The organism is Rhodococcus artemisiae (assembly GCF_036327795.1).
In the GTDB taxonomy this organism is placed as follows: Bacteria; Actinomycetota; Actinomycetes; order Mycobacteriales; family Mycobacteriaceae; genus Rhodococcus; species Rhodococcus artemisiae.
Genome location: NZ_JAUTXY010000002.1, coordinates 345,353 through 401,266 on the forward strand (window position 1 = coordinate 345,353; position 55,914 = coordinate 401,266).

General features: G+C 65.5%; 54 protein-coding genes and 2 pseudogenes (2 of these 56 only partly in view). 28 read left to right on the plus strand and 28 right to left on the minus strand.

Going from position 1 to position 55,914, the window contains the following annotated elements:
* On the plus strand, positions 1–336 hold the 3' portion of the coding sequence (locus Q7514_RS05900) for a TetR/AcrR family transcriptional regulator (RefSeq protein WP_330132314.1). The gene continues 273 nt to the left of window position 1, outside the view; 336 of the gene's 609 nt are visible here — the last part of the coding sequence; its start codon lies off the left edge, out of view; its stop codon occupies positions 334–336.
* Positions 337–397: 61 nt separating this feature from the next.
* On the opposite strand, the gene Q7514_RS05905 is transcribed toward Q7514_RS05900, so the two are convergent.
* Complete coding sequence (locus Q7514_RS05905; protein ID WP_330132315.1) at positions 398–1,273, minus strand: MaoC/PaaZ C-terminal domain-containing protein; 876 nt, start codon at positions 1,271–1,273, stop codon at positions 398–400.
* Entirely contained in the window at positions 1,273–2,619 is a 1,347-nt protein-coding gene (locus Q7514_RS05910) for a 3-oxoacyl-ACP reductase (protein ID WP_330132316.1), read from the minus strand. The genes Q7514_RS05905 and Q7514_RS05910 overlap by 1 nt, the downstream gene beginning before the upstream one ends.
* A 94-nt stretch (positions 2,620–2,713) precedes the next feature.
* Here Q7514_RS05910 and Q7514_RS05915 point away from each other — a divergent pair, with 94 nt between their 5' ends.
* The 3 genes from Q7514_RS05915 to Q7514_RS33170 all read left to right on the plus strand — a co-directional run bounded on the left by Q7514_RS05915 (position 2,714) and on the right by Q7514_RS33170 (position 7,020).
* On the plus strand, positions 2,714–4,069 hold the full coding sequence (locus tag Q7514_RS05915; protein WP_408016042.1) for an acetyl-CoA C-acetyltransferase: 1,356 nt from the start codon (positions 2,714–2,716) through the stop codon (positions 4,067–4,069).
* Positions 4,070–4,301: 232 nt separating this feature from the next.
* The gene (locus Q7514_RS05920) at positions 4,302–6,698 is read left to right on the plus strand and encodes a VanW family protein (RefSeq protein ID WP_330132317.1); all 2,397 of its coding nucleotides are present in this window, start codon (positions 4,302–4,304) and stop codon (positions 6,696–6,698) included.
* Between the two features lie 49 nt (positions 6,699–6,747).
* Positions 6,748–7,020, plus strand: coding sequence for a hypothetical protein (locus tag Q7514_RS33170; RefSeq protein WP_408016050.1), 273 nt, complete (start codon positions 6,748–6,750; stop codon positions 7,018–7,020).
* Here Q7514_RS33170 and Q7514_RS05930 read toward each other — a convergent pair.
* The 8 genes from Q7514_RS05930 to Q7514_RS05965 form a co-directional block, all read right to left on the minus strand.
* A complete protein-coding gene (locus Q7514_RS05930; protein ID WP_330132318.1) occupies positions 6,992–8,827 on the minus strand; it encodes an acyl-CoA dehydrogenase in 1,836 nt (611 codons plus the stop codon). The genes Q7514_RS33170 and Q7514_RS05930 overlap by 29 nt on opposite strands.
* A gap of 95 nt (positions 8,828–8,922) precedes the next feature.
* The gene (locus Q7514_RS05935; protein ID WP_330132319.1) at positions 8,923–9,531 is read right to left on the minus strand and encodes a class I SAM-dependent methyltransferase; all 609 of its coding nucleotides are present in this window, start codon (positions 9,529–9,531) and stop codon (positions 8,923–8,925) included.
* Positions 9,532–9,609: 78 nt separating this feature from the next.
* Complete coding sequence (locus Q7514_RS05940; RefSeq protein WP_330132320.1) at positions 9,610–10,461, minus strand: alpha/beta fold hydrolase; 852 nt, start codon at positions 10,459–10,461, stop codon at positions 9,610–9,612.
* Positions 10,462–10,502: 41 nt separating this feature from the next.
* Positions 10,503–11,063 (minus strand): PaaI family thioesterase, encoded by a 561-nt coding sequence (locus Q7514_RS05945; RefSeq protein WP_330132321.1) that lies wholly within the window; start codon positions 11,061–11,063, stop codon positions 10,503–10,505.
* A 58-nt stretch (positions 11,064–11,121) separates the two neighbouring features.
* Positions 11,122–11,979 carry an alpha/beta fold hydrolase gene (locus Q7514_RS05950; RefSeq protein ID WP_330132322.1) on the minus strand — a complete coding sequence of 286 codons (858 nt, stop codon included), beginning with the start codon at positions 11,977–11,979 and terminating at the stop codon, positions 11,122–11,124.
* Positions 11,976–13,010 carry an NADP-dependent oxidoreductase gene (locus Q7514_RS05955; RefSeq protein ID WP_330132323.1) on the minus strand — a complete coding sequence of 345 codons (1,035 nt, stop codon included), beginning with the start codon at positions 13,008–13,010 and terminating at the stop codon, positions 11,976–11,978. The genes Q7514_RS05950 and Q7514_RS05955 overlap by 4 nt, the downstream gene beginning before the upstream one ends.
* Before the next feature lie 73 nt (positions 13,011–13,083).
* Entirely contained in the window at positions 13,084–13,800 is a 717-nt protein-coding gene (locus Q7514_RS05960) for an SDR family oxidoreductase (protein ID WP_330132324.1), read from the minus strand.
* 32 nt (positions 13,801–13,832) lie between these two features.
* Entirely contained in the window at positions 13,833–14,909 is a 1,077-nt protein-coding gene (locus Q7514_RS05965) for an alkene reductase (RefSeq protein ID WP_330132325.1), read from the minus strand.
* Positions 14,910–15,058: 149 nt separating this feature from the next.
* On the opposite strand from Q7514_RS05965, the gene Q7514_RS05970 reads away from it, so the two are divergent.
* On the plus strand, positions 15,059–15,658 hold the full coding sequence (locus Q7514_RS05970; RefSeq protein WP_330132326.1) for a TetR/AcrR family transcriptional regulator: 600 nt from the start codon (positions 15,059–15,061) through the stop codon (positions 15,656–15,658).
* Between the two features lie 49 nt (positions 15,659–15,707).
* On the opposite strand, the gene Q7514_RS05975 is transcribed toward Q7514_RS05970, so the two are convergent.
* On the minus strand, positions 15,708–16,094 hold the full coding sequence (locus Q7514_RS05975; protein ID WP_330132327.1) for a winged helix-turn-helix transcriptional regulator: 387 nt from the start codon (positions 16,092–16,094) through the stop codon (positions 15,708–15,710).
* Between the two features lie 21 nt (positions 16,095–16,115).
* Between Q7514_RS05975 and Q7514_RS05980 the strand changes: the two genes are divergently transcribed.
* The 4 genes and pseudogenes from Q7514_RS05980 to Q7514_RS05995 all read left to right on the plus strand — a co-directional run bounded on the left by Q7514_RS05980 (position 16,116) and on the right by Q7514_RS05995 (position 21,821).
* Positions 16,116–17,483: an MFS transporter gene (locus tag Q7514_RS05980; protein ID WP_330132328.1), complete on the plus strand. Its 1,368-nt coding sequence runs from the start codon at positions 16,116–16,118 to the stop codon at positions 17,481–17,483.
* Between the two features lie 190 nt (positions 17,484–17,673).
* Positions 17,674–18,696 carry a beta-ketoacyl-ACP synthase III gene (locus tag Q7514_RS05985; RefSeq protein WP_330132329.1) on the plus strand — a complete coding sequence of 341 codons (1,023 nt, stop codon included), beginning with the start codon at positions 17,674–17,676 and terminating at the stop codon, positions 18,694–18,696.
* Between the two features lie 3 nt (positions 18,697–18,699).
* Positions 18,700–19,422, plus strand: a pseudogene (locus tag Q7514_RS05990) (HNH endonuclease family protein); the annotation flags it as partial.
* A 161-nt stretch (positions 19,423–19,583) separates the two neighbouring features.
* Entirely contained in the window at positions 19,584–21,821 is a 2,238-nt protein-coding gene (locus Q7514_RS05995) for an NADP-dependent isocitrate dehydrogenase (protein ID WP_330132331.1), read from the plus strand.
* A 136-nt stretch (positions 21,822–21,957) separates the two neighbouring features.
* Here Q7514_RS05995 and Q7514_RS06000 read toward each other — a convergent pair whose 3' ends face one another.
* On the minus strand, positions 21,958–24,066 hold the full coding sequence (locus tag Q7514_RS06000; protein ID WP_330132332.1) for a thiamine pyrophosphate-dependent enzyme: 2,109 nt from the start codon (positions 24,064–24,066) through the stop codon (positions 21,958–21,960).
* Between the two features lie 19 nt (positions 24,067–24,085).
* Positions 24,086–25,432, minus strand: coding sequence for a cytochrome P450 (locus Q7514_RS06005; protein ID WP_330132333.1), 1,347 nt, complete (start codon positions 25,430–25,432; stop codon positions 24,086–24,088).
* A 150-nt stretch (positions 25,433–25,582) separates the two neighbouring features.
* On the opposite strand from Q7514_RS06005, the gene Q7514_RS06010 reads away from it, so the two are divergent.
* Entirely contained in the window at positions 25,583–26,491 is a 909-nt protein-coding gene (locus tag Q7514_RS06010; protein ID WP_330132334.1) for an alpha/beta fold hydrolase, read from the plus strand.
* 2 nt (positions 26,492–26,493) lie between these two features.
* Here Q7514_RS06010 and aroD read toward each other — a convergent pair whose 3' ends face one another.
* A complete protein-coding gene (aroD, locus tag Q7514_RS06015) occupies positions 26,494–27,264 on the minus strand; it encodes a type I 3-dehydroquinate dehydratase (protein WP_330132335.1) in 771 nt (256 codons plus the stop codon).
* Between the two features lie 62 nt (positions 27,265–27,326).
* The gene (locus Q7514_RS06020; RefSeq protein ID WP_330132336.1) at positions 27,327–28,979 is read right to left on the minus strand and encodes an MDR family MFS transporter; all 1,653 of its coding nucleotides are present in this window, start codon (positions 28,977–28,979) and stop codon (positions 27,327–27,329) included.
* 83 nt (positions 28,980–29,062) lie between these two features.
* Here Q7514_RS06020 and Q7514_RS06025 point away from each other — a divergent pair, with 83 nt between their 5' ends.
* On the plus strand, positions 29,063–30,283 hold the full coding sequence (locus Q7514_RS06025; RefSeq protein WP_330132337.1) for an RNA-guided endonuclease InsQ/TnpB family protein: 1,221 nt from the start codon (positions 29,063–29,065) through the stop codon (positions 30,281–30,283).
* Here Q7514_RS06025 and Q7514_RS06030 read toward each other — a convergent pair whose 3' ends face one another.
* A complete protein-coding gene (locus Q7514_RS06030; protein WP_330132338.1) occupies positions 30,284–30,943 on the minus strand; it encodes a TetR/AcrR family transcriptional regulator in 660 nt (219 codons plus the stop codon).
* Positions 30,944–30,991: 48 nt separating this feature from the next.
* Positions 30,992–31,315, minus strand: coding sequence for a hypothetical protein (locus tag Q7514_RS06035; protein ID WP_330132339.1), 324 nt, complete (start codon positions 31,313–31,315; stop codon positions 30,992–30,994).
* An 87-nt stretch (positions 31,316–31,402) separates the two neighbouring features.
* Between Q7514_RS06035 and Q7514_RS06040 the strand changes: the two genes are divergently transcribed.
* The 3 genes from Q7514_RS06040 to Q7514_RS06050 all read left to right on the plus strand — a co-directional run bounded on the left by Q7514_RS06040 (position 31,403) and on the right by Q7514_RS06050 (position 34,831).
* Positions 31,403–32,974, plus strand: coding sequence for a hypothetical protein (locus Q7514_RS06040; protein WP_330132340.1), 1,572 nt, complete (start codon positions 31,403–31,405; stop codon positions 32,972–32,974).
* A gap of 123 nt (positions 32,975–33,097) precedes the next feature.
* Positions 33,098–33,529 (plus strand): YciI family protein, encoded by a 432-nt coding sequence (locus Q7514_RS06045; RefSeq protein ID WP_330132341.1) that lies wholly within the window; start codon positions 33,098–33,100, stop codon positions 33,527–33,529.
* Between the two features lie 18 nt (positions 33,530–33,547).
* Positions 33,548–34,831, plus strand: a complete 1,284-nt coding sequence (locus Q7514_RS06050; RefSeq protein ID WP_330132651.1) for an RNA polymerase sigma factor — start codon at positions 33,548–33,550, stop codon at positions 34,829–34,831.
* Positions 34,832–34,863: 32 nt separating this feature from the next.
* On the opposite strand, the gene Q7514_RS06055 is transcribed toward Q7514_RS06050, so the two are convergent.
* The 5 genes from Q7514_RS06055 to Q7514_RS06075 form a co-directional block, all read right to left on the minus strand.
* On the minus strand, positions 34,864–35,244 hold the full coding sequence (locus tag Q7514_RS06055; protein ID WP_330132342.1) for a hypothetical protein: 381 nt from the start codon (positions 35,242–35,244) through the stop codon (positions 34,864–34,866).
* Positions 35,245–35,366: 122 nt separating this feature from the next.
* On the minus strand, positions 35,367–35,771 hold the full coding sequence (locus tag Q7514_RS06060) for a hypothetical protein (RefSeq protein ID WP_330132343.1): 405 nt from the start codon (positions 35,769–35,771) through the stop codon (positions 35,367–35,369).
* An 18-nt stretch (positions 35,772–35,789) separates the two neighbouring features.
* On the minus strand, positions 35,790–36,203 hold the full coding sequence (locus Q7514_RS06065; protein WP_330132344.1) for a hypothetical protein: 414 nt from the start codon (positions 36,201–36,203) through the stop codon (positions 35,790–35,792).
* Between the two features lie 163 nt (positions 36,204–36,366).
* On the minus strand, positions 36,367–36,975 hold the full coding sequence (locus Q7514_RS06070) for a glyoxalase (protein ID WP_330132345.1): 609 nt from the start codon (positions 36,973–36,975) through the stop codon (positions 36,367–36,369).
* Between the two features lie 40 nt (positions 36,976–37,015).
* Positions 37,016–37,306, minus strand: a complete 291-nt coding sequence (locus Q7514_RS06075; protein ID WP_330132346.1) for a DUF2510 domain-containing protein — start codon at positions 37,304–37,306, stop codon at positions 37,016–37,018.
* Positions 37,307–37,447: 141 nt separating this feature from the next.
* On the opposite strand from Q7514_RS06075, the gene Q7514_RS06080 reads away from it, so the two are divergent.
* On the plus strand, positions 37,448–37,789 hold the full coding sequence (locus tag Q7514_RS06080) for an ArsR/SmtB family transcription factor (RefSeq protein WP_330132347.1): 342 nt from the start codon (positions 37,448–37,450) through the stop codon (positions 37,787–37,789).
* A gap of 3 nt (positions 37,790–37,792) precedes the next feature.
* Positions 37,793–38,281 (plus strand): SRPBCC family protein, encoded by a 489-nt coding sequence (locus Q7514_RS06085; protein WP_330132348.1) that lies wholly within the window; start codon positions 37,793–37,795, stop codon positions 38,279–38,281.
* A gap of 207 nt (positions 38,282–38,488) precedes the next feature.
* On the opposite strand, the gene Q7514_RS06090 is transcribed toward Q7514_RS06085, so the two are convergent.
* Positions 38,489–38,881, minus strand: coding sequence for a hypothetical protein (locus Q7514_RS06090; RefSeq protein WP_330132349.1), 393 nt, complete (start codon positions 38,879–38,881; stop codon positions 38,489–38,491).
* Between the two features lie 277 nt (positions 38,882–39,158).
* On the opposite strand from Q7514_RS06090, the gene Q7514_RS06095 reads away from it, so the two are divergent.
* From Q7514_RS06095 to Q7514_RS06105, 3 genes are all read left to right on the plus strand, one after another.
* Positions 39,159–39,572 (plus strand): DUF4259 domain-containing protein, encoded by a 414-nt coding sequence (locus Q7514_RS06095; RefSeq protein WP_330132350.1) that lies wholly within the window; start codon positions 39,159–39,161, stop codon positions 39,570–39,572.
* 48 nt (positions 39,573–39,620) lie between these two features.
* Positions 39,621–40,835, plus strand: coding sequence for a winged helix-turn-helix domain-containing protein (locus Q7514_RS06100; RefSeq protein ID WP_330132351.1), 1,215 nt, complete (start codon positions 39,621–39,623; stop codon positions 40,833–40,835).
* Between the two features lie 133 nt (positions 40,836–40,968).
* Complete coding sequence (locus Q7514_RS06105; protein WP_330132352.1) at positions 40,969–41,766, plus strand: SDR family NAD(P)-dependent oxidoreductase; 798 nt, start codon at positions 40,969–40,971, stop codon at positions 41,764–41,766.
* Positions 41,767–41,781: 15 nt separating this feature from the next.
* Here Q7514_RS06105 and Q7514_RS06110 read toward each other — a convergent pair whose 3' ends face one another.
* Complete coding sequence (locus Q7514_RS06110; RefSeq protein ID WP_330132353.1) at positions 41,782–42,693, minus strand: helix-turn-helix domain-containing protein; 912 nt, start codon at positions 42,691–42,693, stop codon at positions 41,782–41,784.
* An 88-nt stretch (positions 42,694–42,781) separates the two neighbouring features.
* Here Q7514_RS06110 and Q7514_RS06115 point away from each other — a divergent pair, with 88 nt between their 5' ends.
* A complete protein-coding gene (locus Q7514_RS06115; RefSeq protein WP_330132354.1) occupies positions 42,782–43,990 on the plus strand; it encodes a cytochrome P450 in 1,209 nt (402 codons plus the stop codon).
* Between the two features lie 402 nt (positions 43,991–44,392).
* On the opposite strand, the gene Q7514_RS06120 is transcribed toward Q7514_RS06115, so the two are convergent.
* Positions 44,393–44,557 carry a hypothetical protein gene (locus Q7514_RS06120; protein ID WP_330132355.1) on the minus strand — a complete coding sequence of 55 codons (165 nt, stop codon included), beginning with the start codon at positions 44,555–44,557 and terminating at the stop codon, positions 44,393–44,395.
* A gap of 101 nt (positions 44,558–44,658) precedes the next feature.
* Between Q7514_RS06120 and Q7514_RS06125 the strand changes: the two genes are divergently transcribed.
* Positions 44,659–45,213, plus strand: a complete 555-nt coding sequence (locus tag Q7514_RS06125) for a signal peptidase II (RefSeq protein ID WP_330132356.1) — start codon at positions 44,659–44,661, stop codon at positions 45,211–45,213.
* 33 nt (positions 45,214–45,246) lie between these two features.
* Here the strand turns inward: Q7514_RS06125 and Q7514_RS06130 are convergent, their stop codons facing one another.
* Positions 45,247–46,551 carry an MFS transporter gene (locus Q7514_RS06130; protein ID WP_330132357.1) on the minus strand — a complete coding sequence of 435 codons (1,305 nt, stop codon included), beginning with the start codon at positions 46,549–46,551 and terminating at the stop codon, positions 45,247–45,249.
* Positions 46,552–46,624: 73 nt separating this feature from the next.
* On the opposite strand from Q7514_RS06130, the gene Q7514_RS06135 reads away from it, so the two are divergent.
* The 6 genes from Q7514_RS06135 (at position 46,625) to Q7514_RS06160 (ending at position 52,894) form a co-directional block, all read left to right on the plus strand.
* A complete protein-coding gene (locus Q7514_RS06135) occupies positions 46,625–47,149 on the plus strand; it encodes a winged helix-turn-helix transcriptional regulator (RefSeq protein WP_330132358.1) in 525 nt (174 codons plus the stop codon).
* A gap of 81 nt (positions 47,150–47,230) precedes the next feature.
* A complete protein-coding gene (locus tag Q7514_RS06140) occupies positions 47,231–47,803 on the plus strand; it encodes a peroxidase-related enzyme (RefSeq protein WP_330132359.1) in 573 nt (190 codons plus the stop codon).
* Positions 47,804–47,996: 193 nt separating this feature from the next.
* The gene (locus tag Q7514_RS06145) at positions 47,997–49,592 is read left to right on the plus strand and encodes an aldehyde dehydrogenase (NADP(+)) (RefSeq protein ID WP_330132652.1); all 1,596 of its coding nucleotides are present in this window, start codon (positions 47,997–47,999) and stop codon (positions 49,590–49,592) included.
* A gap of 45 nt (positions 49,593–49,637) precedes the next feature.
* Positions 49,638–50,573, plus strand: coding sequence for a 5-dehydro-4-deoxyglucarate dehydratase (locus Q7514_RS06150; protein ID WP_330132360.1), 936 nt, complete (start codon positions 49,638–49,640; stop codon positions 50,571–50,573).
* Positions 50,573–51,868, plus strand: a complete 1,296-nt coding sequence (locus Q7514_RS06155) for a glucarate dehydratase family protein (RefSeq protein ID WP_330132361.1) — start codon at positions 50,573–50,575, stop codon at positions 51,866–51,868. The genes Q7514_RS06150 and Q7514_RS06155 overlap by 1 nt, the downstream gene beginning before the upstream one ends.
* Before the next feature lie 132 nt (positions 51,869–52,000).
* Positions 52,001–52,894, plus strand: coding sequence for a LysR substrate-binding domain-containing protein (locus tag Q7514_RS06160; protein WP_330132362.1), 894 nt, complete (start codon positions 52,001–52,003; stop codon positions 52,892–52,894).
* A 34-nt stretch (positions 52,895–52,928) separates the two neighbouring features.
* On the opposite strand, the pseudogene Q7514_RS06165 reads toward Q7514_RS06160, so the two are convergent.
* Positions 52,929–53,321 (minus strand): annotated as a pseudogene (locus Q7514_RS06165) (universal stress protein); the annotation flags it as partial.
* Complete coding sequence (locus Q7514_RS06170) at positions 53,318–54,280, minus strand: 2-hydroxyacid dehydrogenase (RefSeq protein ID WP_330132363.1); 963 nt, start codon at positions 54,278–54,280, stop codon at positions 53,318–53,320. The pseudogene Q7514_RS06165 and the gene Q7514_RS06170, both read right to left, overlap by 4 nt.
* A 437-nt stretch (positions 54,281–54,717) precedes the next feature.
* Here Q7514_RS06170 and Q7514_RS06175 point away from each other — a divergent pair, with 437 nt between their 5' ends.
* Positions 54,718–55,914, plus strand: partial view of an ABC transporter substrate-binding protein gene (locus Q7514_RS06175; protein WP_330132364.1) — the 5' portion only. Its footprint extends 381 nt past the window's final position; 1,197 of the gene's 1,578 nt are visible here — the first part of the coding sequence; the start codon lies at positions 54,718–54,720; its stop codon lies beyond the right edge, outside the window.

Here is a 55,914-nt window from a genome sequence, read left to right on the forward strand (position 1 = left end):
GCTCTGGAGTCGTTCCTCGGTTTCGTCGACGCCCACCGCAACTCGTGGATGGTGCTCTACCGCCAGGCATTCGGGCAACAGGCGTTCGCCGGGCAGGTGCAGAACAGCCGCGACCAATTGATCGAACTGACCGCCCATCTCCTCGAATCCAGCACGCGCGACCCGGAACCCGGTACCGACTTCCAGATCATGGCCGTTGCGCTCGTCGGGGCGGGCGAAGCGGTCGCCGACCGTATCGCAGGCGGCGAGATCGACGTCGCGAAGGCCGCCGATCTGCTCGAGAACCTCGCGTGGCGTGGTCTCGCGGGCAGGAAGAAGCCCGACCAGCAGGGCTGATCGGACTTCTTCCTCGGAGTGTGTGCCGGGACGCCCCCATCGCGCCCCGGCACACCGGGACTCAGCGCAGGGTCGCGGTGAGGTGCGGGTACTGCTTCTTCGGGTGCCGCACCGCGAGATCCCAGCCGGAGGCCTTTCCGTCCTGGTCGCCGTCACGCTGCGCGTAGAGGCTCAGCGACGACGGCAACAGCACCGGCTTGCCGAACCGCACCGAATAGGTGACCTTCTCGGGGATCCGTCCTTCCACCGCCGACAGGGTGGCCGCGGCTGTCCACATACCGTGTGCGATGGACTTCGGGAACCCGAATGCCTTGGCGCCCAGCGACGACACGTGGATCGGATTGCGATCGCCCGATACCGCCGCGTACTTGTCGATCGTCTTCTGATCGACGCGCAGCGTGGCGGTGGGCACCTCCGGAATCTCCTCGGCCTTCGGTTCCGGCTTCGGCTCATCGGACAGCGACGTGCGCTGCTGATGCAGGAACGTCGAGGTCTGACGCCATACCGTCTCGCGTCCCACATTCACGACGGTGACGAGATCGACGAGCAGGCCCTTGCGGTGCTCACGCATGTTCTCGGCGTGCACACGCAGGTCGAGGGGCTCGGTGACGGAGATCGGCCGCACTTGCTCGATCACGTTCTCGGCATGCACCGAACCGATCGCCGCGAACGGAAATCCCTTGGACACCATCAGTTTCATCACGAGCGGGAACGTGAGGATGAACGGGTACGTCAGCGGCAACGTGTCGCCGAAACGCAGACCGCACACCTTTGCGTACTCGGCGAGGTTGTCGGGATCGACCCGCAGCCCGCGGAGCACCAGCGTGTCGTCGGGCAGCGAATCGCCGGATGCCCCCACCACCGGCAGCGCCGACAGCACGGCGCGACCGTAGACGTCGAGGATCGACGGGCTCTCCGACAGTTCGATCTCGCTCATCAAGCCCCCAGCATGGACTGGCCGCAGACACGCACGACCTGCCCGGTGACGGCGCTCGACGCGGGGTTCGCGAACCACGCCACGGTCTCCGCGACGTCGACGGTCTCGCCGCCCTGACTCAGCGAGCTCATCAGACGCCCACCCTCGCGGGTCGCGAGCGGGATCGCGGCGGTCATCGCGGTCTCGATGAAGCCAGGAGCGACGGCGTTGATGGTGATGTTCTTCTTCGCGAGCACGGGCGCGGTGGCCTGCACGAGGCCGATGACGCCGGCCTTGGATGCGCCGTAGTTCGTCTGCCCGCGGTTGCCCGCGATGCCTGCGATCGACGACACGTCGATCACGCGGCCACCCTCCTTCAGGGCGCCCTTCTCGACGAGGACCTCGGTGATCTTCTGCGGGGCAATGAGGTTCACCGCCATCACGGAGTTCCACTTGCCGCCGTCCATGTTGGCGAGCAGCTTGTCGCGGGTGATGCCGGCGTTGTGGACGATGATGTCGGCACCGCCGTGGCGCTCGAGCAGATGTGCGGCGAGCTTGTCGCCGGCGTCGGCAGCGGTGACGTCGACAGGGAAGGACGTGCCACCCACCCGGTTGGCGGTCTGAGACAGCGCTTCACCGGCAGCCGGGACGTCTGCTGCGATGACGGTCGCGCCGTCGCGGGCGAGGACCTCGGCGATCGTCGCGCCGATGCCGCGAGCGGCACCGGTGACCACCGCGACCTTGCCTGCGAGCGGCTTGTCCCACGAGTCGGGGGCGGTGGCGTCGCCGTCGCCGACACGGACGACCTGGCCGTCGACGAACGCCGACTTGGCGGACAGCAGGAATCGCAGCGTCGACTCGACGCCGGACAGACCGGTCGAGGCCTTCGGCGAGACGTAGACCAGCGCGACGGTGGCGCCGCGACGCAGCTCCTTGCCGAGGCTGCGCGTGAAGCCTTCGAGTGCGCGCTGCGCGATCTGCTCGTCGACGGACGCCGCTTCCTCGGGTGTGGTGCCGAGGACGACGACGCGCCCGCTGGGGGCGAGACTGCGGATGACCGGCTGGAAGAACGTGAAGAGCTGTTCGAGGCCCGCGGCGTCGCTGATACCGGTAGCGTCGAACACGAGAGCGCCGAATTCGGTGTCGGCCGGGTCGGCGAACGTGTAGTCGCGCAACAGTGTGCGGATCGGTTCCACGAGGCGACCGTTGCCGCCGAGGAGGACGGGGCCGGGGAGTGCGGGCTCACCGGGCTGGTAGCGGCGAAGCTTCTCGGGCTGTGGGAGACCGAACTGCTTCGCGAGGAAAGAGCCGGGTGCGGACGAGATGAGCTGGGAATAGAGCTTGGGGGCGCCCTTGGCGTCAGCCACGTTTCCACCTTCTTCGAATTCGGTCGTCGATGCTGTAGTCGACAACTAACTTACTCCTGAGTAAGAATAGTAGCCACAGTTCGAGTCCATCTGAATGCGGGAGATACCAGTGACCACCAATGCCCGATCCACGCAGCTGCGTCATATCGCTCGTTCCACGCAGCAGCGTCGCGTCGCCGTCCTCGGTGGCAACCGGATCCCGTTCGCGCGTTCGGACCGCAAGTACGCACGCGCGTCCAACCAGGACATGTTCACTGCAACCCTCGACGGTCTCGTCAGCCGCTTCAACCTGCAGGGCGAGCGCCTCGGTGCCGTCGTCGGGGGAGCGGTGCTCAAGCACAGCCGCGACTTCAATCTCGTCCGCGAGAGCGTCCTCGGCAGTGCCCTGAGCCCCTACACCCCCGCGTGGGACCTGCAGCAGGCGTGCGGCACGGGCCTGCAGTCGATCATCTCGGTGGGCGACGCGATCGCCGCGGGCCGAATCGAGGCCGGCATCGGCGGCGGCGTCGACACCACCTCCGATGCCCCGATCGCGGTGAGCAACCCGCTGCGCGAGTTCCTGCTCTCGCTCAACCGCGCCCGCACGACGGCCGATCGCGTCAAGCTGCTCGGCAACGTGCGTCCGTCCATGCTCGGCATCGAGATCCCGCGCAACGGCGAGCCGCGCACCGGTCTGTCGATGGGCGACCACGCCGCGATCACCGCGAAGGAATTCGGGATCCGCCGCGAAGACCAGGACGAACTCGCCGCCGCGAGCCACCACAACATGGCCGCCGCGTACGATCGCGGATTCTTCGACGACCTCGTAACCCCGTTCCTCGGGCTGACCCGCGACGACAACTTGCGCCCCGATTCGTCGGTCGAGAAGCTGTCGACGTTGAAGCCGGTGTTCGGCACCAAGCTCGGCGACGCCACGATGACGGCGGGGAACTCCACCCCGCTCACCGACGGCGCCTCCGCGGCACTGCTGTCCACTGAGGAATGGGCCGCAGAGCGGAACCTGCCGGTTCTCGCGTACCTCGTCGACTCCGAGACTGCCGCCGTCGACTACGTCCACGGCGGCGACGGGCTGCTCATGGCCCCCACCTACGCCATTCCGCGTCTGCTGCAGCGCAACGGCCTCACTCTGCAGGACTTCGATTTCTACGAGATCCACGAGGCGTTCGCGTCGGTGGTGCTCGCCACACTGCAGGCGTTCGAGTCGGAGGAGTACTGCACGCAGCGCCTCGGCCTCGACGCTCCGCTCGGATCGATCGACCGCAGCAAGCTCAACGTCAACGGATCCTCGCTCGCCGCGGGTCACCCGTTCGCCGCGACCGGCGGCCGCATCGTCGCTGCTTTCGCAAAGTTGCTGCACGAGAAGAAGCAGGAGACCGGCAAGCCCGCGCGCGGCCTCATCTCGATCTGCGCCGCAGGTGGCCAGGGCGTGACGGCAATTCTCGAAGCGTGAGCTCCCGGCGACGTCGGACGCATTCGAGAAATTCGTTCCGAATGCGTGTAACACCCCCGTCGAAACGGCGATAGAACAGACGACCCTGCTGGGCTACCTGACCCCCGACCTGGTAGCCCAGCAGGGTCTTTGCGTATTCCGCCCGTAGACCGTTCAAGTCCGGGCGTTACCCTGGAGAACCGGTATCCGGCGCGCAATATACGACGAGCGTGCCCCGTCTGAAGGGACATCGGTGAGCGGCAACAACGGGACGAACGAGCCCGAGGCTACACACGACGACGTTCTCCCGACCGAACCACAATCGCAGGCGGCTCCCTCGGCCGATACTGCGGCGGAGGGCGATGCTGTCGCAGGGCAGGAAGCTGCCGCTGCGACACCGGAGGTGAGGGACTCGGATGAATCCGAGGCAGCCACGGCACCCGTTCGTCGTGCGGTGCCCACCGAACCTGCTGCGCCGACCGAACCTGCTGCACCCACCGAGGGGGACGGGTCCCCTGAGAAAGCCCCCGAGACGGACACCCCCACGGCCGTCATCCCGGTAGTGAAAGTGCCATCGGAGCAGAATCCGCCCGCGTCGGACGCTCCGACCGAACAGGTGCCACAGATCACGGTGCCGCCTGCGCAGGCCGCCACCACCGCGATGCCACCCGCGTCACCTCCGTCCGCCACGCCGCCGCCGGCCGGACCGCCGCCGGTCGCGCCTCCTCCCGGGGATGGTCCGGGAGGTCCGTCGGGTCCTGACAAGTCGTGGTCGAACATCCCGAAGCGCACGATTGCGCTCGTCCTCGGTGGTGTCGCCGCTGTCCTCGTAGTCCTCTACGCCGCGGATCTCGCAATGAGTTCGGGTGAGGTGCCGCGTGGCGTCACCATCGCTGGTATCGAGATCGGCGGCGAGTCGCGGGGCGACGCCGAAGCGATCCTTCGCGAGGAACTGGGGCCGCGCCTCGACACACCTGTCGCGGTGATCGCAGGAGATACCAGCGGCGAGATCGTGCCGTCGGAGGCCGGCCTGGGCATCGACTGGGATGCCACCCTCGACCGCGTCGGGTCGCAGCCGCTCAATCCGTTCAGCCGGCTCGCGTCGTTCTTCGGCAATGACGAGGTCGGCGTGGTATCCACTCGCGACGATGCCGCACTCGCCGCGTCGATCGATCTGGTGACCGCCGCCGCGGCCCACGAGCCGCGTGAAGGCAACATCGTGTTCGAGGACGGCGTCCCCGTCCCCGTCACCCCGCAGCCCGGTCAGCGTCTCGACGCGGAGGCAGCGTCGGATGTCTTCGCCGAGCGCTGGCCTTTCGGTGATGTGTCGCTGCCGGTCGAGAGTGTGGAGGTCACCGTCACCCGTGAGGGCCTCGATCGTGCGCTCGCCGAGATCGCGGTGCCTGCGGTGGCGTCGGACCTCGTGATCACCGGCCACGACGGCACGGTCGCGACGCTGCCGCGCCAGGACATCGGCGCCGTGCTCTCGTTCGCACCCGACGGCTCGGGTGGACTCGATCCGCAGTACCACCCCGAGGCCGCCATCGGGATCCTCGCGCCGCAGCTCGCGGCGACGGAGACGGAACCGAAGGACGCGCAGATCGTCCTCGACGGCGGTCGTCCCTCGGTCGTACCCGGCACGGAGGGCAATCTCGTCGATTGGGAGAAGACCCTCGAGTCGCTGCCGCAATTGCTTGCGACCGAGGACGGACGGTCCATCGAGGCCGTCTACGAGACGGCCGATCCGGAACTGACGACGGAGGCCGCGGAGGAGCTCGGGATCAACGAGGTGATCGGTGAGTTCAGCTCCGGTGGATTCGAATACGCCTCAGGTGTGAACATCCGGCTCGCTGCTTCCGAGATCAACGGTGCGCTGGTGAAGCCGGGTGAGACGTTCTCGCTCAACGGATACACGGGTCCGCGCGGTGCAGCACAGGGCTACGTCGAGTCCGGCATCATCGAGGCAGGTCGTCCGGGTAAGGCTGTCGGCGGCGGTATCAGCCAGCTTGCGACCACCCTGTACAACGCGTCGTACTTCGCGGGTATGGAGGACGTCGACCACACCGAGCACAGCTACTACATCTCTCGCTACCCGGCCGCGCGTGAGGCAACGGTCTACGAGGGCGCGATCGATCTGGCGTTCCGCAACCCGTCGGAGACGACCGGTGTGCTGATCCAGACGATCGGGACGGACTCCGACATCACGGTGCGCCTGTGGGGCACCAAGACGGTCGACGTGCAGTCCATCACCGGCGACCGCACCAACTACACGTCGCCGAACACCATCACGTTGCCAGCGGGCGGCTCCTGCATCCCATCCAGTGGTGCGCAGGGCTTCACCGTCACCGACACCCGCATCGTCACCGACGTGAACACAGGCGCGCAGATCTCGAACAAGACCCGCACCGTCCGCTACGACCCGGTGCCCGTCGTCAAGTGTGTGAGCCCCGAACCGGAGCCCAGCGACGACGAACCGACCGCGGGCGGGGGTCGGCCGGAAGGCGGCACATCACCCGAGTCGGGCGATGGTGCAGCACCGGCGCAAACGGAGTCCGAAGCACCGGCGGCACCGGAAACCGAGGAACCCGCTGCTGCCCGTCCGTCACCGGGCGACTTCGTGCCGGACTTCCCCGGCGTCGAGGACGAGTAACCGGGCGCAACGGACGAGTCCTGCCGGTGGGGTCACGATCAACGAGGTACTGATGCACGCCGGCTTGCTCGACGCACCGTTCGGTGGTGTCGGTGCGTCCGGTATGGGCCACTACAACGGCCGCGAAGGATTCCTCGAGTTCAGCCATGCTCGAACGGTATTCGTTGCGTCCGAACAAGATCCGCGTCGTGAACGGGCAACACTGATCCCTACACGACGACAGTGGCTTCCGCCGATCTGGGCGGGAGCCACTGTCGTGTTCTACACAGTCATTCGGGTCTTCTACGCAGTCATCAGAACGCGGCTTCGTCGAGCTCCATGATGTCGAGATCGACGTCGGTGATGATGCCCCGCGACGTGGTCAGGGTGGGCAGCACGTTCTTCGCGAAGAAGGACGCCGCTGCGACCTTGCCCTCGTAGAACGCCTTGTCCTTCGCATCCGGGTTCGCGTCGAGCGCGGCCAGTGCGATCTCGGCGTGCTCGAGGAGCAGCCAGCCGATGAGCAGGTCGCCGAACGACTCGAGGAAGCGGACGGAACCGAGACCGACCTTGTACAGCTCGGTGGGCTGTTCCTGCGCACCCATGAGGAACTGGGTGAGGGTCGCGACCATGGTCTGTGCGTCCTCGAGGGCAGTGGCCAGCAGCGCACGCTCCGGCTTGAGGCGCTGGTCGGCGGTGTCGGATTCGAGGAACTTCTTGACCTGTCCTGCGACGTGTGCGAGGGCGACCCCGCGGTCGCGGGCGATCTTGCGGAAGAAGAAGTCCTGCGCCTGGATCGCGGTGGTGCCTTCGTACAGGGAATCGATCTTCGCGTCGCGGATGTACTGCTCGATCGGGTAGTCCTGCAGGAAGCCCGAACCACCGAAGGTCTGCAGCGAATCGGTCAGGTACTGGTAGGCACGCTCGGAGCCGCAGCCCTTGACGACCGGCAGGAGCAGGTCGTTGATGCGGTGCGCAAGCTCGGCGTCGGCGCCCGAGACCTGCTCGGCGACGACGTCGTCCTGGTGCGCAGCGGTGTAGAGGTACACGGCGCGCAGGCCTTCGGAGTAGGCCTTCTGCATCGCGAGCGATCGGCGGACGTCCGGGTGGTGCATGATCGACACGCGCGGGGCGGCCTTGTCGGACATCTGGGTCAGGTCGGCGCCCTGGATGCGTTCCTTGGCGTAGTCGAGGGCGTTGAGGTAGCCCGTGGACAGCGTCGCGATCGCCTTGGTGCCCACCATCATGCGAGCGTGCTCGATGACGTCGAACATCTGCGCGATGCCGTTGTGGACCTCACCGACGAGCCAGCCCTGGGCGGGAACGCCGTGGCCACCGAAGGTGACCTCGCAGGTCGCGGAGGCCTTGATGCCCATCTTGTGCTCGACATTGGTGACGAACACACCGTTGCGCTCGCCCATCTCGTTCTTCTCGAAATCGAAGTGGGTCTTCGGGACGAAGAACAGCGACAGGCCCTTGGTGCCCGGCCCGGCGCCTTCGGGGCGCGCGAGCACGAGATGGAAGATGTTCTCGAACAGATCGTCGGAGTCGGCCGAGGTGATGAACCGCTTGACGCCCTCGATGTGCCAGGAGCCGTCGTCCTGCTTGATGGCCTTGGTGCGGCCGGCGCCCACGTCGGAGCCGGCATCGGGCTCGGTGAGGACCATGGTGGCGCCCCAGCCGCGCTCGACGCAGGTGGCGGCCCACTTCTTCTGCTCGTCGGTGCCGTTCTCGAAGAGCACGCCGGCGAACGCCGGGCCTGCCGCGTACATGAAGGCTGCGGGCTGTGCGCCGAGCATCATCTCGTTGACTGCCCACAGGAGGCTGCGCGGCGACTCGGTGCCGCCGATCTCCTCGGGGATGCCCATGGACCAGTATCCGGCGTCCCACCAGGCACGGAAGGACTTCTTGAACGGCTCCGGGAGCGTCACGGAGTGAGTCTCGGGATCGAAGACCGGGGGGTTGCGGTCGGCGTCGGCGAAGCCCTCGGCTGCCGGACCCTCTGCGAGGGCCTTGACTTCGGAGAGGATGCCGCGTGCGGTCTCTTCGTCGAGGTCGCCGAACTTGCCGGCTTCGAGGACCTTCTGAATCTTCAGGAACTCGAAGAGGTTGAACTCGAGGTCGCGGAGGTTGCTCTTGTAATGGCCCATGTCTGTGCTCTGTCTCCCAGTGCGGTCCGGTGTCTTCCTAGTACCGCCCAAGTTTATTACTCGTCGGTAACATCTCTATGTTACTCGTCAGGTAACTAACTGCCAAGGCCGATTTTACGGGCAACGACGAGTGCGTCGATGGCAGTTCCGGAAACTGTTTCCCGGTATCTCCGTTCCGCGACCTGGATTTCCAGCCTTCCGTCGATTTCCTCGACTATATCTGTTGGCGTGTAAAGGATTTCGCTTTCCTGCGGTCCTCCGACTCCTTCCCCGATGTTTGTCCTGTCATGCCCCAGAAATATGAGGATTCCTTCAGGTTCGAGCGAATTGATCGCATTGTCGATCAGTGCTGCGCGCTGTGTCGGAGGGAAGTGTAGGAATACGGCGAGGATCAGATCATAAGGGCCGTCGAATGCGTCCCGCGTCACATCCGACCGCACGTACTGCAAGCGGTCACGCGACCGCCTCGGTGCCTGCGCCGCGACCTGCCGGGCCTTGTCGAGGGCCACTTCGGAGAAGTCCGTACCTACTACTTCCCAACCCCGGGTTGCGAGCCAGAGGGAATGCCGCCCCTCGCCGCACCCGAGGTCGAGTGCACGCCCGTGTGGGAGGGCGGTGGCGAACTCGACGACGACGGGGTTCGGCGGTGCCCCCCACACCAGTTCGGCAGCCCGATACTTGTCGTTCCACTCGTGTGCGTCCATATCGGCACAGTAATGCTGTGCGAACTAATGCTGTGCGAACCCCGAGGCTCGGCCTCCGCGCATGTGCCGGTCGTATGCCTAGAGGGGTCGCTGGTCGCCTTCCAGGAAGAGCCGAGTGTGAGTCACGAACAGTTCGGGGTACTGGAACTGCGAACCGTGTCCGGAATCGGGATAGATGATCAGCTGTGCGTTCGGAATATGTTGTGACAAGGTGAAGGAGTTGACGGTCGGCACCATCACGTCATCATTGCCGTTCACCACCAGGGTCGGCTGATCGATGGTTCTCAGCTCCGCATAGCGTTCGCCACGCGGCTGGTGCCATTCGAGGAGTGCAGCGGTTTGGGCTTGCGCAGACTGGAGCGAGGACGGTGGGTCTTGATCGGTGCGCTGATGGCGACGTTCCCAGAATGCCTTCCCGGCTGCTCGACCTGTCTCGGACGGGGCGAAGAACAGGAACAGGAAGTCATCGAGCGTGGGAACGGGGTTGCTCGCCACTTGAAGTACCCGTCGGTCGGACAGCGGTTCCCCGTTCCGCGGTCCAGTGCCCACCAGCACCAGCCTCCGCACCAGGTGTGGATGACGCAAGGTGAAGGCCTGCGCGACGAACCCGCCGATGGAGAAACCGAGGACATCCACCTGAGTCAATCCCAGAGCATTCACGAAGGTGGCGACATGGTCGGCCATCGCTTCCACTGTGTCGGGTGTTTCGCCGCTGGAACTGGCCACGCCCGCATTGTCGAACAGTATCACCGGCCGCCCGGCGGCAAGTCCGTCGATTACCGACGGATCCCAATGATCGAGTCCACCGCGAAAATGCTGCAGGAAGACCAGGGGTGTGCCTGTGCCAGCGCCGAAACGCCGATATGCGTAGCGGATGCCATCGGCTTCGACGAAGCGAGTCGGGGCGGTGATGTGAGTGTCGGTAGTCATGTGTCTCTCTCCGGATGCCGGTCGGTCGATGTGGAGTGGCGTCACGCGCCGTCGCGAACCTCGTCGTGGCTGCTCGGTGGGGTGTCGAAGATCAAGCACGTCGTGGTGGCGTGCGCATACAACTTGCCGTCCGCGCCGACAATGCGACCCTCCGCGGTGGCGATCTGACGGCCCGCGTGGAGCACCGTGCCTTCGGCGCGTACCAGCGGCACCCGATCATTGAGGGCGCGGACCATGTTCACTTTGAGTTCGAGGGTCGTAAATCCTTTTCCTGCAGGCAAAGTCGAATGAACAGCGCAGCCCACGGCAGAGTCGAGCATTGTGGCGAACCATCCGCCGTGCACGATGCCCATCGGGTTGTAGTGCCGGTGTTGTGGTCGGCCCTGGAAGACCGCGGTGCCCGGGCTCATCTGGATCGGTATGAAATCGAGTGTGTCGCCGATCGGTGCGGGAGGCAGCCTTCCCGCAAAGATCGCCTCGAAGATCTCCATGCCGGAGAGGTCGGTGACATCCATCGTGGGCTCGGCATCGGGAGCACTCAGCTTCGCGCGCACCATTTTCTCCTCCTCGCTCCATCGAGCGAGGACCTGATCGACTGTCATCTGCTGTTCCTGTCGGTTGTGTGCACCGGATATGCTCGGCCCGTGGTGGTTTCGCTCGTCAGCGTGTGAGGAACTCGACGAAAGCGGGGGCGAACGTGTCGTGGTACTGGAATATGCCGCCGTGACCGGAATCGGGGTAGATGACGAGCTCGCTTCCGGGTATTCGGCGGTGCAGGTCCTCGGAGAGGTTCGACGGAACCATGCGGTCGTGATCTCCGTTGGCGATCAGGGTGGGTTGGCTGATCGTCGACAGATCTGCCGGGGTGGAGCGTCCCCAGCGTTTGATCGCTTCGAGCTGTGCCCGGAATGCCTTGACAGAGACCGATGTATCTCGGTCGGCAGTGCGTTCTTCGAGTCGTTCGACGAATGCGCGGGCGGCACGTTTGCCGGTGCTGTTGCGGTTGAAGAAGAGGAATTCCTTCGGGTCGGAACGGGTCAGGGTAGCCCGCAGCATGTCGTAATAGGTTGTGCGGGCGACCTTGTCGATGCCCTTACCTCCTGCGGGGCCGGTGCCTGTGAGGATGAGCCGACGGACGAGCTCGGGATGCCGGATTACGAGTTCCTGGGCGATCATTCCGCCGAGGGAGAAGGAGAAGATGTCCACCTCTTCCAGGCCCAGAGCGGTGATGAAGGTCGCGGCGTCCGCGGCCATTGTCTCGATGGTGTCAGGAACTGTACCGGTGGAGGCGCCGACGCCACGGTTGCCGAACGCGATGACGTGGCGCTCTTTCGCAATGGGGTCGACGATCCGTGGGTCCCAGTTGTCGAGGTTCGCGGCGAGATGGACGAAGAAGACGACGGGGATACCGCCCTTCGGTCCGAGTTCGCGGTACGCGTAGGTGACGTCGCCGGCCGTGATGGTGAGGGTCGAAGCCTTCGCATACGACGTCACGACCGCGTCGTTGCCGGTATTCATTCTGATATCCTTGTGTCGGTTGTATATTCGTTGTTCCGGGTGTTGCTGATGACAGCCTTGCCCCGGATGCCGCCCTTGCTCAGTGCCTGGAGGCCTTGGGGTGTCTCGTCGAACGGGAAGAGTTGTCCGACCACGGGACGCAGCACGCCGTCGTCGACGAGTTGTCCGATCTTGCGGAGCTGGTCACCGTCGGCACGCATGAAGAGGAATTCGTAGCGGACGCCCAGTTTCCGGGCGCGACGTCGGATTCCCGCACTGAGTCCGGTGATCGCCAGGCGAAGCAGCGGATTGAGTCCGTTCTCGCGCGCGAAGGCCGGATCCGGGGGCCCGGAGATCCCGATCGCTCTACCTCCGCGCCGCAGTACGCGCAGGGACTTTTCCAGGTTTTCGCCGCCGAGGCTGTCGAGTACCAGGTCATAATCGTGCAGGACTTGTTCGAAGTCTTGGGTGCGATAGTCGATGACGAGGTCGGCGCCGAGTTGGCGAACGAAGTCCGCATTGGAGGCACTGGCCGTGGTTGCCACCGTCGCGCCGAGGTGCTTGGCGAGCTGGATCGCGATCGATCCGACGCCGCCGGCGCCGGCATGGATCAGGACCTTCTGTCCGGGCCGCACGTTACCGCGCTCGACGAGTGCTTGCCACGCAGTCAACGCCACCAATGGGAGAGAAGCTGCTTCTTCCATGCTGATCGATGTCGGCTTGGGAGCGAGGTCTGTTTCCGAGACTGCGATGCGTTCGGCGAACGTCCCGATGCGAGTCTTGTCGGGTCTGGCGTAGACCTCATCACCGGGCTTGAACGAGATCACCTTCGCGCCGACCTCGATGACGACGCCGGCGAGATCGTTGCCGAGTACCAACGGCAATGTGTACGGCAGGATCTGTTCGAACTCGCCGGTGCGGATCTTCTCGTCGAGTTGGTTGATACCGGCCGCGTCCACTCGTATCAGAACGTCGCGGTCGCCGACAGTCGGCTCGGGGACATCGAGTTCTTGCAGTGGACCATTGTATTCGGTGACGGCGAACGCTCTCATGGTGGCTCCTTCTGCGACGACGGGAAGGCGGTGGAGGTGCAGCGAGCGAGTGGGCCGCGACGCCTCCGGTCGGCTACTGCGGTGCTGCAGCCCCGAGCTGTGGATAGAGCACTCCGATCGGTGCGCTAAGTCCCGCTTTGACCTGGACGGTGGCGTCGTCGGCGAGGACTTCGTACTCGCCGGTTTCGACGGCGCCGAACACGGCGCGCACCAGGTCTGCGGGCTGTGTCTTGGGGTCTGTGGAGTGCGCGGCCATGGGTGTGTCGACCCAGCCGACGTGCACGCCGACGACGTGGACGCCCTCGGGCGAGAGTTCGAGGCGCAGGGAGTTGGTGGCCGACCACAAGGCTGCCTTGGTGGCGCTGTATATGCCGGCGACGGCATACCAGCTCAGAAGCGAGTGGATATTGATGATCACCGATTCGTTCTTCGCGGAGAGGATGGGGGCGAAGGCGCGGGCGAGGAAGAGGGGACCGAGGAAGTTCGTCTCGACGTTGGTGCGGATCTCCTCGTCGGAATGGGTGAGGATGTCTGCGCTGGAACTAGACGTACCCGCGTTGTTGATGAGCACGGTCACGTCCGGTGCGGCAGCGGCTGCAGCCCGGATGGATGCGGAGTCGGTGACATCGAGGGTGAGAGGGACGATTCGTTCGTCGTTCCACTCACGGGGGTTACGGGCGCTCGCGTAGACCTTCGTTGCGCCGCGAGCAAGGGCTTCGTGGACGAAATGTGTGCCGATGCCGCCGTTCGCTCCGGTGACGAGGACGACGGATCCGTTGAGTGAGGGCATGTCCGATATTTCCTGTCGTGGTGGATGCGGGGTCAGTTGCGTGTGAGTGTCGGGTAGTCGGTGTACCCGGCTTCGCCGCCGCCGTAGACGGTGGCGGGGTCCACATCGTTGAGCGGGGCGTCGGTGTGCAGGCGCTCGACGATGTCGGGGTTGGCGAGCGCGAACTGTCCCAGCGGCGCAATGTCGGCCAGGCCGGCGTCGATGTCGTCGGCGATCTGCTCACGTGTGCGTCCGTATCGCACCACGAGTATTGCGGTCGGCCACAGGTCACGTAGTGATCGGAGCAAGTCGTCGTCACCGACATGGTGGATATGAAGGTAGGCGAGATTCAGCGCCGCGAGTTCCCCGACGAGGTACCGGTATTGGGTGCGCACGCTGTCGATGTCACCCTCATCGATTCCGCCGAGCGGCATCGCAGGGGAGAGGCGGATGCCCACTCTGTCGGCGCCGATCTCCTCGGCCACCGCCGCAGCGATTTCGATCACGAAGCGGGACCGGTTCTCCATGGAGCCGCCGTACCGATCGGTGCGGCGGTTCGCGTTCGGGGAGAGGAACTGGTGCAGCAGATACCCGTTCGCACCGTGGATCTCCACGCCGTCGGCGCCGGCGTCGATCGCGGATGCAGCGGCGTGACGGAAGTCGGCAATCGTGGCCTCGATGTCGGTAGCAGTCATCTCCCGCGGCACAGGGGTCTTCTGCGGGCCGGTGGCGGTGAACATGTCCTGCTCGGCAGAGACTGCCGACGGTGCGACGGGCCGACGGTGGTGAGCGGTATTGTCCGGGTGAGACATCCGGCCGACATGCATCAGCTGGATGTACAGTGCCCCGCCTGCGGCGTGAACTGCGTCCGCGACCTCTCGCCAACCGTCGACGTGTGCGGGGGTGTAGATCCCGGGGGTGTTCGGATAACCCTGCCCGTCCGCCGACGGTTGGGTGCCCTCGGAGATGACCAGTCCGAGTGAGGCCCGCTGACTGTAGTAGGTCGCGGCCAGCGGTCCCGGGGAGCCGTCCGGATTCGCCCGGTTGCGGGTCATCGGTGCCAGAGCGAGCCGGTGAGGGAGCTCGACGCGGCCGAGGGTGAACGGTTGCCAGAGCGAGGGCGAAATCATGAGACGGACTCCTTGGAGAGTGGTGATCATCGGTTCGGAGCGGATGCGACGTCTCGTGGGAACATCACGTGAGACATCTGAACCCCAATCGATACTGACTATACTCATAACTGAGTGCAGTCATGATTTGTTCCCGAAGGATATGTGTCATGTCATTCGTTCCTGAGCCTGTAGGACGGCGCGAACGGAACAAGCAGCAGAAACTCGACCGCATCACCGCTGCGGCCACCGAACTCTTCGCCGAGCGCGGCGTCGACGAGGTCACGACCCAGCAGATCGCCGAGAAGGCCGATGTCGGCACCGGGACTGTGTTCCTGTACGCCAAGACCAAGGGTGAGTTGCTCCTGCTCGTGCAGAATGCGAACTACAGCGACGCACTGGAGCGAGGTCGCAGCGATGCCGAGACCGTCTCCGACGTGCTCGACGCAGTGATGGCGATCATCGAACCGATCGTGAGGTGTAACCGCACCCAGGTCGACAACGGGCGCACCTATCTGCGGGAAATGGTCTTCGGCAACCCCGAAGAACCTCACCATGCCGAAGCGCTCGCCATCGTCGTCCGTACGGAGGAGGCTGTCGCGGCGGTGCTGCGCCGAAGCGAACGAGTCGGAGAAGCCGCCGCTGCAACCCTCGCGCACGTCGTCTCGGCAATCATGTTTCTGGCGATGGCGGCCACTGTCGACAAGGATCGCAGTGTCGATGAGATCGTGAAGAACATCAGAGCGCAGGTGTCGGCCCTCCTGCCGTAGGTGATCACTCCGCCGACCGATCAGAAGTGGCGGGTCGTCGACCCTGTGGTCATGCGTCCGCGTCCGGTTTGATCAGCTTCCGGTACCGTGCTGGGCGCTTGGGGTCGTCGGCAGCGACGGCATGGCGATCGCCCCACGCCAGCAGGGCATTGAGGGCCGGGATGAGATCGGCCCCCGACTCGGTCAAGCCGTAGGTATGCCGACGGCCCCCAGGGCTCGTCTCGCACCGGACGACCCCGGCGGCTTCGAGTGCCTTGAGTCGTGCGGCGATTCGATCGCGCGGCGCACCCGTCCCCCGCACGATGTCGGAGAAGCGGGTGCTGCCCATGGCGATCTCGCGCACGACGAGAAGAGCCCAGCGCTCCCCCACGAGTTCGAGTGATGCCGCGATCGGGCACGGGCGGCCGGGGAGTCGGCTCAGAGGAACAGTTGTCATCGTAGGTGCTACCTTACCTTCATGAGTTTGATTTTCAAACCAAATGCGTCTCGTGGGGCCTTGCTTCCGGTGGCCGCAGGCACGGCGCTGGTTCTCGTGACCTATGTGACGCCGATGGCCACACTCGCACCCACATCGGAGGATCTCGGTGCCGGGACGGTCTCGGGCGCATGGATTCTCAGCGCCATGAGTATCGGGCTTGCCGGAGCGCTTCTTGCCGGCGGACTCCTGGGCGATCGGGTCGGGCGTCGCCGGGTGTACGTCGGGGGCTTGCTCGCCGTAGTGGCCGGGGCGTTCGCGTGTGCGGTGGCATGGGATCCGTGGATACTCGTCGGCGCCCGCGTTCTGCAAGGAGCGGGAGGGGCGGCGGTCCTGGCGTGCGGTTTGGCGATCCTCGCTCATTCCTATCCTTCCGGACGCGAACGCGTCCATGCCACGGCCGTATGGGGCGCCTGCGTCGGCGGCGGGGTTGCCGGCGGTTCGCTGCTGGCCATGGCCCTCGATGTCGGTACCGGGTGGCGTGAGAACTACGTTGCCGTTGCCGTGGTCGGAACTCTCCTGCTTGTGCCCACGCTGCGTGGGGTCCCGGAGACTCGGGCCGGCGTTGCACGTCGGATCGACGTCGGTGGACTGGCTCTGCTCATCGCCGGGATGGTGTTGCTGGTGTCGGCGCTGACGCAGGTACGTGACGGGGTGGGGGTGGTGGCCGCCGTGCTGATCGTGCTGGCGCTGATGATCTTCGTCGCGCTGTGGGCTGTCGAGCGGCGGGCCGAGCACCCTTTGGTCGATCCTGATCTCCTGCGGCATCCGAGCTTTCTCGCCACCACATTCGGAGCCCTCACGCTGGGCGTCGGGATGATCGGCATGGCGTCGTTCCTGCCGACGGTGGCACAGGCCGGATTCGGCGACTCGTTACGGATGGCGAGCGTCCCGCCCCTGGTCTGGGCGGTGACGAGCATGAGTGCCTCGTTGGCCCTGCGCTGGCTGCCCTTGCCCCTTCGAGGTCCGCTACCCATCGCAGCGCTTCTGGCGCTGACGGCTGCCGGCATGATCACGGCCATCGGCGCCGATTCGACGGTGCAGCTACTCGTGCCGATGTCGCTGACCGGGATCACGACCGGACTTCTCAATGCGATCCTGGGGCGTGAAGCGGTTGCCGGTGCCCCGCCCGACCACGCAGCCATGGCGAGTGGAGCCAACAACACGGCCCGTTATCTCGGCGCCGCGTGCGGCATCACTCTGTTCGCTGTGATCGCGGCCAATACCGGCGGCGACATCACGGGTGGCTGGACCAATGCCGTGCTCACGGCTGCCTGCATCACACTTCTCGGTGCGGTGTCGATCGCGGCTCTTGCCGTTCTCCGGACGCGTCGACACGTGCATATCTAGGGCATGCGCCTGCGTATTCGTCATGACAGCGGCTACCGCCCATGCCGGGTCCCCGCCTACGATCGTCGATTATCGTTCCTGGAACGAGTTCTATCAGGGGTGTCGCAGAAGATGTTTTCGACCCGCGATACCGTGTCCGGACGGCGATGCTAGGACAGTAGCGCCACGATGATGTAGAGGAGTTTTCCGGATGGGTGCACAGATCGCCGCTCCTGCGCCGTTGCGGAACAGCGTGCTGCTCGGGCTGGGTGTTCACCGCCCCGAGCGCGTCGTCACGAATGAGGAGATCTGCTTGCAGATCGACTCGAGCGACGAGTGGATCCAGTCGCGTTCCGGTATCAAGGAGCGCCGATTCGCGAAGGCCCACCCCGAGGAATCGATCGTCGAGATGTCGATCAGCGCCTCCGAGAAAGCCCTCGAAGCGGCGAAGCTGACCGGCGCGCAGATCGACACCGTGATCGTCGCCTGCTCCACCTACGGCTTCCAGACCCCGCAGGCCGCGGCGCTCGTCGCCGACAAGATCGGCACCGACGGTGCCGCTGCGCTCGATATCCAGGCCGGCTGTGCAGGCTTCTGCTACGCGCTGGGTGTCGCATCCGACCTCGTCCGCGCCGGATCCGCGACCAACGTGCTCGTCGTCGGCGTCGAGCGGATGAGCGACGCCACCAACCCCACCGACCGCTCCGTGCGATTCATCTTCGGTGACGGTGCGGGCGCCGTGGTCGTGGGCGCGTCCGACGAAGTGGGCATCGGCCCCACCGTGTGGGGATCCGACGGTTCCCAGGGCAACGCGATCCGGCAGGAACCCGACTGGGTCGACTTCGCACAGAACCCCACCCAGCCGCGGCCGTGGATCATCATGGAGGGCACCGCGGTGTTCCGCTGGGCCGCCTTCGAGATGAGCAAGTACGTGCGTCAGGTCGCCGACAAGGCCGGTGTCGCTCTCGAAGATCTCGATGCGTTCGTGCCGCACCAGGCGAACCTGCGGATCAACGACGTCATCGTCCGTCAGCTCGAGCTGCCCGACTCCGTCGCGGTCGCCGACGACATCATCGAGACCGGCAACACCTCCGCGGCGTCCATCCCGCTCGCCATGGAGAAGATGCTGCGCACCGGCCAGGTCGAGCCGGGCGCCACCGCGCTGCTGCTCGCCTTCGGCGCCGGCCTGTCCTTTGCAGGCCAGGTCGTCAAGATGCCGCCGCTGGCCCAGTAGTCCATGGCAGGTAAGAAGAAGTCATCGATCCCTCGATGGCTCTGGTTGCTGTGTTTCGTCGTGGTCTCCGTGGCCATGGTTCTTCTCGAGCCGTACGACTCCGACTCGTCCGATGCCGCCACCTCGTCGGGTGACGCCGGGCCGTCGTCGACCTACAGCGGCTCGGCGGCACTACAGGCGCTCGCGGCGCTTCCGGTGCGCGACGCCGCATCGCAGAGCGGCTACGAACGGGAGGAGTTCGGCTCCGCGTGGACCGACAGCGTCACCGTCGAGTTCGGCAAGAACGGCTGCGACACGCGTAACGACATCCTCAAACGCGACCTCGTGCATATCTCCCTCGAACCTGCCACCAAGGATTGCACCGTGCGCACGGGCACGCTCCACGACCCGTACACCGGTAACGAGATCTTCTTCCGGCGTGGCACTGCCACGTCGTCGCAGGTGCAGATCGACCACGTCGTCGCTCTGTCCAACGCGTGGAAGACCGGCGCGCAGCAACTCGACGAGCAGCAGCGCAAGAATCTGGCGAACGATCCTCGCAATCTGATCGCCGTCGACGGGCCCACCAACCAGTCGAAGGGCGACTCCGACGCCGCGCAGTGGCTTCCGCCCAACGCCGCGTACCACTGCGACTATGTGGCGCAGCAGGTCGAGGTCAAAACCGTCTACCAGTTGTGGGTGACGCCCGCCGAGCACGAGGCGATGTCCCGGGTCCTCGCTTCCTGCTGATCCGGCGCCCGGTGCACGGGAGCACAGACGGCCTTCACCCACGCACACGGCACTTGAATATCATCGTTGTGTCGCACGTAACCTGAGACGCGACGCGATTCCGGTGGCCACACCCGGTGCTGTTCGGAATCGGACCGATACGACGTGGGAGAACCGCCATGAGCGCCGATAAACCGAAAATCATCTACACGTTGACAGACGAGGCGCCGCTACTCGCGACGCACGCCTTCCTGCCCATCGTGCGTACCTTCGCCGGCGCCGCGGGCATCGAGGTCGAGTCGAGCGACATTTCGGTGTCGGCGCGGATCCTGGCCGCGTTCCCCGACCGCCTCACCGAGGAGCAGCGCGTTCCGGACACCCTTGCCGAGCTGGGACGTCTGACGCAGCTGCCTGAAACCAACATCATCAAACTGCCCAACATCAGCGCCTCCGTGCCGCAGCTCCTCGCCGCGATCAAGGAGCTGCAGGGCAAGGGATACGCGATTCCGGATTTCCCGGACGACCCCAAGACCGACGAAGAGCGCGACATCCGCGAGCGCTACGGCAAGATCCTCGGCAGCGCCGTCAACCCGGTCCTGCGTGAAGGAAACTCCGACCGGCGTGCACCCCGCGCGGTGAAGGAATACGCCCGCAAACACCCGCACAGCATGGGTGAGTGGTCGATGGCGTCGCGCAGCCACGTCGCGCACATGCAGCACGGCGATTTCTACCACGGCGAGAAGTCGATGACGCTCGACAAGGCACGCAAGATCCGCATGGAACTCGTGACCGAGAACGGCGAGACGATCGTTCTCAAGCCCGAGGTGTCGCTGGGCGAGGGCGACATCGTGGACAGCATGTTCATGAGCAAGAAGGCCCTCCTCGAGTTCTACGAAGCGCAGATGGAGGATGCGCGCAAGACCGGCGTGATGTTCTCCTTGCACGTCAAGGCGACGATGATGAAGGTCTCGCACCCTATCGTCTTCGGTCACGCAGTGAAGGTCTTCTACAAGGACGCCTTCGCCAAGCATCAGGCGCTGTTCGACGAACTGGGAGTCAACGTCAACAACGGCCTCGTCGACCTCTACGACAAGATCGAGACGCTGCCCAGCACGCAGCGCGAAGAGATCATCAAGGACCTGCACGAGTGCCACGAGCACCGTCCCGAGCTGGCGATGGTCGACTCCGCCAACGGCATCTCGAACTTCCATTCGCCCAGCGACGTCATCGTCGACGCCTCGATGCCGGCGATGATCCGCATGGGCGGAAAGATGTACGGCGCCGACGGGCGACCCAAGGACGCCAAGGCAGTGATGCCGGAGTCCACGTTCGCGCGCATCTACCAGGAGATCATCAACTTCTGTAAGACCAACGGTGCGTTCGACCCCACCACCATGGGCACCGTCCCCAACGTCGGGCTCATGGCGCAGAAGGCCGAGGAATACGGTTCGCACGACAAGACCTTCGAGATTCCGGAAGAGGGCGAAGCCAACTTCGTCGACGCCGACACCGGTGAAGTGCTGCTCACCCAGCACGTCGAGGCAGGCGACATCTGGCGCATGTGCACCGTCAAGGACGCGCCGATCCGCGACTGGGTCAAGCTCGCGGTCACCCGCGCACGCAACTCCGGAATGCCGGTCCTGTTCTGGCTCGACCCGTACCGCCCGCACGAGAACGAGCTGATCAAGAAGGTCGAGCTGTACCTGCAGGATCACGACACCGAGGGCCTCGACATCCAGATCATGTCGCAGGTGCGCTCGATGCGGTACACGCTGGAGCGGGTGATCCGCGGACTGGACACCATCGCCGCGACCGGCAACATCCTGCGCGACTACCTCACCGACCTGTTCCCGATCCTGGAACTCGGCACCAGTGCCAAGATGCTCTCCGTCGTCCCGCTGATGGCCGGTGGCGGCATGTACGAGACGGGCGCAGGCGGTTCGGCTCCCAAGCACGTCAAGCAGCTCGTCGAAGAGAATCACCTGCGCTGGGATTCGCTCGGTGAGTTCCTGGCTCTGGCCGTCAGCCTCGAAGACCTCGGCATCAAGAACGACAACGAGCACGCGAAGATCCTGGCCGACGCTCTCGACGCCGCAACCGGCAAGCTGCTGGACGAGAACAAGAACCCGTCCCGCAAGACCGGCGAGCTCGACAACCGCGGCAGCCAGTACTACCTCGCGCTGTACTGGGCGCAGGAACTCGCTGCGCAGACCGAGGACAAGGAGCTCGCGGAGCGCTTCGCTCCGCTCGCCCAGACCTTGGCCGAGAACGAGGACACCATCGTGCGCGAGCTCATCGAGGTGCAGGGCTCCCCGGTCGACATCGGTGGTTACTACCAGCTGGACCGCGAGAAGGCAGACTCTGTGATGCGGCCGAGCAAGACCCTCAACGACGCACTGGCGTCCGTGCAGGTCTGATCTCCCGCCGCCGAATGATCTGACATCGAACAGATCTCTGACACCCATTACGGACCACCGACGTCCGTGATGGGTGTCACTGTCAGTGCATCCACGGGTACTCATCACCGCGAGGAGTAAGTCGAAGGAGCCCTGATCAGTCGAGCAGTGCGTCGACGATCTCGTCCTCCGACAGAAGCACATGCGCCGCGGCCGGACCCAGCGGCACGAAACTGTCGCGGCTCGTGACGCGGGCGATCCGTCCCGGATAGTTCGCGTCGACGAGCGCCGCGATCACCGACTCCGCGACCGATCCACTACGACGCGTCTCGTCGACCACCAGAACCCGGGGGAACCGCATCGCGTGCTCGGCGAGCGCGGTCAGCGGCAGCGGCGCGAGCCACTGCAGGTCGAGCACCGTCGCCGCGACCCGTGAGGCGCTGCGGAGGGCGCGCAGGCTCATCCGCACACCGTTGCCGAACGTCACCACCAGCACGTCACCACCCTCGCCGTACGTGCGCACCGTGCCCGGCGCGATCGGTGCAGGGTCGGGGAACTGCTGCCACAGTCCGTCGTCCTCGTCGTAGAGGTCGCGCTGGTGGTAGAGCGCAATCGGTTCGACGAACACACACACGCGATCTTCGGTGCGGGCCAGGGAGATGCACGCGCGCAGCAGGCCGCCCGCCGTCGCGGGATCGGACGGGACGGCGAGGACCAGGCCCGGAATGTCGCGTAGTGCCGCGACGGAATTGTCGTTGTGGAAGTGACCGCCGAATCCGCGCTGATAGGGAAGACCGGCGATGCGCACCACCATCGGATTTCCGAAACAGCTGTTGGAGAAGAACTTCAGGGTCGCCGCCTCGCCACGTAGCTGATCCTCCGCATTGTGCAGATAGGCGAGATACTGGATCTCGGGGATCGGCAGCATCCCCGCCACCGCGAACCCCAGCGCCGTGCCCAGGATCGTCTGTTCGTCGAGCAACGTATCGAACACCCGGACCGCGCCGAAGTGCTCCTGGATTCCGCGCGTCACGCCGTACACACCGCCCTTGGCGCCCACATCCTCACCGAACACGCACGCCTGCGGGAACTCCTCCAGGATGTGTCCGAGAGTGCGGTTGACGGCCTGCGCGAGCGTGAGCGGCTCCCGCGGCCGCGGGTGCGGATCGTCGACCGCGTGCCCCCGCCCGTGGATGTGCAGCGGACGCATCACCTGTGCTGCGGATGCGAGACGCGGGGGATAGCGCAGTGCGTCGGCGACCTCGGCAACCTCGGCGCGCACCGATTCGTAGCGTTCGACGATCTCGATGGGGGTGAAGAGATCCCGGGCGACGAGCTCGGCGGCGGTCGCGAGCAGCGGGTCGCGTGCGTAGTCGGCGGTGATCTCGTCGCGGCTGCGGTAGGCGCTCTCGACGTCCGATCCGGCATGGCCGAGGAACCGCACCGTCTTCAGATGCAGGATCGCGGGGGAGCGTGTCGCGCGGACCTGCTCGACGAGTTCTCCGGTGGTGACGAGTGTGGAGACCGCGTCGGCGCCGTCGACCGCGCGGTACTCGATGCCCGGGTACCGCGAGAGCGACTGCTCGAGCCAGCCCTCGGGGCTGCGCACACTGATTCCGAGACCATTGTCCTCGCACACCAGCAGCAGCGGCACCGGCAGACCGCGATACGTGCAGTACGCGGCGGCGTTCGCTGCTCCGGTCGCGGTCGAATGATTCGCCGAGGCGTCCCCGAAACTGCACACCACCACCGAATCCGCCGGCCAGGGGGCGTCGAGGGCGAGCTTCTGCATGCGAGCCAGCGCCAGCGCGAGACCGACGGAACGCGGCAGATGCGACGCGATCGTCGAGGTCTGCGGCAGGATGTTCAATGCGGGATTTCCGAACACTTTGTGCCGGCCGGCGGAGATCGGATCGAGTGTCGACGCGGCGCACCCGGCGAGTACGTCGCGGATCGGCGTCGTGCCGTCCTTCAGTGACGCGCGCGCAGCATAGAATCCACCCGAACGGTAATGCAGCAGAGCGGGATCGGTGACACGCGTGAGCATCCCGAGCGCGGCGTTCGACTCGTGGCCCGCGGAGCCGATCGTGTAGAAACCCTCGCCGCGGCGCTGCATCTCGCGAGCCGCGAAGTCGAGGTGACGCGACTGCAGTTGCGCGTCGAAGACTTCGAGCATCAGCGCGTCGTGGATCCTGCGGTCGGGGGCTCGCGTCCGGAGGGCCCGGGTCGCGGTGAGGAAGTGGTCGTCGAGCGCCTCCGCCGTCATATCTCCGTTCTACGCCGTGTCAGCGCACTCGGAGGTCGATCGGCTGACCGTCGTTCGGGAAAGGTAACGATGTGAAGTTCATCGGCGCGATGTATTCGGCGGGCACATGCCAGCGGTAGCGCAGTAGCAGGTGGTGGAGCACCGTCTTGACCTCGGCTCCGGAGAAGTACATGCCCAAGCAGCGGTGGGCGCCGCCGCCGAATGGTGACCACGCGTACTTGTGCACGCGGTCCTCGCGACGTTCCGCGGAGAAGCGCCCCGGGTCGAAGTGCTCAGGATCCGGCCACAGGTCGGGCATGTGATGGGTGTAGTGCAGGCCGACGTTCATCAGCGTGCCCTTCGGAATGAAATGCCCGAGGATCTCGGTGTCGGCGGCCGCGCGGCGCACGAGTCCGGGCACCGGGGTGACGAGGCGCTGGCACTCTTTGATGACGAGATCGAGTGTGGTGAGCTGATCGAGTTGCTCGAACGACGGGGTCGACGTACCGAGGGCTTCCGACTCGTCGCGGCACGTCTGCTGCCAGTGCGGGAACTGCCCGAGGTACTGCATGGCGGTGGACAATGTGATCGTCGACGTGTCGTGCGCCGCCATCATCGAGAAGATCATGTGGTTGACGACGTCGTCGTCCGAGAATCGTTCGCCGTCTTCGGATTCGACGTGGCACAACACCGAGAACAGGTCGTCGCCTTCGTGCGCACGGCGTGCGGGCAGGTAGCGGCGGAAGAACTCCTCGAGTCGTGCGCGGCCCTGGACGCCTCGTCGCCATCGGGTGCCGGGCAATGGGTAGCGCACAATGGCCGTCGACGCCTGGACGCACCCGATGAATGCCTTGTTGACCTGGTCCATCTCGTGCGCCGAGGACCCTTCGGCTCCACCCATGAAGATCGAGGTGGCGAGTCCCAGGGTGAGTTCCTTGATGGCGGGGTAGGCGCGGAAGTCTTCTCGGGGTGTCCAGGTGTCGAGGGTCTTCTCGATCGCCGGGTGCATGGACTCGGTGTATCGGGTGATGCGGTCGCGGGTGAAGGCCTGCGACATGATCCGCCGGTGAGCGGTGTGTTCGTCGCCGTCGAGCAGCATCAGGCCGCGGTCGAAGAACGGTCCGATGAGGACACGCCACCCGGCGCCGTTGACGAGTGCGCGGTCGCGGTTCTGCAGCGCGGCGCCGCACGCGTCGGGCCCGAGGAGCACCACCCACGGGTTTCCAGCGAAGCGGAACCACGACACCGGTCCGTGCTCGCGGTAGCGTTTGTCGTAGGCCTTCAGCGGATTGCGCATGTAGTCGAGGGCGTACCCGACGTACGGCAGTCCCTTGTCGCCGGGGACCGCTGTGAGCCCGGCGGGTGCGGGTGCCAGCGTCTTGGTCACGTGAACTCCACGGTTCAATCTGACATGGTGTGTAGTCAGATAACTGTAACTGCAGTCACACCTGACGAGGGGCGATTTGCGGGTCGGACTTCTGGTCGCGGTCGGCCCCGAAAGCCAGCACGGCGCGCGGCACATGTCATGCTGACGCGCATGGTTGACGTCGCACGTCCCAAGTTGGAAGGCACCGTCGCGGTCGAGGGAGGGCGCCGGCTCGGCTTCGCCGAATTCGGGTCCCCGCAGGGCCGCGCGGTGTTCTGGCTACACGGCACACCGGGTGCGCGCCGGCAGATCCCGATCGAGGCACGGGCCTACGCCGATCGGGAGAACGTGCGGCTGATCGGGTTGGATCGTCCCGGTATCGGCTCGTCGTCACCCCATACCTACGACCGGGTGCTCTCGTTCGCAGACGACCTGCGCATCGTCGCCGACACCCTCGGTGTCGATCGCATGGGCATCGTCGGCCTCTCCGGTGGGGGGCCCTACACCCTCGCTTCGGCCTACGCGATGCCCGAACGTGTCGTGGGGGTCGCGGTGCTCGGCGGCGTCGCGCCCGTCGTCGGACCCGACGCGATGTCGGGCGGGCTGATGCAACTCGGCTCCCTCGTCGCACCGCTGCTCGCCCGGGGCGGAGTGCCGATCGGTGTGGCGACGAGCGCCGCGATCCGCGTCGTCCGGCCGTTCGCGTCGCCGATCATCGACCTGTACGGACGGCTGTCGCCGGAAGCCGATCGTCGGTTGCTGGCACGCCCCGAGTTCAAGGCGATGTTCCTCGACGATCTGCTCAACGGCAGCCGGAAGCAGATGGCCGCACCCTTCGCCGACATCGTCGCGTTCACCCGCGACTGGGGTTTCCGGGTGCCCGATGTGAAGGTGCCGGTGCGGTGGTGGCACGGCGACACCGACCACATCATCCCGTTCGAGCACGGTCTGCACATGGTGGATCTGCTTCCCGACGCCGAGTTCCATCACCTGCCCGGCGAGAGTCATCTCGGTGGGCTCGGTGCGTCGGAGGAGATCCTCACGACAGTGCTCCGACTGTGGGACGAGGCAGAGCAGTAGTCCTACCGCGCCCGGTCGAGGAGGTCGAGCACCGTCCTCAGCTCGGCGGCATCGACCTGCCCGGGCGCCGACGGCGTCCCCACCATCCCGAACGTCGCGGCCGACCCGAACACCTGACCGGCCAGTCGTGAGATCACGCCGAGACCGCCCATCGACATGGTGATGATGGGCTTGCTCGCGTGCTCTTCGTGCATGACACGGGTGGCGTCGAGCAGTGTCAGGACGTCTGCGGTGGACGTGGGCATCACTGCGATCTTGCAGATGTCGGCACCCAGATCCTGCATGGCGCACATTCGCGCGACGAGGTCGTCGCGCTCGGGGGTGCCGTCGAAATCGTGGTTCGACGCGACCACCGCGACACTGTGTGAGTGCGCCGACTCGATGATCCGTTCCACGGCGGCGGGGTCGCGGCGGTACTCGACATCGACGAGATCGATCGCCCCCGACTCGGCGAGCGCAGCATTGAGATCGGCGTAGTCCCGGTCGCGGATCGGCGCGTCGCCGCCCTCGTGCGCGGTGCGGAACGTGGCCAGAAGTGGCACCCCGTCGAGTTGTTCGGCGAGCGAGTGAGCCTGGGCGACGACGGCACCCGGGTCGGCGAAGGTCGTGAAGAAGTCGACGCGCCACTCGACGAGATCGGTGCGGCCTGCGAGGGCACCGACCTGCTCGCGGAGTGCGCCGGGTGTGGTTCCGGTGATGGGTACGAACACCTTGGGGGCGCCTTCGCCGATCGTCACACCTTTGACGCGGACCGGTGTGATCGCTTCACCCATCGTCGACTCCTGTGCTGGTTGCCTGTGACCGAAGCCTTATTCGATCACAGGCAACCGGGACGTCAGGCTTTGCGGTCCAGTACGTCCGCATCGTCGGAGGTCTGCGGAGTCTCGGCAAGAACCGCGTCCGTGGCCTCACCGGAGGCATGGATCTTGTTCGGGTCGGCAACGGCCTCACCGCGCGCGATCATGCCGGCCTCATCGGACAGCGGGATCTCCTTGACGAGCCACGCGAGCAGGAACGCGATGATCAAGAACGGCACCAGGTACCAGAACACCGGGGCCAGGGAGTCGGCGTAGGCGTTGACGATGCCGTCCTGCACCTGCTCGGGGAGCTGCTTCATGACTGCGGGGTCGAGCGTCGCGGTGGCCTGACCCGCCTGTTCGGGGTCGGCACCGGCCTCGGTGAAGACCGTGGTCAGGTTCTCCGCCAGCTTGTTGGTGAAGATCGTTCCGAAGATCGCGACACCCAGCGCGCCACCGACTTCGCGGAAGTAGTTGTTGGTGCTCGTCGCGGTGCCGATCTCGTCGACGGGCACCGCGTTCTGCACGACGAGCACCACGACCTGCATGATCAGGCCCAGACCGAACCCGAAGACGAAGAGCATCGCGCAGACGACCCACAGCGGGGTGTTGCCCTGCAGCGTGGTCATCCACAGCATGCCGAGCACGGTGACGGCGGTACCGACGATCGGATAGATCTTGTACCGCTGGGTCTTCGCAATGAGGAGGCCCGACGCGATCGTGGTGAGCATCAGGCCGCCCATCATCGGCAGCAGCAACAGACCCGATACCGCTGCAGACGTGCCGGACGACATCTGCAGGAACGTCGGCATGAATGCGATCGCCGCGAACATGCCGAGACCGAGGACGAAACCGATCGCGGTGGCATTGACGAAGATCGAGTTGCGGAACAGCGACAGCGGGATGATCGGATCCTGCGCGCGCGACTCGATGAGCACGAACAGACACACAGCGACGACCAGTCCGGCACCGAACATCCACGTGAGCGGATCGGCCCAGCCGCGATCGGCACTGCCGCCGAAGTCGGTGAAGAAGATCAGGCAGGTTGTCGCGACGGAGAGCGCCACGACACCGGGGATGTCGATCTTCTTGGTGGGCTTCTTGACCGGCAACGTCAGCATGAACCAGGAGATGACGAATGCGATGATGCCGATCGGGATGTTGATGTAGAAGCACCACTCCCACGTGAGGTGGTCGACGAAGAATCCGCCGAGCAGCGGCCCACCGACAGCGGCGAGACCGAAGATCGCGCCCATCGGACCCATGTACTTGCCGCGTTCGCTGGCCGGGACGATATCCGCGATGATCGCCTGCGACAGGATCATCAGGCCGCCGCCGCCGAGGCCCTGCATGGCGCGGAACACCACGAAGGTCCAGAAGTCGTCGGTGAACGCGCAGCCCACCGAGGCCAGCGTGAAGACCGCGATTGCGATGAGGAACAGGTGGCGGCGCCCGAAGACGTCACCGAACTTGCCGTACACGGGCATGACGATCGTCGTGGCAAGTAGATATGCCGTGGTGATCCATGCCTGGTGCTCGACTCCTCCGAGTTGACCGACGATCGTCGGCATGGCCGTGGAGACGATGGTCTGGTCGAGACTGGCGAGCAGCATGCCGGCGATCAGCGCGCTGAAGATGATCCAGATGCGTTTCTGGGTCAGAACCAAAGGTTCGTCGGTGGTGGTGGTCACCGGGACCTCGCCAGGATGCCCCGCCGTTCACGGCGGGCAGGAATGGCGTTCGACATGTCGGACCCTTCTGTTGTCATGGGCAGATGAGGACCGCGTACAAGGTCCGGGCCTACCCGGACCCCGAACAGTCGGCGCTGCTGCGCCGCACGTTCGGCTGCGTGCGCGTCGTGTGGAACAAGACCCTCGCCGACCGGCAACGCCGGTACACCACCGAGCAGAAATCGACCTCGTACAAGGACACCGACGCCGCACTGTCCGAGTGGAAGAAAACCGAGGAGCTTGCGTTCCTCGGCGAGGTGTCCTCGGTGCCGCTTCAGCAGACGCTGCGCCACCAGCACACCGCGTTCCAGTCGTTCTTCAAAGGCACCGCCAAGTACCCACGGTTCAAGAACCGGCATTCTCGCCAGTCCGCGCATTACACCCGCTCGGCGTTCCGCATCAAACCGGACGGGCTGTGGCTGGCGAAGGCCACCGCGCCGATGAAGGTGGCGTGGTCCTGGCCCGGCATCGACCTTGCCAGGCTCGACCCGACGATGGTGGTCGTCTCCCGCGAGGCGGACGGGCGGTGGTTCGTGACGTTCGCCGTCGACACGTCCGATCCCGATTCGGCTCCGGTTACTGGCGAGTCGGTCGGTGTGGACCTCGGGATCAAGGACTTCGCGGTCTTCTCGACCGGGGAGAAGATCGGGAATCCGAGGCACATGGCCCGGCACGAACGTGGCCTGCGCCGCCACCAGAGGCGTCTGGCGCGGATGCAGAAGGGCTCGAACAACCGCGCCAAGCAACGTTCGAGGGTGGCACGCAAGCACTCCCGTGTCCGCGATGCCCGACGTGACTTCCTCCACAAGACCAGCACGGATCTCGTGGCGCGGTTCGACACGATTGCCGTCGAAGACCTGGCCCCGCGCAATATGGTCCGCAACCGCAGCCTGGCCAAGTCGATCAGCGAATGCGGGTGGGGTGAGTTCCGGTCGATGCTCGAGTACAAGGCCGAGCGGGCCGGACGCCGGTTCGTGGTGATCGACCGCTGGTTTCCCAGCTCGAAGACGTGCAGCGCGTGCGGGCATCTGCTCGCCGTGCTGTCCCTCGGGACACGGCACTGGTCGTGCCCCGACTGCGGCACCCGGCACGACCGGGACGTCAATGCCGCGAAGAACATCCTCGTCGCCGCCGGGCTGGCGGAGACACCAAACGCCTGCGGAGGCGATGTCAGACGGCACAGGTTCTCCTGTCCGCATTCGCCGGTGAAACAGGAACTCTCGGATGTGAGTCCGAGAGTCCCCGTCCTTCAGGGCGGGGAGTAGTCAAGAGGTTCCTGACGGATCGGTGAGGTCGAGTGGCTGGCCGAAGAAATGCTGGGCGATCGCGATGTTGCGTTTCAGGACTTCCTCGAATGAGCAGGTGTTGTCGTCGCTGAAGAATTCGTCGACTGTCTGGAAGGTGAGCGAGAGGGTGACGCCCACGACTGCCTTGGGCAGCGGATCGTCGAACGGTAGGTGTTCCCGGTCGGCGACGAGGCGTACGAAGTCGCGCTGCTGAGACTCGCCGATTGCCATGAGTTTCGCCAGCAGGTGCGGCTCGGCGCGGAGTATGTCACGAAACAGTTGATGGCGTTGCCGGGTGAAATCGTTCTGGCGTGCCCGGGCGATCACGAGCCTCGCGATGTCGCTGAGCAGGGTGGGGGAGAGTCCGACGTGGTCGCCCTCGCCGCGTGCGACGAACTCGTCCTTCTCCTCCTCGGGGAAGCCCACGTCGTGCTCGCCGATCACCGCGTCTTCCTTGCTGGGGAAGTAGTTGAAGAAGGTGCGCCGCGAAATTCCGACGCTCTCGCACAGTTCCTCGACCGTGAAGCCCGAGAGGCCGCGTTCGGCGGTGAGGGTGCGTGCGTGCGAGACCAGGGCGTCGTACGTGCGTTGCATACGTGGACTTCGCGGTCCGCCCGACACCATTGCACCTTCACTCACGAAGTGCAGTTTTGCACCCTATGTCGACAGGGTGCAAAAAACGGACATTCAGTCCAGCCACGACCGAGTGGGCGGCTTGACCCACATGATCCGTTCGTCGAGGTGCTCGCGTGCCGCAGACGGATGATCCGGATGCGTCTGCGCCCACGCCGACTTCTCGTCGAGCAGCGACGCCACGAGCGTCCACGTCTCCATCGACCGCGGCGGATGCGCATCGGCCGCACGCGCCAGCCGACGGCGGTTGTCGTCGGTCATCGCAAGCAGCTCGGCGCCCGTGATGCCCCGATGCCACGCGAACCGTGCGAGCCCCAGTGCCTTGTCCCGACGGTTCTTCTCCGCCCGATCGGTGTGGGCGAAGTCTGCGTCGCTCATTGTCTCCACCTCCTGTGTCCACCTCATGATCCTTCATCGGTGTGCGCGGTCGTTGACATCGTGCACCCCGGCGCTCACGCTCATGGAGTGGGGCTTCCCGAGGGAACACCGAAAGAAGTTGTCGCACAAGCGGCCGAACTGCCGCGTGTGCCCGAATTCGATCCCACCGTCGGCGTCGCGGTGAGTGTGGATGCCCGCGGCGCACCACCACACAGGTTCGTGGCGATCGGCGACTCCCTTCTGCAGGGATTCCAGAGCGCGGCCGTCTACCGGACCGACGTGTCGGTGCCCGCGATCGTGGCATACGAACTCGGAGTCCTCGATACCTTCCGATATCCGCGCTACGGCGGGCCGGGGGGACTTCCGCTGAACGTCGAGCTCATGTTGCGTCGCCTCGAAGAGCGCTACGGCTCGCGCATGACACCCTGGGAGATACCCGCCGCGCTGTTCACCCTGCGCAACTTCATGGACGAGGTCGAGGACTACTGGGAACGCGGCCCCGGCGCGACGGCGCCGGTCATCGGCACCTACAACCACAACCTCTCGTGCTACGGATGGGACCTGCGCGACGCCCTCGAGAAGACGGCCGCGCACTGTCGGGCTCGCATCGCGGCACCCAGCGACAACCTCCTCGACCAGATCGTCGAGAACAACGGCGACCGCGCGGCCATGCGCGTCTACCCACACTGGGCACCCGCGCAGGAATCGATGACGCTGTTCGATGCTGCCGCAGCCCTCGGAGACGACAACGGCGACGACACCGACAGCGGCATCGAGACGCTCGTCGTCTTCCTCGGTTCCAACAACGCGCTGGGCACCGTCACCCAACTGCGTGTCGCGTGGAGCGGCGCCGATTACCAGGACCTCGACCGCAAGAGCTCCTACACGATCTGGCGTCCCGAACACTTCGATGCCGAGTTCGCGGAAGTAGTCGAGCAGGTACGCCGCATCTCGGCGCGACACGTCATCCTCTGCACGATCCCGCACGTGACGATCGCCCCGATCGCGCGTGGCCTCGGCGGCAAGAGCGGCTCACGCTACTTCGCCTACTACACGCGTCCGTGGATCGACGAGCAGCATTTCGACGCGGCACGCGACGAACACATCACCGGCGAGGAGGCACATGCGGTCGACACCGCGATCGACCACTACAACAACACGATCCATCGGGCCGTTGCCGATGCGCGGGCCGACGGCCGCGACTGGTACCTACTGGATGTCGCGGGAGTGCTCGAGCGTCTCGCCGCCCGTCGTTACCGCGACGACCTGAATGCCCGACCGGCGTGGTGGACGCCGTATCCACTGCCGCCGGAACTCGCGGCGCTCGATCCCGTCCCCGACACCCGGTTCCTCACCGCCGACGGAGAGGGCGGACGTGCGACCGGTGGCCTGTTCTCCCTCGACGGCGTTCACCCGACCACCGTCGGCTACGGAATCCTCGCGCAGGAGATCATCGGCATCATGGCAAGCGCCGGCGTGGAGTTCCGTCACACGAACGGGGCGGTGCGCACCGACACGACGGTCGACTTCGAACGCCTCATCCGTCAGGACAGCCTCGTGCAGAGTCCGCCGCAGAACATCGACAGTGCGCTGTCGATTCTCGGGTGGGCAGACGAGGTTCTCGACGTGTTCCGCCGCCTCCTCCACGGTGGTGTGTGAGTCCTCCGAAACTTTTTCGAAGTTTTTCGTCTGTCGTGTCGATCGGCGTCTGCGTTGTTCGACGTGTAGACATCAGGGACCGGAAAGGCGGTCCGAAGGATTCACGGAACGAGGGAGATTCTCATGAAGTACATGCTGATCATGCGCGCCACCGACGCCGCCATCGAAGCATCGAAGGACATGGATTTCAACGAGATCATCAACGCGATGGGTCGGTACAACGAGTCGCTCATCAAGGCCGGCGTCCTGCTCGGCGGCGAGGGACTGGCCGAGGCGGAGGAAGGATTCGTCGTCGATTTCGACTCCGAGACACCGCTCGTCACCGACGGTCCCTACGGAGAGACGAAGGAACTGTTCAACGGCTTCTGGCTCATCCAGACCTCAACCAAGGAAGAAGCTGCCGAGTGGGCGAAGCGGTGCCCTCTCGGACCGGGCAACAAACTCGAGGTCCGTCGTGTGCACGAGACCGAAGACTTCGACCAGGACAACGAATACGTCCAGAAGGAACAGGTCTGGCGCGAGGAACTCGGCACCGACCGCCCGGTCGCCGGCTGAATGCTGACCGGCTGAATGATGACGGACGAGGCGACACTTCGCGCTCGACGCGCGGTGGACGCGGTGTGGCGGATCGAATCGGCGAAGATCATCGCGACTCTCACCCGCAAGGTCAGGGATCTCGATTTCGCCGAAGATCTCGCGGGGCAGGCCCTGCTCGAGGCGATCGAGCAGTGGCCCGCCGCGGGCGTTCCCCGCAATCCGGCGGCATGGTTGACCTCCGTCGCCATGCGCCGCGCCATCGACACCTGGCGACGGCAGGAACGCCTCGACGAGCGGCACGCGCACATGGCGCGGGAACTCGAGAACGATGCGTCGAACTTCGACGATCCCTCGTGGGATCCCGATCGGATCGACGACGACGTCCTGCGCCTGATGTTCATGACGTGCCACCCGGTGCTGGGAAGGAAAGCGCAAGTGGCATTGACGCTTCGCCTCGTCGGCGGTTTGACGACCGAACAGATCGGTAGCGCGTTCCTGACGCCGACGGCGACGGTGCAGCAACGCATCGTCCGAGCGAAGAAGACCCTCACGGCCGCGAAGGCCGTGTTCGAGGTGCCGGGACGTGACGAATTCGCGCCCAGGCTCTCGGCGGTGCTCGGCGTGCTGTATCTGGTGTTCAACGAAGGATATGCGGCCAGCTCGGGCGACGAGTGGCTGCGCCCGGACATCAGCGCGGAGGCGTTGCGGATCGCAAGGATCCTCGCCGAGTTGGTCCCGAACGAGCCGGAGGCGCACGGGCTCGTCGCGCTGATGGAGCTCACCGCGTCGCGGTTCCCCGCGCGAACGACGCCGTCGGGGGAGCCGATTCTGCTGGCGGATCAGGACCGCACCAAGTGGGACCGTGGGCAGATCACCCGCGGTCTCGCGGCATTGGACCGCGCCGATGGGATCGGTCGTGGCCGCGGACCCTACGGCCTGCAGGCGGCGATCGCGGAATGCCACGTGCGCGCAGCAGAATTTTCGGACACCGACTGGAAACGGATCGTGCTGCTGTACGAGGCACTGCAGCGTCTGGCGCCGTCGCCGGTGGTGGATCTCAACCATGCGGCGGCGGTCTCGATGGCGTACGGGCCGGCGCCCGCGCTCGAGTATGTCGACAAGATTGTCGCGTCGGGAAAACTCGCTGGATATCACCTGCTTCCGAGCGTGCGGGGGGATCTTCTCGCACAGCTGGGGAGGATCGACGAGGCACGGACCGAACTGCTCGCTGCGGCCGAGGAGACAGGGAACGAACGCGAACGCACCGTCCTCCTGGCGAAGGTGGACGAACTGGACCTGAGATCGCTCGGGCCGGAGTAGCTGGGTGTGGGAGTAGCTGGGTGTGGGAGTGGTCAGGTCAGGGTGACGACGTGTTCGTGCCCCGCGACTGCGGCCTGAAGTTTCTTGCGGGAGAGTGTGCGCGGCCCACATCCGCAGCCGGCGGGAAGCTCGTCGTCCTCGAACTGGGTTGCTTCGACGGTGTCGATGAACTTGTCGTCGAGTGAGTCGTTGCCGCGGTTGTTGGCCTCGCGGTCGCGGGAGCCGTGGCCGCCCGGTCCGACTCCGCACACCACCACCGGTCCTTCCTCCGTCTTGTAGACGGCTGCGACCGTGTGGCTCTTGGGGCATCGAACTCGCAGGACAGCGTGATCGCTGCGTTGTCGCCCGAGTTCCTTGATGGCCTGGAGTGCCTTTCGGCGTCGTTCGGTGGGAGGCGTTTCAGCGATGTTCATCGCTCTATTCCACCGCAGATACGCCCATTTAACCACCGTTCCGCAGAACCGATCTTGATCGATATCCGGACGTAACCGACGATTCTCCGAAAGCGCTGTAGCGGTGACACTTTCGATCTGGATTACTTCTTCAGTCCGTCGAGGAGCAGGGTGAGACCGGCGCCGACCAGCCAGGAGTCCTTCGCGAGCGCGGTGCCGTCCTGAGTGGGCTTCGGGGAGCCGCCCTCGTGCATGCCCGGCGTTCGCCAGTACATCGTCATCATCCCGCCGCCGAACGCCGTCAGTGCTGCGCCGGCGACGAACGGAGGCACGATCGGTGCGAGCAGTGCGGCACCGATCCCGATTTCGGATGTACTCAGAAACGTCCCGAACGTCTTGGGGTCCATCTGCTTCAGGAACGGAAATGCATTTGCTGCCATGTTCTGCAGGGCGGCCGCGTTCTCGGCCGGGAGGTTCCGTTTACCCAGGCCCGAGTTGAGGATGAACGCTCCCGTCGCAACACGGAGCGGTATGTGGTGCAGGCGCACGTTTGACCCCTCGTTCGATCAATCGATGATGAAGTGCTGAGTTCCGGCGAGGTGAGGATGTTCGGGGCCGGGCATGTCGAAGTGAATGCTGCCGATGCTCTCCTGCGCGCCCTTCTCGTTCTCGCATGTAGCGGTTGCCTCATGAGGACCGGTCGTGGTGATCCCTGTGAATGTGGCCCTCTCGTGCTTGTCGAACAAGATCTCGAGGGCTGCCGCGCGACCGAGGAGGTTGACGTAGCACCGGAACGGAGGATCTTCGTCGTAGGGAAGGTTGTGGTAGACGATGTGAGCCGTTGCCGTATCTCGTTGTGTGGTGATCGTCCAGCTTCCGGTTGTGTCCTCTTCGGCCGACGCGGCGGGTGCAAAGCTTGTCAGTAGAACGACCGGCGCCGCGAGTGCCAGTGCTCCGCGCCGAATCTTCCTGCCATCCATTCGTGGTTCCTCCGAGCAAGGCTGGGGTTCCGACCCGCTTCCATGATGGGCGGCGCCGGCGGAGGTGAGCGGTGCAAATGGTGTGGTTCGCAAGGGAGCTGTAACACGCGGCCGACGCGGTGTCCTGGCCGTGATGCCGGGTGTTACGAAAGCACAACGTCGGCTAGACGGATTCCCAAGTAAACCCGTCGGGGTCGGTGAAGGGGCCGGCCTCGCTGCGGATGGTGATCCGGTGCGATCCTGTGCCTTCGGGAGAGACTCCCGCAGTCTTGGCAAGTGCGGTGCGCCCGAGCAAGGTCAATGTCGCAGGTGCGCCGGTCATATCGAATTCGACATACTTGCGGCCGAAGCTCTTGGCGACGGTCAGGCCGTGATCGACATAGAACTGCTTGCTCGCCTTGACGTCTTCGACGCCGAGTTGCAGCACCACGTCGTCGACCTTTCGTTCCGCCGAACCGGTGTCCTTCTTCGAGGACGCCGCCAGCGTGCAGATCGTCCCGTCCGGGGCCTGGACGACACCACCGTAGCCCCAGAGGCTTTTCCTGACCGGCTTCACTTCCGTCGCTCCGGCGTCGAGGGCGCTGGCGACCAGGTGGTCGACGGCACTCGGCTGCGCTACCACGAGCGACAGGGTGAACCCGCGGAAACCGGACGTCGGTGCCTCGGACCCGCGGACTCGGACGCGATCGCCCAGGTCGAGCGCTCCGGTGTAGAACGCGTCCGCCGCGGACGGGTCGGGCACCTCGAGGACAATCGACTCGATGGAGACCATGGGTATCACCCTAGTCCCGGGGTGGGCGCCCGACAGGCCGTCAGGGGAGCGTGAGCGGGCCGAGGGTGACGTGGTCGCACGCGGCGAGAGTCAGATGCATGAGAAGGAGTCCGCCCGCGATCTTCGCTGCCGTGATCAGCCAGCCGCGCGGATTGTCGTCGACGGTCGGCGGCGCTTTCGTCTGGATCACTGCCTCCGTCCGGACCACTGCTGCCGGCGGCCCGGAACTGGTTGCGAGGTGCGTATGCGCGGTCCACCGTTCGCCGTCCCACCAGCGGATGAGGCGGACGGTCTCGGGGTCGGAATACCAGCCGGGTGGCGGGGTGGTCATGAGCTCTCGGATCCTTTCGTCCGGTAATTATCCGGACTGGATCCGGCGGCGTTACACCGAAGAATTGAGGTGTGCGTCACTCTCGGGAGCGAGCCGTTCGACCCTTGACAACGTACAACCATTTGGTTGTATATTGGGGTGGTGAACGGAGATGGCGAGGACCGGGCCGACGCCCTGTTCCATGCTCTCGCCGACCGAACTCGGCGCGACATCATGCGTCGGGTATTGGCGGGGGAGAGCTCGGTTTCCGCACTCGCGGCGAAGTACGAGATGAGTTTCGCCGCGGTTCAGAAACACGTTGCCGTGCTGGAGAAGGCAGGGCTGCTGACCAAGCGACGCAGTGGTCGCGAGCAGTTGGCCAGCGGCGACGTGGAGGCGGTGCGGTCGGTGGCGTCCATGCTCACCGAGCTCGAACAAGTGTGGCGTGGTCGCATCGCGCGCATCGACGAACTCATCGCATCCGACTCGACCAAGGAGGGCTGAATCATGCCTGTTACCGACGTCAAGCAAGATCTCGACAATCTGACCCTGACCATCACCGCCGACTTCTCCGCACCCGTGGAGCGGGTGTGGCAGGTCTACGCCGACCCGCGACAGCTGGAGAAGATCTGGGGACCGCCCGGATACCCCGCAACCGTGGTCGACCACAACCTCGCACCGGGTGGCCGGATGACCTACTTCATGACCGGACCTGAGGGCGAGAAATACGCTGGATACTGGGAGGTCGCGACAGTCGACCGGCCGCGCAGTTTCTCGTTCGCCGACGGATTCGCCGATGAGGATTTCAATCCGACCCCGGAACTCCCGGTGTCCGAGAACGTCTACACCTTCGCCGAACACGATGGTGGCACCCGGGCGACCTACGTGAGCACATTCGAATCCGCCGATGCGTTACAGAAGGTACTGGACATGGGTGTGGTGGAGGGCGCCACCTCGGCAATCGGCCAGATCGACGACCTGCTCGCTTCCTCATAGCTCCACGCGAGTGGCGGCGGCCGGGCCTCATCGGCCGGGTGGCGCGGCCGCCTTCACCGACTCGCCACATGAGTGCAGCCTTCACAATGGCCCAGGACATCAAGGGCTCAGGACATCGAAGGCTCAGGACATCGAAGGCTCAGGACATCGAGCGTATGCACGGAGTGATCGACGGCGACGGAAGCCGTCGCCGGATGTGTTGTGGCGTCAGGGGACGAACACCTCGGTCGACACCGGGATGCTCGGGTGGTCGGTCCGCAGCGTGAGCTGAACCCGTCCCGGGCCCGTATTCACAAGCACATTCATCGGCCGGGTGCTCGTGTGGCTCGCGGGAATGAACTGACTCACCGAGCCGCTCTGGCCGGTGTCGAGGTTCCGCCAATCGACGATTGCAGTGACGTCGCAGGCCAGGATGGTCGGCGCCCACTCACCCAGAGGTGAGAAGCCCTGCGAGATGCGCAGGTCGATGGCATGGGTGGCCCCGGGGAAAGTGGAGTAGTGGTAGAGCGGGCCGTCGAACGCGGTCCCGGAAGCGACCATCATGCCCGCGCAGATGCCGTTGCCCAACGTCAACACCGGAGCCATCCCGACGTCTGTCATGGCGCAAGATCGAGGGCCCACATTGGACCATCCGAGCCGGCATGGATCGGCGGCACTGGCCGCGCCCGGTGCCGCAACGAACATCGCAGTGCCCAGGAACCCGGCAGCAGCAGCTGAAGTAATGCGATGTGGAATTTTCATGTCCAGAACATCGTGCGGAGAACAGAATTCATTACATCAGCAGCGGCCTGCTCGCGTCGCGAACGAATTCCTGTCGGTGGACGCACCTATGGTCGACCACCGAGAGACCAACGGCCCAACAGGTCAGGAGGCAGCGATGGGGACATGGGGTTACGGACCGTTCGAGAACGATGGAGCAGGCGACCTGCTCGCGTCGCTTCGGGCGGGCGACTTCGACATCGACCAGTACAGCACTCACGTCGACGACGGATACCTGGAAGTGGACGACGCCCAAGCCGCCGTTGCAATGGGCGAGGTCCTCGCCGTGGCGCACGGGCTCCGGCCGGCATGCTCGCAGCTCGACGGTATCGACGCCGCTGCGTTCGCTCGATCGTTGACGCCGGATCACCGCGCGTGGATTCTCGAGACACTCGCGCGCACGATCGCCGACAGCGACACGTCGGAGCTTCACGAACTGTGGGCAGAGAACGGTCCGGAGGACCTCGAGACGTGGCGGGCGCCGATCGTGAACAGGGTGGAGCGCCTCAGGGCGTTGGTTCGAGCCGAGTAGACCACTTCGTGGGCGGTGGTTGTCGGTGGCACATGGCACGGTTGGTCCATGCTCGAGGTGACTGCTGCAGCGGCCCGGCGCACCGCCGTTGCCGCTCAGGGCTTTGCAGACCGACGTCCGGCCGGGACGGCCACTCGGCGGCACGTGCTCCGGGCCGTCGACCGAACAGCTCTCCTGCAGATCGACTCCGTCGCCGTGGCTGTTCGCGCGCACTACATGCCGGTATTCAGCCGGATCGGTGCCTACGACCGTGAGGTCCTCGACGCCGCGGCATGGCGCCACAGTGCGCGAGCACCGCGAGCGCTCGTCGAGTACTGGGCGCACGAAGCAGCGCTGATCCCGGTCGAAGACTGGCCGCTGATGCGGTGGCGGATGCGGCGCTACACCGGAGGTCGATGGGCCGGTGAACGTCGTGTTCTCGAACGCAACCCCGCCCTGGGCCGAGACATCCTCGACGTGATCACCTCGGTCGGTGCCGCGTCGGCTGGCGAGATCGAGAAGCATCTCCAGGTCGAACCATCGGGCGGCCGCGGACCCTGGTGGGGACGCAGCGACGTCAAGGTGGTCTGCGAGCAGCTCTTCGCAGCGGGCGAGTTGTCTGTGGACAGGCGAGTCGCGTTCAGCCGCTACTACGACCTCGCCGAACGGGTGCTGCCGGCCGACGCGCTCGCCGCACGAATTGACGAGGAGGACGCTGTCCGGGAGCTGCTTCGCAGATCTGCGCGGGCGCTCGGCATTGCGACAGTCGCCGACCTGCGCGACTACTATCGGCTGTCTGCCGGCCAGACCCGCCCTGCCGTTGCAGATCTCGTCGACGAGGGCACCCTGGTCCCCGCCGCTGTCCGAGGTTGGAACGAGCCTGCCTACCTGTACGCGGGTATGCCCGTACCACGTCGCGCCCGTGGTACCGCGCTCCTGTGCCCGTTCGACCCGCTGGTCTTCCACCGGCCCCGGACCGAGCGAATCTTCGGCTTCCGGTACCGCCTCGAAATCTATACACCCGAGCACAAACGTGTGCACGGGTACTACGTCTACCCCTTCCTCCTCGACGGGGAACTTGTTGCGCGCGCGGATCTCAAAGCGGACAGAGCAAAAGATGCACTGTGTGTTCCGGGCGCCTTCGTCGAGGAAGGTGCAGACGTCGGCGCCGTGGCAGAGGCACTTGCGGGCGAGTTGCGGGTGATGGCCGACTGGCTCGGACTCTCCGATGTGGTGGTCGGGGAGCGTGGCGACCTGGCTGCGAAACTCGCGGCTCAGATGTGAGGTCCGTCGTCCGCGTGTCACTCATCCCGGCGCGCTCGCGAATTCCCGTCACCGTGAGTGGAAGCGGTGACACCATCGTCGCTTGTGTTCTACGTTCGGCGGACGGGTGTATCGACGAGCAGAGTAGGACGCAATGGACCTCGGATTGAGTGGCAAGCGGGCGATCGTGACCGGCGGTAGCCGGGGCATCGGGCGAGCGGTGGCGCGGGGTCTCGCACTGGAAGGTGTGGATGTCGTGCTTGCGGCTCGCAGCGCGGATACGCTTGCCGCGACTGCGAAGGAGTTGTCGCAGGAGACCGGACGTCGAGTGATCGGTGTTCCCACAGACACCGGCGACGAGGAATCCGTGCGCGCCCTCGTGCAGACGGTGGTCGACGAACTCGGAGGCGTCGACATCCTTGTGAACTCTGCTGCAACGCCGTGGAGTTCGGGCAAGCCGCGTGATTTCGCGTCGACCACCGATGACCTCGTCCGCGAGGAGGTCGAGATCAAAGTCCTGGGATACCTGCGCACCGCGCGGGAGGTGGCCCCGCACTTCATCGAGCAGGGATGGGGGCGGATCATCAACATCAGCGGTCTCGGTGCAAGACAATCGAATTCGATCGCACAGACCGTCCGCAACGTGAGCGTGGCCGCACTGACGAAGAACCTTGCCGATGAACTCGGACCGCACGGGATCAACGTAACGGTGGTCCATCCAGGTCTCACCCGGACCGAGCGTCTGACCGATCGGCTCGCTGCGCAGTCGGAGACCGAAGGAATCTCGGTGGCCGAACTCGAGGAGCGTCTTGTCACGAACTCGATCGGGCGGATCGTGGACGCGTCAGAGGTTGCCGACGTCGTGACGTTCCTCGCTTCCCCACGAGGTGTCGCGATCACCGGAGACGCCGTTGCCGCAGGTGGCGGTGTGCCGGGATTCGTCTACTACTGACACCTCGGGTGACCGCTACGGGACTGCCGCTGCTGCCTGGATGGAACTGAGTTCTGCTGCAGTGTTTTTGAGTTCACGGATGTAGTGCTCGCGTTCCTCCGGTGAAACGGCCGCGCGGAGCGGCCCTATCTGCAGCTCCCACAAAGGGCGTCCGGTGCTGTCGAAGACAGGCGCGGAGAGATAGCTGATGGGTAGGTTCCGAGCGCACGACAATGTGGCGCTGTCGTAGAGGCGTCCGCCGATGTCAGTGATGGCCCCCTGCACGCGACCTCGTAGTGGTCGGCTCGCGGGATCGTTCGGCAGGTGTGAAAGCACTTGCGTCAGTAGGTCGATCCGTTCGATATCTGCGGCGGTGGCTCCCCACACCCCGACACCGGCCTCGACGATCTCCGCAAGCCCTTTTTCGAGTTGCGTTCGGCGGTCGACCGGAGCCGTGTCGAGCCAGCGCTGCTTCATTTTCATTGTCGAATCGGCGAACGCGACAACCGCGGCGCCACCGGGAGCCTGCAGGGACAGGGTCAAGCCCACCTCGATACCTGCCGGGATATGGCCGGTGCCCTCGGTGATGGCGACGAAGGCCAGTTTCCCGTCCTCCACCAGGCTCAGGGCGACGCCGCAACCGACGCGGCCGGCGAGGGTCTCGATGCGCGTGTCCAGCCCGTCCGGGACGGGCAGCGCGCGTCGTGCCTTTTCTGCGACGCCGGCCAAGGATGGGCCGAGGACGTAGCTCAGGTCCGGCAGACGACGGACCCAGCCGTGCTCGCGGAGTGCGGTCAAGATCGATCCGACCGTCGAGCGGCTCAGGCCGAGCGCATCGGCGAGGTCGGCAGATGTCGCAGGCGCGCTGCGCACGAGCGTCTCCACGATCGAGACCACCCTGTCGGTCGGAGGTGAGGGACTGGTGCCCCGGGCCTTGCGCTCTGTCATCGAAACTCCTACTCTCGCACCAATACCAATATACGCGTCGAGCGATACGAATATTCGTACTCAGGGCAGTATGACCTCGAGGAGTGCTGTGGCCGCACCATCCGTTCTCGACAGCGTCGACATCGAGGGAGTGGACTTCGCATTCGAAGACCACCCCACCGTTCATGCAGTGCTCGCAGATCTCCGCGCGACCAAGCCCTACGCCGTGGTTCCGTTCGCGGGCGTTCGCGCGGTGTTGTTGCTGACCAACGACCTCGTGGCCGCGGCGTTCAAGGACGAAGCGACATTTCCCGCTTCCGCGATCTACCCGATGACCACTGGGCCGGTGCTGGGCAAGACTCTGCAGTGCATGGTAGGAGACGAGCACCGGAGGAGCCGTGCGCTGATCTCGCCGCCCTTTCGTCGCAGGCAGGTGGCGGAGTACATCTCACCGTTGTTGAAGCCACTCGCGCATGAACTGATCGATCGGTTCGCCGCCCGCGGGAGCGTCGACCTCGTCGCCGAGTTCACGACCCGGTACCCGGTCCTGCTGATCAGCCGCTTACTGGGCCTGCCGATCGAAGACGAATCGGTGGTGCACCGCTGGGCACACGACCTGTTCTACCTTCCTCTCGATCCCACTGCGGCGAAGCGGGCGTCCGAGGAGTTCACCGGCTTTGTCGGCCCGATCATCGCCGAGCGCAGGCGCGGGCCCGGCGACGACCTGATCTCGACTCTGGTGACCGAAGACATCGAAGGCGAAACCCTCGACGACGAAGAGGTCTTGTCCTTCCTGCGCCTGCTGTTCCCCGCGGGCGCCGACACCACGATGCTGGCTCTCGGCAACACCCTCTCCGCGCTGCTCACACACCCCGACCAGATGGAGATACTGCGCTCGGATCTGAATGCCCACGCGATGTGGGCGATCTGGGAAGGTCTGCGCTGGGAGCCACCCGTCGGATTGTTGCCGCGTGTGTGTCCCGAGGCGACGGTATGGAACGGGATCGACATCCCGGCGGCGACTCCGATGATCTTCTCGATCAACGCAGCTCTGCGCGACCCCGCGGTGTTCCCGGATCCGGACAGATTCGACATCACCCGCGGTAAGCAGGCCCAACTCGCTTTCGGGCAGGGCCCGCACAGTTGCGCCGGCAATTGGCTTGCGCTTGCGGAACTCGAGACAGCGCTGATCGCGCTGCTGGAACGCTTGCCCGGGCTGCGGTTCCGTGATGGCGCCGCAAGCCGGGCGAGAGTCACCAGTCAGGTGGGTGTTGCACTGCGTGGACCCAATGAGCTTGCCGTGGAGTGGGATCTGTAGTCGGGCGTCGATTCACCATCCCTTGATCGCAGTCCCGTCCCACAGTGGATCGGACAACAGTTCCGGTGCGGACCGACGAAAGCGCGTGCGGCGTCGGTGCCGTCGGCGAGAGTGAAGCGCAGCCACGCGGTGAGGTAACCGCGGAATCCGCCACCGTCAGAGGGTCAGACCTGATATCCAGGCACCGCCACCGAGGTGACGGTGTGAGTACCGGTGGCTGTGTAGAGGTCACTGACCGAGTGCCGTTCCGGAGAGACGGGAGCCGCCGCGGGAACTGATGCGATGGCAGGCACCGAGAATCCGGACGCCGCCGCGATGATCACCGCGAGAATTGCTGTCCGAATGTGGCCGGTCGGCGGCAGTGGTCGTCGACATGTCACTGCCCCAACCCAGTCGGAGTTCTCAGCCGGCCAGATCGTCCGGCCCGATCGGATCCGCCTCCCATTCGGCAGCGCCGACTGCCGGACCGACGTCGAGCCTCCGCAGTGCCCATGCCCCGACCACCAGCAGGACGAACACTGCACCCGCAACGATCGGCCAGCAGCTACTCCGCTTTCTCGTTGTCATCCGGATGATGATGGCACAACGTACGCGAACTCACCCTCGACGGGGAGCAGTCGGCGCCGGCCTGATCACCATGACTGTCGAAGATCGGAGATCATGTCCTCATGACGTCGACGCCCCTGCCCGGTCATCCGACACCTGAAGCCTCGCGCCGGTACCTGCCGTGGATTGTCGCTGTGGCTGCTGTGGTGGTGATCGTGGATCAGCTCACCAAGTGGTGGGCGGAATCGACCTTGAGTGACGGCCGGGCGATACCGGTAATCGGTGAGTTCCTCCAGTGGAGACTCGTCTACAACCCGGGTGCCGCATTCGGGATCGGTGGGCAATTCACGTGGATTCTCACCGTGCTCGCCGCTGCCGCCGTCCTCGGACTCTGCATCTTTGCCACCCGCGTGTTCAACCCGTTCTGGGCGCTCGGAGTGGCAGTACTCCTCGGGGGAGCGATCAGTCATCTCGGCGACCGCGTGTTCCGCACGCCCGGCTTCGCGCGAGGCCACGTGGTGGACTTCATCGACTACAACGGATTCTTCGTGGGTAACGTGGCAGACATCGCGCTCGTCGGAGGTGCAGGTCTGTTGATCGTGCTGACGCTGGTGGGCATCGATGCGCGGTCTCGGGTCGATGCGGACGATCGCGGCGGCGAGCCCCGCGCGTCGTAGATCCGACGCAGCGGGACGAAGCAGTGGTCGGAGTCACCGGTCCGGCGCTGCCGGGGGTGCCGCTGGGTCTGTGAGGTGTCGTCGGACGAGGATCGACAAGGATGCGGCCATCACGCACATGGCTGCTCCGCCCCACCATGCGTAGGTGTAGGTCCCGAAGGTATCGCGGATGACACCGGCGCCGAAAGCGGCTGCTGCGGCACCTATCTGGTGTGCCGCGAACACCCAGCCGAACACGATTGTTCCGCGCTCACCGAAGATCTCGCGGCACAGCGTTGCGGTGGGTGGGACGGTCGCTACCCAGTCGAGTCCGTAGACGACGACGAACACCACGATGCTGGGATGCACGGACTCCTGTAGCAGCCAGGGCAGCAAGACCAGACTCACGCCGCGGAAGGTGTAGTAGGCGGCCAGTAGCTTCCGTGGATCGAACTTGTCGGTGAGCCAGCCCGATGCGATGGTGCCCACGATGTCGAAGACACCCACCGCAGCCAACAGTCCGGCCGCGGTGGTGGCAGGCATCCCGTGGTCGTGAGCCGAGGGAATGAAGTGGATACCGACAAGTCCGTTCGTGGTCGCCCCACAGACCGCGAATGCGATCGCGAGCGCCCAGAATGCCCTCTGCCGCACCGCGTAGGCGAGGCCTTCCACTGCGCGGCCGAACGCCGAGCCGGTAGCGGGCTTCGGGGGCATGTATGTCTGTGGGTCGGCGCCGTAGGGCAGCACGCAGCGCTCCCGGGGGTGGTCCCTGATGACCAGCCATACCAATGGGACGACGACCAGGGCTGCTCCGCCGATCACGAGGGACGCGGGTCGCCATCCGACGTTCTCGGCCAGGGAAGCGACCGGCGGGAGGATTACGAGTTGTCCGGTCGCAGACCCAGCCGTGAGCACGCCCATCACGAGGCCGCGCCGCTCGACGAACCACCGATCGGCGATGGTCGCCGCCAGCACGAGCGCCATCGAGCCGGTGCCGGTTCCGATCAGCAGCCCCCAGAACACCAGTAGCTGCCAAGATGCGGTCATGGCAATGCTGCCCCCGGCGCCGAGAGCCACGAGCACCAGCGCCGTGGAGATGACTCGGCGCATGCCGAAGCGGTCCATCAGCGCGGCGGCGAACGGTGCGACCAGCCCGAACAGGATGAGGTTGATGCTCACCGCGAGCGACATGATGCTCATCGACCAGCCGAACTCGTCGTGCAGCGGCACCATCAGCGCGCCCGGCGCCGCCCGGAACCCGGCTGCTCCGAACAATGCCAGGAACGCCACCGAGGCGACCCACCACGCGGGGTGGATGCTGGTTCGGCGGCGGATGCGGGAGGATGAGGTCACGCTCATACGAAGGTCACTTTCTTGAAGAAAGTTATAGGATGGGGCGACAATACCCGAGGTGCGAGGCGAAGGAGAAACGATGCCTCTTCGATCCGATTGGTCGGATGCCCTGTGCCCGATCCGCCGGTCGCTCGATGTGTTGGGCGATCCGTGGGTGCTGCTGATCATCCGCGACGTACTGCACGGACGAGGACGGTTCGACGCGCTCCGGGAGAGCCTCGGCATTTCGGACGCCGTACTGAGCCGCCGCCTGCGCGCAATGGTCGAGGCCGACCTGCTGGTTCGTGTCGACTATCCCGACGGCAGTCGGACCCGGCAGGGCTACGCGGCCACCGAGGCCGCGGCCGAACTGCTCCCTGTCCTGCAGCAGCTGGCTGTCTGGGGTGAGCGGCACACCGCCATGCCGGCCGGCGGGGCGCATATGGCACTGATCCATGACACGTGCGGGAACGAGACGACACAAGGCGGTAGCTGTAGTGCGTGCGGTGAGGTGTTGCTCCCGGAGCGCATGATCTGGGTCAAGCCGTGGAAGAAGGCGCGGGATCGGCTTGTGCCGGCCGGAGTGCTCACTATGGGGGAGACGTCGGCGGCGCCACCCGACTGAAGTGGTGCGGTCGAGCAACGCACGCCCTCGCCCCGTCGGCGACTCCTGGACAGTTCGGTTAATTACGCTTAACTTGCATGTGTGAGCGAACGCTACCCATTGCCCGATCTCGCGGACCTGCCCGCCGACATCGTCGAACGCATCCTCGAAGTACAGGACAAGTCGGGTTTCGTCCCGAACGTATTCCTGGCCTTCGCGCGCCGCCCCGCCGAATGGCGAGCATTCTTCGCGTATCACGACGCGATCATGCTCCGCGAGGAATCAGGGTTGACCAAGGGTGATCGCGAAATGATCGTGACCACCATCTCGGCAGCGAACAAGTGCCTGTACTGCGTTGTCGCACACGGGGCGATCCTCCGGATCTACGAGAAAAAACCGACTGTCGCCGATCAGGTGGCAATCAACTACCGCATCGCCGACATCACGCCCCGTCAACAGGTGATGCTCGATTTCGCGAGCAAGGTCAATGCGCGGTCGCACGAGATCGGCGACGACGACTTCGCGGCGCTGCATGCGCACGGGTTCACCGACGACGACGCGTGGGACATCACCGCCATCACCGCGTTCTTCGGCTTGAGCAACCGCATGGCGAGCGTGACGGGCATGATGCCCAACGTCGAGTTCTACACGATGGGACGTCTGCCCAGAACCTGATCGAAAGCTGAGTCGTGGCTCGCTACCTCCTGCGTCAATGCTGATGTTGCATCGTTACTGCCCAAATTTGACTTGGACATGTATGAATGGGCCGTCCTAGCGTGAGGACAGCGCCCCGATCACGTCGGACCCACGGTCCCAGGACGTGATCGGAGCCCTCCGAACACCGTCGACCGGCAAGGGATGGATCAACATGACCACCGCGCAGCGGACCGCTGAACTCACCGGCCAGATGATCATCGCAGGTGACCACGTCACCGGGACGGGCACCGCGGTGCATGCCGTGAATCCCGCCACCGACGAACCGCTCGGACCCGCATACGCCCACGGGGGCGCGGACCACGTTGCGCGCGCGGCCGCGGCCGCCGCGGCCGCGTTCTCTGCCTACCGCGGCACGTCCTCCGAAAACCGAGCAGCATTCCTGACGACGATCGCCGACCACCTCGATTCCGCACGTGACGACCTGGTCGAGCGGGCGGTCGCCGAGACCGGGTTACCCGGCGCACGTCTCACCGGCGAGGTCGGACGCACATCCGGTCAGTTGCGCCTGTTCGCCTCGGTGCTCCGGGAGGGCAGTTGGCACGGAGCACGCATCGACCAGGCCCAGCCCGACCGGACCCCGCTGCCGCGCGCCGACATCCGGCAGCGCACGATTCCTCTCGGACCAGTCGCCGTGTTCGGTGCCAGCAACTTCCCGCTTGCGTTCTCGGTCGCCGGTGGCGACACCGCCTCCGCACTTGCCGCAGGGTGCCCCGTCGTGGTGAAAGCGCACGACGCCCACCCTGGAACCGCGGAGTTGGTGGGGCGCTTGATCACCGCTGCTGTCCAGGACACCGGCATGCCGGCGGGGACCTTCTCCCTGCTGTACGGGGAAGGCCGGGACCTCGGCATCGCACTCGTCACCGACCCTCGCATCAAAGCCGTAGGGTTCACCGGATCCCGTTCCGGTGGTAGGGCGCTCGTCCATGCTGCCGCCGCGCGGCCGGAGCCGATCCCGGTGTACGCCGAGATGAGCTCCATCAACCCCGTGTACCTGCTTCCCGGTGCGCTGCGCGCCCGCGCCGCTGATCTGGGCCGTGCCTTCGTCGGATCACTGACCATGGGGGCCGGCCAGTTCTGCACGAACCCCGGCCTCGTGATCGCCGTGGACGGGCCGGACCTCGACGTGTTCGTCGCTGCAGCATCCGAGACGCTGGCGGGCATGGCCGCGCCACCCATGCTGACCCCTGACATCGCCCGTAGCTACGCCGACGGCGTCGAGAAGTTCACCGCCGCAGCGGAGATTGTCGCCAGGGGCCGCGACACCGACGGTCCGAACGCGTGCCGGTCGGCGGTCTTCACCACCGACGCTGATGTGTTCCTCGACTCGGAAGTCCTGCAGCAGGAGATTTTCGGAGCCTCCAGCCTCGTCGTCCGATGCGCGAACGCGGCGCAGCTGCGTGAGGTCACGACAAGACTCGAGGGCCAGCTGACCGCCACGATCCACTCGGAAGAAAGCGATCACGCCGAGGCCGCCGCACTACTCGAATTACTCGAACTGAAGGCAGGCCGAATCCTGTTCAACGGCTGGCCGACCGGAGTCGAAGTCGGACATGCCATGGTCCATGGCGGGCCGCACCCGGCCACGTCCGATAGTCGCACCACCTCGGTCGGCTCGCTGGCGATCGAACGGTTCCTGCGTCCGGTGGCCTACCAGGACATCCCCCCTGCGTTGCTTCCCGCACCCGTCGCCGACGGCAATCCCGAGCGTATCTGGCGCCGGATCGACGGCGAACTCACCCGCGACTGACTCTGCACCACCCACCTCCCACCCCGTGCCCACGAGGAGATCCCCATGCTCGACGGCGTCCTGTTCTTCCCTGTCACCCCTTTCGGCCCCGATGGCGAGGTCGACTACGACCGACTCGCCCAACACCTCGAGCGCGGCGTTGCGGCCGGCCCCGGTGGCGTGTTCATCGCCTGCGGTACGGGCGAGTTCCACGCCCTCGGTCTTGCCGAATACGGCCGCATTGTGAAGCGCGCCGTCGAGATCGTCGCAGGACGGGTGCCGGTGTTCGCCGGTGCGGGCGGCTCTCTCATCCAGGCCAAAGAATTCGCGGTCAGCGCCGAACAACACGGTGCCGACGGGATCCTCCTCCTGCCGCCGTACCTCGTCACGATGCCACCCGCGGGGCTGACGGAGTACACCCGCGCTGTCGCGGCCTCCACCGATCTCCCGCTGATCGTGTACAACCGGGGTAACGCGGTCTTCGACGAGACGTCCGCGGTCGAGGTCGCGCAGCTGCCCACCGTCATCGGCCTCAAGGACGGTACCGGCGACCTCGACAACGTTTCCCGGATCGTGATCGCGGTGAAGGATGCGCTCGCGGGCACAGGCAAGGACTTCCTCTTCTTCAACGGACTGCCGACCGCCGAGATCACCCAGCAGGCATACCGGGCGATCGGCGTCACCCTGTACTCGTCCGCGACATTCGCGTTTGCCCCCGAACTCGCGCTGGCCTTCTACAATTCGCTCGAGAATGGTGACAACGACCTGACGGAGGCGCTGCTGCGGAGCTTCTTCCATCCTCTGGTCCGGCTCCGCAACTGCGTCCCAGGGTATGCCGTGGCCCTCGTCAAGCACGGCGTGACCATGGAGGGTGTGGACGCCGGGTCCGTTCGGGCACCGCTGGTGAACATGAGCGCGGAGCATCAGGAGGAACTCGCCCGCATCACCGCAGCCGGACGGGCGGTAGTCGCTGGTGCACTGGCCGCATCGGCTGCAGTCTGATGTCTGCGACGAGATCGACAGCGGCATCGCGGAGCTCGCAGACGATCACCGACGTCCGGGTCACCCCGGTCGCATTTGCCGACCCGCCGCTCCTCAACACGGTCGGAGTCCACCAACCGTATGCGCTGCGCGCGATCGTCCAGGTCCATACCGAACGGGGATTGGCAGGAGTCGGCGAGACCTATGCGGACACCGCCCACCTGATTCGGTTGGAGGCGGCGGCGCGGGAACTGATCGGCCTGGACGCCTTCGCGCTCAACCAGGTTCGCGCTGTCATCGACGAGCGCGTCTCACAGCTCACCGTCACCGGGGGCGACGGCGTCGCCGGCATGATCACCACGGCCAGCACGACCGACAGGGTGTTCTCGCCGTTCGAGGTTGCCTGCCTCGACATCCAGGGCAAGGCCATCGGTCGACCGGTCAGTGACCTGCTCGGCGGTGCGGTGCGGGACAGTGTGCCGTTCAGCGCCTATCTGTTCTACAAGTGGGCCGCTCACCCCGGTGCGGTCGAGGACGACTGGGGCGAGGCTCTCGATCCCGCCGGATTGGTCCGCCAGGCGCGTCGGATGCTCGACGAATACGGATTCACCGCAATCAAGCTCAAGGGCGGTGTTTTTCACCCTGACGAGGAGATCGCTGCGATCAAGGCCTTGCGCGCCGAGTTCCCCGACGTTCCCCTGCGTCTCGACCCGAACGCTGCCTGGACAGTCGACACGTCCCTGCGCGTGGCCGCCGAACTCGAAGGAGTCGTCGAATATCTCGAGGACCCGACTCCCGGCCTCGACGGCATGGCGGAAGTGGCCACCGAGGCCAAGATGCCGCTCGCCACGAACATGTGTGTTGTCGCGTTCGGCCACCTGAAGCCGGCCGTCGTGAAGGACTCGGTGTCGGTGGTGCTGTCCGATCACCATTACTGGGGCGGACTACAGCGGTCGCGTCTGCTCGGCGGCATCTGTGAGACATTCGGGCTCGGGCTGTCCATGCACTCCAACTCCCACCTCGGGATCAGCCTGGCCGCTATGGTGCACCTCGCCGCAGCGACTCCCAACCTCACCTATGCCTGTGACACTCACTGGCCTTGGAAGACAGAGGATGTCGTGAAGCCCGGCGCTCTCCGCTTCGAGGGTGGTGCCGTTCCGGTGCCGACAGGACCGGGTCTCGGCGTGGAGATCGACGACGACGCCCTGGCAGAACTGCACAAACAGTACCTCGACTGCGGCATCCGTGATCGCGACGACACCGGCTACATGAAGTCTGTCGATCCGACATTCGAGAACACCGCTCCCCGGTGGTAGGGCGTACCGAACCACGGCGCTGAGCGAGACCCCCGGATGCACCCGCCGACGATGTCGGGTGTGTCCGGGCGTTGCACTAGGCTCATTCAGGTTCCGCGTGCGTGCGGACGAACCGATGCCGAAGGTGGATCGATGTTCTCGTTGTCCCGTCTCACCTGTTTCATCGCGGTGGCCGAGGAACTGCACTTCGGTAGGGCCGCCGAACGTCTCCACATGACGCAGCCTCCGCTGAGCCGCCAGATCCAGCAGCTCGAGCACGAGCTCGGTGTCCAGCTGATCGAGCGCAGCAGTCGCGCGGTGTCACTCACTGCGGCCGGTACCGCGTTCCTTCCCGATGCGCGCCGCATCGTCGCCCTTGCGGAGGGCGCCGCTCTGACGGTACGCCGAGTGCCCGCCGGCGACCTCGGCACCGTCAACATCGGGTTCACCGGTGCCTCTGCCCGCGCAGTGCTGCCGCGGCTGCTGCAGACTGCGCGGGAGAAGCTGCCCGACGTCCGGCTCGTTCTGCGCGAGATGGTCACTTCCGCCCAGGTCGATGCCCTCGCAGGGGGCGACCTGGACCTCGGGCTGGTCCGCCCCATGGTGTCGCGGCCCGGAATTCACACCCGGCCGCTGCACCGTGAGCGTCTGGTCGCGGCCCTGCCCGTCGACCACGAACTCGCGTCGACCGAGGATCTGCGCATCGAGGATTTCGACGGGCAGGCCGTGATCATGTATTCGCCCGTCGATGCGCGCTACTTCAATGAACTCCTGATCAGCACGTTCACCGCGGTCGGGGCGGCGCCACGGTATGTCCAGTACGTGACTCAGGTGCACACCATGCTGGTTCTCGTGCAGTCGGGGCTCGGGATGGCGCTGGTTCCCGAGTCCGCGATGACGATGCACCCCGACGGCGTCGAGTTCCGGCAGGTCTCGGCTGTGCGCGACCGCCCCGTGCAGATGAACATGGCGTGGCGTCATGACAACCCGAATCCGGCGTTGGCGCGTCTGATGAAAGATGTACTGCCACAGTGGGAATGGAAATAGATATCGCTGCAGTAGCGTCGGCTGGGCGACCTCGGACAGCGGCGCGTACGGGCGGTTTGACGGCGGCGACGGGGCACTGTGCTTCGAGCAGCACGCGCTGCATCGCACTGCCTGTCAACAGCTTTCCTACCGGGGAGCGGCGCTTCAGCCCGATGACGACAAGTTCGACGGTGTCGTCGTAGGATGCGTCGATCAGCTGGTCGGCGTGCGAGAGGTCCGGGTCGTTCTCGATTACGCGATAGGTGACGTCGAGCGCGTCGGCGGTCGCCCTTGCCCCGTCCAGGTCGGACGCGAGTTCGCCCTCCGGCGCGGAACCACGATCCGCGATGACAACGAGGTCGGTGTCGCGCATACGGGCCTCTGCGAATCCGAAGGCGAGGGCGCCGCGGCCCTCGACAGTGGGTAGGTAGCTGAGCACGACGGTCATCGTACGTCCTTGCCCGGTGTGAGCACAGGTGTCACAAGGTTGCCGGTGCGCAGATAGTTTTCCAGATTCCGCAGGGTCAGTTCCTCCATCGCGGCGCGGGTCTCCACGGTACCGCTGGCGAGGTGGGGGAGCAGCACCACGTTGTCCAGCTGCAGGAGCTCTTCAGGAACCTGTGGCTCGTCGGCGAACACGTCGAGTCCAGCTCCGGCAAGCGCACCCTGCTGCAGCAGATCAACCAGGGCGGCCTCGTCGACGACGCTGCCGCGGGCGACATTGATCAGGAAGCCGCGCGGTCCGAGCGCCTCGAGTACATCTCGGTCGACCAGGTGGCGTGTCCCGGACCCGCCGGCGGCCGCGACGATCAGCACGTCCACGGACGCAGCGAGCTCGGTGGGCGAAGCGGCGTAGTGGTAGGGCGAACCGGTGATCTCGTTCCGGTTGTGGTACACGATCCGGCACCCGAAGGCGGTCAGCCGGTCTGCGATCGCCGACCCGATGCGGCCCAGTCCGACGATGCCGACGGACGATCCGGATACCTTGCGGGAGAGGGGGACGTTGCCTTCGACGGGCCACCGTCCGGCGCGTACGAAGCGGTCAGCGGCGGTGAACCCGCGCATCGTGTCGAGTAACAGGCCCACCGCTGTGTCGGCGACACAGTCGGTCAGGACGTCGGGCGTGTTGCTGACGCCGATTCCGAGCTCGGCGGCGCGGTCCACATCGGTGGTGTCATAGCCGACCCCGAAGTGCACGATTGCGCCGAGGTTGGGCAGCGCGGCCATCAGGGCTGCATCTACACCGGTGCGGCCCGAGGTGACGACTGCCGTGATCCGGTCGCCGTGCGCTGAGAGATACTCGGCGCGGGCGTCGCCGTCCGGGAGTCGGTCGGCGGCGAAGGTACCGGCGAGCGTCGCCTCGAGCGAGTGCTTCAGTGGCCCGACCTGGAGTACCAGCCCTGACATCGAATCCGAAAAAGACTGTCCGGAAACAGATTCTGTGGAATCGGTGTTTTGTGCGACGATGCTCACCTGACGTCCTCCTCGGCTGCGTGGCCGGACGCATGGCAGTCCGGCCGAGAACTTCACGCTAGGGCGCCCTGTGAATGCCTGTCCAACACGCAAATAACATGGATCGATGCCGAAGTAGCATTGATGGGCTCCCGTCGATGTGGTGACCGGGTCCATCAGGTGGAGAATCGACTGGTCAGCGCCTGGATCGGGTTTTCCGAAGGCAGTGTAGGAACGAGTCCTCCGAGGTGCTCCTGTGTGCGAAATCCCAGTTCGAGGCGCTTTCGGTGTGTTGACTGCCGTGTTTCGGCAGCCATAGCGTGTGTCTACCGTCACAACGGCGGACCGAGCGCCCCGCGAGATCACTCGCAGTCTTCTCATCGGAGGTTCCCATGCAGATCGCAGCCCTGCGGCACTCGCGACGACGCCGGTTGTCCGGCGCTCTCGTCGCGTCGGCAGTGGCGATGCTGGCAGTGAGCGGGTGCGGTGTCGCCAACACCACCCAGAGCGACAGCGCGAGCCCTGACACTCTCCGCATCGTTCTTCCGCAGGAGCCGCCCACGTTGGAACCCTGCGACGCATCCCTCACAGCGACCGGCGTCGTCGTCCGCTCCAATATCACCCAGCCCCTGATCGAGCGAGATCCCGACACCGGCGAACTCCTCCCCCTGCTCGCCAGCTCGTGGGAGCAGGTCGAACCGAACCTCTGGCGGTTCACCACCGCGTCCGGTGTCCAGTTCAGCAACGGTGCACCGTTCGACGCGGAGGACGCCGCCTTCTCGATCGAGCGCACCTTCAACGGCGCGATCGGTTGCGACGTCAACGGGTATGTCTTCGACGACAGCACCATCGAGGTGTCCACGCCCGACCGGTCCACGGTGGAGCTGCGCACCGAGTCGCCGGATCCGATTCTCCCGCTGCGTATCTCGTTCATCGAGATGGTGCCCAGGACAACCGACCCGGACAGCAAGGTCCGTGAGCCGATCGGCACCGGCCCGTACATGGTCGACTTCTGGGATCCCGGCCAGCGGATCGCACTGAAGGCGAACCCCAACTACGCGAGCGAAGCACCCCAGTTCAGCCGAGCCATCTATCAATGGCGCGCCGAGGGTAGCGTGCGGGCCGCGATGGTCGCGAACGACGAGGCGGACCTTGCCACGTCACTCGGCCCGGAGGACGGTGCCGGCGACCTCGGCATCTCCTACGTCAACAACGAGACCACGGCGCTGCGCATGCATGCGACCGAGGCGCCGCTCGACGACCCGCGGGTGCGTGAGGCCATAGACTTTGCGATCAACCGCGAGGGAATCGTCGATGCACTCTTCCAGGGGCTCGGACTGCCCGCCGCTCAACTTGTCGGCAAGGGCATCGTCGGCTACAACGACGCGCTCACCCCGACCCCTTACGACCTCGACCGTGCGAAGGCCCTGATCGACGAGGCCCGCGCGGACGGTGTGCCGGTGGACCGGACGGTCCGGCTCATCGGCCGCACCGGGCAGTTCCCCAAGATCAACGAGACCATAGAGGCGATCCAGTTCTCCCTGAGCGAGATCGGGCTCGACGTCAAGATCGAGATGATGGACACCTCC

What these genes read in the sequence shown, in the direction of transcription:
- Q7514_RS05950 (WP_330132322.1), bottom strand. Translation starts at nt 11,979, where the DNA reads ATGAATACCGGCAACGACGCGGTCGTGACGTCGTATGCGAAGGCTTCG.
- Q7514_RS06135 (WP_330132358.1), top strand. Translation starts at nt 46,625, where the DNA reads ATGCCTCTTCGATCCGATTGGTCGGATGCCCTGTGCCCGATCCGCCGG.
- Q7514_RS06085 (WP_330132348.1), top strand. Translation starts at nt 37,793, where the DNA reads ATGCCTGTTACCGACGTCAAGCAAGATCTCGACAATCTGACCCTGACC.
- Q7514_RS05985 (WP_330132329.1), top strand. Translation starts at nt 17,674, where the DNA reads ATGGGTGCACAGATCGCCGCTCCTGCGCCGTTGCGGAACAGCGTGCTG.
- Q7514_RS06070 (WP_330132345.1), bottom strand. Translation starts at nt 36,975, where the DNA reads ATGGTCTCCATCGAGTCGATTGTCCTCGAGGTGCCCGACCCGTCCGCG.
- Q7514_RS05935 (WP_330132319.1), bottom strand. Translation starts at nt 9,531, where the DNA reads ATGGACGCACACGAGTGGAACGACAAGTATCGGGCTGCCGAACTGGTG.
- Q7514_RS06090 (WP_330132349.1), bottom strand. Translation starts at nt 38,881, where the DNA reads ATGACAGACGTCGGGATGGCTCCGGTGTTGACGTTGGGCAACGGCATC.
- Q7514_RS06170 (WP_330132363.1), bottom strand. Translation starts at nt 54,280, where the DNA reads ATGTCAGGGCTGGTACTCCAGGTCGGGCCACTGAAGCACTCGCTCGAG.
- Q7514_RS05975 (WP_330132327.1), bottom strand. Translation starts at nt 16,094, where the DNA reads ATGACAACTGTTCCTCTGAGCCGACTCCCCGGCCGCCCGTGCCCGATC.
- Q7514_RS06120 (WP_330132355.1), bottom strand. Translation starts at nt 44,557, where the DNA reads ATGACAACGAGAAAGCGGAGTAGCTGCTGGCCGATCGTTGCGGGTGCA.
- Q7514_RS06100 (WP_330132351.1), top strand. Translation starts at nt 39,621, where the DNA reads ATGCTCGAGGTGACTGCTGCAGCGGCCCGGCGCACCGCCGTTGCCGCT.
- Q7514_RS06035 (WP_330132339.1), bottom strand. Translation starts at nt 31,315, where the DNA reads ATGAGCGACGCAGACTTCGCCCACACCGATCGGGCGGAGAAGAACCGT.
- Q7514_RS06050 (WP_330132651.1), top strand. Translation starts at nt 33,548, where the DNA reads ATGACGGACGAGGCGACACTTCGCGCTCGACGCGCGGTGGACGCGGTG.
- Q7514_RS05915 (WP_408016042.1), top strand. Translation starts at nt 2,714, where the DNA reads ATGCGGGAGATACCAGTGACCACCAATGCCCGATCCACGCAGCTGCGT.
- Q7514_RS06095 (WP_330132350.1), top strand. Translation starts at nt 39,159, where the DNA reads ATGGGGACATGGGGTTACGGACCGTTCGAGAACGATGGAGCAGGCGAC.
- Q7514_RS06155 (WP_330132361.1), top strand. Translation starts at nt 50,573, where the DNA reads ATGTCTGCGACGAGATCGACAGCGGCATCGCGGAGCTCGCAGACGATC.
- Q7514_RS05940 (WP_330132320.1), bottom strand. Translation starts at nt 10,461, where the DNA reads ATGACTACCGACACTCACATCACCGCCCCGACTCGCTTCGTCGAAGCC.
- Q7514_RS05980 (WP_330132328.1), top strand. Translation starts at nt 16,116, where the DNA reads ATGAGTTTGATTTTCAAACCAAATGCGTCTCGTGGGGCCTTGCTTCCG.
- Q7514_RS05960 (WP_330132324.1), bottom strand. Translation starts at nt 13,800, where the DNA reads ATGCCCTCACTCAACGGATCCGTCGTCCTCGTCACCGGAGCGAACGGC.
- Q7514_RS06130 (WP_330132357.1), bottom strand. Translation starts at nt 46,551, where the DNA reads ATGAGCGTGACCTCATCCTCCCGCATCCGCCGCCGAACCAGCATCCAC.
- Q7514_RS06045 (WP_330132341.1), top strand. Translation starts at nt 33,098, where the DNA reads ATGAAGTACATGCTGATCATGCGCGCCACCGACGCCGCCATCGAAGCA.
- Q7514_RS06065 (WP_330132344.1), bottom strand. Translation starts at nt 36,203, where the DNA reads ATGGATGGCAGGAAGATTCGGCGCGGAGCACTGGCACTCGCGGCGCCG.
- Q7514_RS06160 (WP_330132362.1), top strand. Translation starts at nt 52,001, where the DNA reads ATGTTCTCGTTGTCCCGTCTCACCTGTTTCATCGCGGTGGCCGAGGAA.
- Q7514_RS06150 (WP_330132360.1), top strand. Translation starts at nt 49,638, where the DNA reads ATGCTCGACGGCGTCCTGTTCTTCCCTGTCACCCCTTTCGGCCCCGAT.
- Q7514_RS06025 (WP_330132337.1), top strand. Translation starts at nt 29,063, where the DNA reads ATGAGGACCGCGTACAAGGTCCGGGCCTACCCGGACCCCGAACAGTCG.
- Q7514_RS06125 (WP_330132356.1), top strand. Translation starts at nt 44,659, where the DNA reads ATGACGTCGACGCCCCTGCCCGGTCATCCGACACCTGAAGCCTCGCGC.
- Q7514_RS06075 (WP_330132346.1), bottom strand. Translation starts at nt 37,306, where the DNA reads ATGACCACCCCGCCACCCGGCTGGTATTCCGACCCCGAGACCGTCCGC.
- Q7514_RS05955 (WP_330132323.1), bottom strand. Translation starts at nt 13,010, where the DNA reads ATGAGAGCGTTCGCCGTCACCGAATACAATGGTCCACTGCAAGAACTC.
- Q7514_RS05945 (WP_330132321.1), bottom strand. Translation starts at nt 11,063, where the DNA reads ATGACAGTCGATCAGGTCCTCGCTCGATGGAGCGAGGAGGAGAAAATG.
- Q7514_RS06010 (WP_330132334.1), top strand. Translation starts at nt 25,583, where the DNA reads ATGGTTGACGTCGCACGTCCCAAGTTGGAAGGCACCGTCGCGGTCGAG.
- Q7514_RS05995 (WP_330132331.1), top strand. Translation starts at nt 19,584, where the DNA reads ATGAGCGCCGATAAACCGAAAATCATCTACACGTTGACAGACGAGGCG.
- Q7514_RS05970 (WP_330132326.1), top strand. Translation starts at nt 15,059, where the DNA reads ATGTCATTCGTTCCTGAGCCTGTAGGACGGCGCGAACGGAACAAGCAG.
- Q7514_RS05905 (WP_330132315.1), bottom strand. Translation starts at nt 1,273, where the DNA reads ATGAGCGAGATCGAACTGTCGGAGAGCCCGTCGATCCTCGACGTCTAC.
- Q7514_RS06110 (WP_330132353.1), bottom strand. Translation starts at nt 42,693, where the DNA reads ATGACAGAGCGCAAGGCCCGGGGCACCAGTCCCTCACCTCCGACCGAC.
- Q7514_RS06055 (WP_330132342.1), bottom strand. Translation starts at nt 35,244, where the DNA reads ATGAACATCGCTGAAACGCCTCCCACCGAACGACGCCGAAAGGCACTC.
- Q7514_RS05965 (WP_330132325.1), bottom strand. Translation starts at nt 14,909, where the DNA reads ATGATTTCGCCCTCGCTCTGGCAACCGTTCACCCTCGGCCGCGTCGAG.
- Q7514_RS05930 (WP_330132318.1), bottom strand. Translation starts at nt 8,827, where the DNA reads ATGGGCCATTACAAGAGCAACCTCCGCGACCTCGAGTTCAACCTCTTC.
- Q7514_RS06000 (WP_330132332.1), bottom strand. Translation starts at nt 24,066, where the DNA reads ATGACGGCGGAGGCGCTCGACGACCACTTCCTCACCGCGACCCGGGCC.
- Q7514_RS06105 (WP_330132352.1), top strand. Translation starts at nt 40,969, where the DNA reads ATGGACCTCGGATTGAGTGGCAAGCGGGCGATCGTGACCGGCGGTAGC.
- aroD (WP_330132335.1), bottom strand. Translation starts at nt 27,264, where the DNA reads ATGGGTGAAGCGATCACACCGGTCCGCGTCAAAGGTGTGACGATCGGC.
- Q7514_RS06145 (WP_330132652.1), top strand. Translation starts at nt 47,997, where the DNA reads ATGACCACCGCGCAGCGGACCGCTGAACTCACCGGCCAGATGATCATC.